Annotated in this window: 56 protein-coding genes and 1 riboswitch (1 of these 57 running past the window's edge); of the genes, 1 reads left to right on the top strand and 55 read right to left on the bottom strand. The window is 47.8% G+C overall.

The features are described from left to right. Positions 1-400: 400 nt before the first annotated feature. The 45 genes from AC3WTJ_RS35460 to AC3WTJ_RS35680 form a co-directional block, all read right to left on the bottom strand. Complete coding sequence (locus tag AC3WTJ_RS35460) at positions 401-4,279, bottom strand: S-layer homology domain-containing protein (RefSeq protein WP_492526287.1); 3,879 nt, start codon at positions 4,277-4,279, stop codon at positions 401-403. 267 nt (positions 4,280-4,546) lie between these two features. Further along, positions 4,547-5,656 carry a glycosyltransferase family 4 protein gene (locus tag AC3WTJ_RS35465; protein ID WP_492526289.1) on the bottom strand — a complete coding sequence of 370 codons (1,110 nt, stop codon included), beginning with the start codon at positions 5,654-5,656 and terminating at the stop codon, positions 4,547-4,549. A gap of 132 nt (positions 5,657-5,788) precedes the next feature. Then, positions 5,789-6,577 carry a WecB/TagA/CpsF family glycosyltransferase gene (locus AC3WTJ_RS35470; RefSeq protein ID WP_492526291.1) on the bottom strand — a complete coding sequence of 263 codons (789 nt, stop codon included), beginning with the start codon at positions 6,575-6,577 and terminating at the stop codon, positions 5,789-5,791. A gap of 51 nt (positions 6,578-6,628) precedes the next feature. After that, positions 6,629-7,738: a polysaccharide pyruvyl transferase CsaB gene (csaB, locus tag AC3WTJ_RS35475; RefSeq protein WP_492526293.1), complete on the bottom strand. Its 1,110-nt coding sequence runs from the start codon at positions 7,736-7,738 to the stop codon at positions 6,629-6,631. Continuing rightward, a complete protein-coding gene (locus tag AC3WTJ_RS35480) occupies positions 7,714-9,762 on the bottom strand; it encodes a DUF5693 family protein (protein WP_492526295.1) in 2,049 nt (682 codons plus the stop codon). The genes csaB and AC3WTJ_RS35480 overlap by 25 nt, the downstream gene beginning before the upstream one ends. A gap of 171 nt (positions 9,763-9,933) precedes the next feature. Continuing rightward, positions 9,934-11,628, bottom strand: a complete 1,695-nt coding sequence (locus AC3WTJ_RS35485; protein ID WP_492526297.1) for a phospho-sugar mutase — start codon at positions 11,626-11,628, stop codon at positions 9,934-9,936. Between the two features lie 34 nt (positions 11,629-11,662). After that, entirely contained in the window at positions 11,663-12,091 is a 429-nt protein-coding gene (fabZ, locus tag AC3WTJ_RS35490; RefSeq protein ID WP_127453383.1) for a 3-hydroxyacyl-ACP dehydratase FabZ, read from the bottom strand. Between the two features lie 160 nt (positions 12,092-12,251). Next, on the bottom strand, positions 12,252-12,770 hold the full coding sequence (locus AC3WTJ_RS35495; protein WP_492526299.1) for a CDP-alcohol phosphatidyltransferase family protein: 519 nt from the start codon (positions 12,768-12,770) through the stop codon (positions 12,252-12,254). A 100-nt stretch (positions 12,771-12,870) separates the two neighbouring features. Beyond that, a complete protein-coding gene (locus AC3WTJ_RS35500; RefSeq protein WP_127453387.1) occupies positions 12,871-13,101 on the bottom strand; it encodes a DNA-directed RNA polymerase subunit beta in 231 nt (76 codons plus the stop codon). A 26-nt stretch (positions 13,102-13,127) separates the two neighbouring features. Continuing rightward, positions 13,128-13,994 (bottom strand): flagellar hook-basal body protein, encoded by an 867-nt coding sequence (locus tag AC3WTJ_RS35505; RefSeq protein WP_492526301.1) that lies wholly within the window; start codon positions 13,992-13,994, stop codon positions 13,128-13,130. A 23-nt stretch (positions 13,995-14,017) separates the two neighbouring features. Beyond that, the gene (locus AC3WTJ_RS35510; RefSeq protein ID WP_492526303.1) at positions 14,018-14,911 is read right to left on the bottom strand and encodes a flagellar hook-basal body protein; all 894 of its coding nucleotides are present in this window, start codon (positions 14,909-14,911) and stop codon (positions 14,018-14,020) included. A 25-nt stretch (positions 14,912-14,936) separates the two neighbouring features. Continuing rightward, a complete protein-coding gene (locus tag AC3WTJ_RS35515) occupies positions 14,937-15,938 on the bottom strand; it encodes a rod shape-determining protein (protein ID WP_079417018.1) in 1,002 nt (333 codons plus the stop codon). Positions 15,939-16,102: 164 nt separating this feature from the next. Further along, on the bottom strand, positions 16,103-16,393 hold the full coding sequence (gene spoIIID, locus AC3WTJ_RS35520; RefSeq protein WP_029195640.1) for a sporulation transcriptional regulator SpoIIID: 291 nt from the start codon (positions 16,391-16,393) through the stop codon (positions 16,103-16,105). A gap of 301 nt (positions 16,394-16,694) precedes the next feature. Next, on the bottom strand, positions 16,695-17,426 hold the full coding sequence (locus AC3WTJ_RS35525; protein WP_157318555.1) for a M23 family metallopeptidase: 732 nt from the start codon (positions 17,424-17,426) through the stop codon (positions 16,695-16,697). An 82-nt stretch (positions 17,427-17,508) separates the two neighbouring features. Beyond that, a complete protein-coding gene (spoIID, locus tag AC3WTJ_RS35530; protein WP_492526307.1) occupies positions 17,509-18,561 on the bottom strand; it encodes a stage II sporulation protein D in 1,053 nt (350 codons plus the stop codon). A 100-nt stretch (positions 18,562-18,661) separates the two neighbouring features. Beyond that, positions 18,662-18,799: a hypothetical protein gene (locus AC3WTJ_RS35535; protein ID WP_492526309.1), complete on the bottom strand. Its 138-nt coding sequence runs from the start codon at positions 18,797-18,799 to the stop codon at positions 18,662-18,664. A 320-nt stretch (positions 18,800-19,119) separates the two neighbouring features. Further along, positions 19,120-20,439, bottom strand: a complete 1,320-nt coding sequence (murA, locus tag AC3WTJ_RS35540) for a UDP-N-acetylglucosamine 1-carboxyvinyltransferase (protein WP_127453399.1) — start codon at positions 20,437-20,439, stop codon at positions 19,120-19,122. Between the two features lie 197 nt (positions 20,440-20,636). Then, positions 20,637-20,897, bottom strand: a complete 261-nt coding sequence (locus AC3WTJ_RS35545; protein ID WP_246069053.1) for a DUF1146 family protein — start codon at positions 20,895-20,897, stop codon at positions 20,637-20,639. Between the two features lie 19 nt (positions 20,898-20,916). Then, positions 20,917-23,445, bottom strand: coding sequence for a S8 family peptidase (locus tag AC3WTJ_RS35550; RefSeq protein ID WP_492526311.1), 2,529 nt, complete (start codon positions 23,443-23,445; stop codon positions 20,917-20,919). Positions 23,446-23,745: 300 nt separating this feature from the next. Continuing rightward, entirely contained in the window at positions 23,746-24,132 is a 387-nt protein-coding gene (locus AC3WTJ_RS35555) for a group II intron maturase-specific domain-containing protein (protein WP_492526313.1), read from the bottom strand. Then, on the bottom strand, positions 24,095-25,162 hold the full coding sequence (gene ltrA, locus AC3WTJ_RS35560) for a group II intron reverse transcriptase/maturase (RefSeq protein ID WP_492526315.1): 1,068 nt from the start codon (positions 25,160-25,162) through the stop codon (positions 24,095-24,097). Before ltrA ends, AC3WTJ_RS35555 begins: the two co-directional genes overlap by 38 nt. Before the next feature lie 446 nt (positions 25,163-25,608). Beyond that, positions 25,609-27,120 carry an NADH-quinone oxidoreductase subunit N gene (locus AC3WTJ_RS35565; RefSeq protein ID WP_492526317.1) on the bottom strand — a complete coding sequence of 504 codons (1,512 nt, stop codon included), beginning with the start codon at positions 27,118-27,120 and terminating at the stop codon, positions 25,609-25,611. A 4-nt stretch (positions 27,121-27,124) separates the two neighbouring features. After that, positions 27,125-28,747: a complex I subunit 4 family protein gene (locus tag AC3WTJ_RS35570; protein WP_492526319.1), complete on the bottom strand. Its 1,623-nt coding sequence runs from the start codon at positions 28,745-28,747 to the stop codon at positions 27,125-27,127. After that, positions 28,737-30,638 (bottom strand): NADH-quinone oxidoreductase subunit L, encoded by a 1,902-nt coding sequence (gene nuoL / locus AC3WTJ_RS35575; RefSeq protein ID WP_492526321.1) that lies wholly within the window; start codon positions 30,636-30,638, stop codon positions 28,737-28,739. The genes AC3WTJ_RS35570 and nuoL overlap by 11 nt, the downstream gene beginning before the upstream one ends. 15 nt (positions 30,639-30,653) lie before the next feature. Beyond that, the gene (gene nuoK, locus AC3WTJ_RS35580; RefSeq protein WP_127453411.1) at positions 30,654-30,965 is read right to left on the bottom strand and encodes an NADH-quinone oxidoreductase subunit NuoK; all 312 of its coding nucleotides are present in this window, start codon (positions 30,963-30,965) and stop codon (positions 30,654-30,656) included. Between the two features lie 2 nt (positions 30,966-30,967). Beyond that, positions 30,968-31,498, bottom strand: coding sequence for an NADH-quinone oxidoreductase subunit J (locus tag AC3WTJ_RS35585; RefSeq protein ID WP_492526324.1), 531 nt, complete (start codon positions 31,496-31,498; stop codon positions 30,968-30,970). Then, positions 31,491-31,943, bottom strand: a complete 453-nt coding sequence (gene nuoI, locus AC3WTJ_RS35590) for an NADH-quinone oxidoreductase subunit NuoI (protein WP_127453413.1) — start codon at positions 31,941-31,943, stop codon at positions 31,491-31,493. The genes AC3WTJ_RS35585 and nuoI overlap by 8 nt, the downstream gene beginning before the upstream one ends. Positions 31,944-32,038: 95 nt before the next feature. Beyond that, the gene (nuoH, locus tag AC3WTJ_RS35595) at positions 32,039-33,043 is read right to left on the bottom strand and encodes an NADH-quinone oxidoreductase subunit NuoH (protein ID WP_492526326.1); all 1,005 of its coding nucleotides are present in this window, start codon (positions 33,041-33,043) and stop codon (positions 32,039-32,041) included. Further along, positions 33,043-34,143, bottom strand: coding sequence for an NADH-quinone oxidoreductase subunit D (locus AC3WTJ_RS35600; protein WP_127453415.1), 1,101 nt, complete (start codon positions 34,141-34,143; stop codon positions 33,043-33,045). The genes nuoH and AC3WTJ_RS35600 overlap by 1 nt, the downstream gene beginning before the upstream one ends. Positions 34,144-34,146: 3 nt before the next feature. Then, positions 34,147-34,587, bottom strand: a complete 441-nt coding sequence (locus AC3WTJ_RS35605) for an NADH-quinone oxidoreductase subunit C (protein WP_276509479.1) — start codon at positions 34,585-34,587, stop codon at positions 34,147-34,149. A gap of 428 nt (positions 34,588-35,015) precedes the next feature. After that, positions 35,016-35,534 carry a NuoB/complex I 20 kDa subunit family protein gene (locus AC3WTJ_RS35610; protein WP_127453417.1) on the bottom strand — a complete coding sequence of 173 codons (519 nt, stop codon included), beginning with the start codon at positions 35,532-35,534 and terminating at the stop codon, positions 35,016-35,018. Beyond that, a complete protein-coding gene (locus AC3WTJ_RS35615) occupies positions 35,519-35,884 on the bottom strand; it encodes an NADH-quinone oxidoreductase subunit A (RefSeq protein WP_127453506.1) in 366 nt (121 codons plus the stop codon). The genes AC3WTJ_RS35610 and AC3WTJ_RS35615 overlap by 16 nt, the downstream gene beginning before the upstream one ends. A gap of 225 nt (positions 35,885-36,109) precedes the next feature. Further along, entirely contained in the window at positions 36,110-36,514 is a 405-nt protein-coding gene (locus AC3WTJ_RS35620) for a F0F1 ATP synthase subunit epsilon (protein ID WP_315955537.1), read from the bottom strand. A 46-nt stretch (positions 36,515-36,560) separates the two neighbouring features. Next, positions 36,561-37,958 carry a F0F1 ATP synthase subunit beta gene (gene atpD, locus AC3WTJ_RS35625; protein ID WP_127453420.1) on the bottom strand — a complete coding sequence of 466 codons (1,398 nt, stop codon included), beginning with the start codon at positions 37,956-37,958 and terminating at the stop codon, positions 36,561-36,563. A 49-nt stretch (positions 37,959-38,007) separates the two neighbouring features. Continuing rightward, positions 38,008-38,865, bottom strand: coding sequence for an ATP synthase F1 subunit gamma (gene atpG, locus AC3WTJ_RS35630; protein ID WP_157318565.1), 858 nt, complete (start codon positions 38,863-38,865; stop codon positions 38,008-38,010). A 130-nt stretch (positions 38,866-38,995) separates the two neighbouring features. After that, positions 38,996-40,510 carry a F0F1 ATP synthase subunit alpha gene (atpA, locus tag AC3WTJ_RS35635; RefSeq protein ID WP_407870093.1) on the bottom strand — a complete coding sequence of 505 codons (1,515 nt, stop codon included), beginning with the start codon at positions 40,508-40,510 and terminating at the stop codon, positions 38,996-38,998. 33 nt (positions 40,511-40,543) lie between these two features. Further along, positions 40,544-41,077: a F0F1 ATP synthase subunit delta gene (locus tag AC3WTJ_RS35640; RefSeq protein ID WP_157318567.1), complete on the bottom strand. Its 534-nt coding sequence runs from the start codon at positions 41,075-41,077 to the stop codon at positions 40,544-40,546. After that, the gene (atpF, locus tag AC3WTJ_RS35645; protein ID WP_145668580.1) at positions 41,074-41,559 is read right to left on the bottom strand and encodes a F0F1 ATP synthase subunit B; all 486 of its coding nucleotides are present in this window, start codon (positions 41,557-41,559) and stop codon (positions 41,074-41,076) included. Before atpF ends, AC3WTJ_RS35640 begins: the two co-directional genes overlap by 4 nt. Positions 41,560-41,637: 78 nt before the next feature. Further along, positions 41,638-41,862 carry a F0F1 ATP synthase subunit C gene (gene atpE / locus AC3WTJ_RS35650; RefSeq protein ID WP_028556930.1) on the bottom strand — a complete coding sequence of 75 codons (225 nt, stop codon included), beginning with the start codon at positions 41,860-41,862 and terminating at the stop codon, positions 41,638-41,640. A gap of 77 nt (positions 41,863-41,939) precedes the next feature. Then, complete coding sequence (gene atpB, locus AC3WTJ_RS35655) at positions 41,940-42,635, bottom strand: F0F1 ATP synthase subunit A (protein ID WP_157318598.1); 696 nt, start codon at positions 42,633-42,635, stop codon at positions 41,940-41,942. Between the two features lie 33 nt (positions 42,636-42,668). Further along, entirely contained in the window at positions 42,669-43,049 is a 381-nt protein-coding gene (locus tag AC3WTJ_RS35660) for an ATP synthase subunit I (protein WP_127453431.1), read from the bottom strand. Further along, entirely contained in the window at positions 43,049-43,270 is a 222-nt protein-coding gene (locus tag AC3WTJ_RS35665; RefSeq protein ID WP_127453433.1) for an AtpZ/AtpI family protein, read from the bottom strand. Before AC3WTJ_RS35665 ends, AC3WTJ_RS35660 begins: the two co-directional genes overlap by 1 nt. 224 nt (positions 43,271-43,494) lie before the next feature. Then, positions 43,495-44,631, bottom strand: a complete 1,137-nt coding sequence (gene wecB / locus AC3WTJ_RS35670) for a non-hydrolyzing UDP-N-acetylglucosamine 2-epimerase (protein WP_492526333.1) — start codon at positions 44,629-44,631, stop codon at positions 43,495-43,497. 30 nt (positions 44,632-44,661) lie between these two features. Continuing rightward, positions 44,662-45,291, bottom strand: coding sequence for a uracil phosphoribosyltransferase (gene upp, locus AC3WTJ_RS35675; RefSeq protein WP_127453437.1), 630 nt, complete (start codon positions 45,289-45,291; stop codon positions 44,662-44,664). Between the two features lie 193 nt (positions 45,292-45,484). After that, positions 45,485-47,308 carry an ABC transporter substrate-binding protein gene (locus tag AC3WTJ_RS35680; RefSeq protein WP_492526336.1) on the bottom strand — a complete coding sequence of 608 codons (1,824 nt, stop codon included), beginning with the start codon at positions 47,306-47,308 and terminating at the stop codon, positions 45,485-45,487. A 183-nt stretch (positions 47,309-47,491) separates the two neighbouring features. Between AC3WTJ_RS35680 and AC3WTJ_RS35685 the strand changes: the two genes are divergently transcribed. After that, the gene (locus AC3WTJ_RS35685; RefSeq protein WP_492526338.1) at positions 47,492-48,760 is read left to right on the top strand and encodes an MFS transporter; all 1,269 of its coding nucleotides are present in this window, start codon (positions 47,492-47,494) and stop codon (positions 48,758-48,760) included. 59 nt (positions 48,761-48,819) lie between these two features. On the opposite strand, the gene glyA is transcribed toward AC3WTJ_RS35685, so the two are convergent. The 10 genes from glyA to ychF form a co-directional block, all read right to left on the bottom strand. Next, entirely contained in the window at positions 48,820-50,070 is a 1,251-nt protein-coding gene (glyA, locus tag AC3WTJ_RS35690; RefSeq protein WP_157318570.1) for a serine hydroxymethyltransferase, read from the bottom strand. A 42-nt stretch (positions 50,071-50,112) separates the two neighbouring features. After that, positions 50,113-50,718 carry a TIGR01440 family protein gene (locus AC3WTJ_RS35695; protein ID WP_492526340.1) on the bottom strand — a complete coding sequence of 202 codons (606 nt, stop codon included), beginning with the start codon at positions 50,716-50,718 and terminating at the stop codon, positions 50,113-50,115. An 11-nt stretch (positions 50,719-50,729) separates the two neighbouring features. Then, a complete protein-coding gene (gene rpiB / locus AC3WTJ_RS35700) occupies positions 50,730-51,188 on the bottom strand; it encodes a ribose 5-phosphate isomerase B (RefSeq protein ID WP_157318572.1) in 459 nt (152 codons plus the stop codon). A 103-nt stretch (positions 51,189-51,291) separates the two neighbouring features. Next, a riboswitch (ZMP/ZTP riboswitch) is annotated at positions 51,292-51,372 on the bottom strand. 57 nt (positions 51,373-51,429) lie between these two features. Continuing rightward, positions 51,430-52,032 carry a low molecular weight protein arginine phosphatase gene (locus tag AC3WTJ_RS35705; protein ID WP_407870088.1) on the bottom strand — a complete coding sequence of 201 codons (603 nt, stop codon included), beginning with the start codon at positions 52,030-52,032 and terminating at the stop codon, positions 51,430-51,432. A gap of 154 nt (positions 52,033-52,186) precedes the next feature. Further along, positions 52,187-52,747 carry a manganese efflux pump MntP gene (locus AC3WTJ_RS35710; protein ID WP_492526343.1) on the bottom strand — a complete coding sequence of 187 codons (561 nt, stop codon included), beginning with the start codon at positions 52,745-52,747 and terminating at the stop codon, positions 52,187-52,189. Between the two features lie 64 nt (positions 52,748-52,811). Beyond that, entirely contained in the window at positions 52,812-53,882 is a 1,071-nt protein-coding gene (locus AC3WTJ_RS35715) for an L-threonylcarbamoyladenylate synthase (protein WP_492526373.1), read from the bottom strand. 31 nt (positions 53,883-53,913) lie between these two features. Beyond that, positions 53,914-54,657, bottom strand: a complete 744-nt coding sequence (gene spoIIR, locus AC3WTJ_RS35720) for a stage II sporulation protein R (RefSeq protein ID WP_492526345.1) — start codon at positions 54,655-54,657, stop codon at positions 53,914-53,916. Between the two features lie 381 nt (positions 54,658-55,038). Then, complete coding sequence (prmC, locus tag AC3WTJ_RS35725; RefSeq protein WP_492526375.1) at positions 55,039-55,926, bottom strand: peptide chain release factor N(5)-glutamine methyltransferase; 888 nt, start codon at positions 55,924-55,926, stop codon at positions 55,039-55,041. After that, on the bottom strand, positions 55,926-57,002 hold the full coding sequence (gene prfA, locus AC3WTJ_RS35730) for a peptide chain release factor 1 (RefSeq protein ID WP_157318575.1): 1,077 nt from the start codon (positions 57,000-57,002) through the stop codon (positions 55,926-55,928). The genes prmC and prfA overlap by 1 nt, the downstream gene beginning before the upstream one ends. Before the next feature lie 32 nt (positions 57,003-57,034). Then, on the bottom strand, positions 57,035-57,671 hold the 3' portion of the coding sequence (ychF, locus tag AC3WTJ_RS35735; protein ID WP_492526347.1) for a redox-regulated ATPase YchF. 464 nt of this gene lie beyond the right edge of the window; 637 of the gene's 1,101 nt are visible here — the last part of the coding sequence; the start codon falls outside the window, past its right edge — the gene reads right to left on this strand; its stop codon occupies positions 57,035-57,037.

A 57,671-nucleotide genomic window follows, 5' to 3' on the forward strand; every position in this document is an offset into this window, starting at 1 on the left:
AGTTTTCTTCATAAGGGTTTGTTTCCTCCTAATATTTGAAAGTTTTTGTTATAAAAACTTATAACCAACGGGACGACAGTTTGAATCATTTTTTCAGCCGTTCTATGTAGCTCCGCGGCTATCATCTCGGCTACACGACTTAGTATACGTGAGTATATACTAAATTTCATTGATAAGTATTTTCCAGTAGGCTCTATTTACTAGAGAAATAATTATCGGTTGGTGCATGTATCACTCACATTTACAATTTACATGTTAATTGTGAACTAAATAAGTAGAGAAGCTGAATTTAACCTAAAAGTTAGCTTAAGATAAGCTGAAACGATTTTTAGACCATTAGAAAAACAAAAGACTGCATCCGATTATATCGAAGCAGTCTTTGTTTGATTCAATTCAAGATTTAAGGAATTTTCTTCTGTTGCTTAAGAACGCGGTTAGCAATCGCCGCGGCTTGCGCTCTGGTCATGTTGCCTTTTGGATCAAAACTATAGGTTGGCTTCTTCTGTCCTTGAACAGGCGCGTTCTCAATGCCATCCATTAATCCTGCTTTAATAACTGCTTCTACAGAACCTAGTGCATAAGTATCAATATCACCTGCATCTGTGAATTGCTTTTTAAGATTAGCAAGTGATTTAACTGAATCCGTGCTAGTTTTCATGTTTGCTGCTCTTTCAATCATAACAGCTGCATCAGCACGACTAATAGAATTGGTCGGCAAGAACAAGCCATTAGAGTTGCCTCTGACGATACCTGCGCGAGCTCCTGCTTCAATATGCATGAAGTCATACAAACTGCTGCTGTTAGGTAATCCAAGACCTCTGCGCACATCCGCGAATGTACCTTGGAAGTTAGGGTTGGTCGGATCATTAGTATGATAGGTTGTATCTTCATTCACTAATGGAATATTAAAAATGTTAACCAGCATCGTTACAAACTCACCGCGAGTAATTGCGTCATTCGGTAAGAACTGTCCCGGTGTCTTGTTGTTCATAATTCCTTTGGAATAAAGAATATCCAGGTAATCACGGGCCCAGTCATGATTCGTTACATCATTAAAGCTGTTATCCATATACATGACTTGGAAATAGCCGAAATTATCAACCGGCACTTTGATCGTATGGGATTTAGCATCTACAACGCCGCCAATATTCTTCCATCCTACATATTGGTTCCCGGTTCCGCTTGGGTCCAAGAACGTACCGAATTGGTACACAGTGAGATACTTCCAAGAGTCATTACGAATCTCTTCATCGTATTTCAACGTTAGCGTTCCACGTTCCGTAGGTATGACGAGATTTTTAATGTAACGAGAGTAAAATGCTGTCTCCCCAGGTCCAGGTAGCGATGGAGACGGTAGGTTACCACTGCCTTGTAGAGCGTCTTTAAGCGTCGCATTTGTACTTGCTGCACTACTATCAATCGAACCTCCATCGACCCAGAACAGTTTACTAGCAGCTCTAAATCGTCCTGTTGGCTCTTGAAGGAAGCGCATGCCGGCTTGAGTCTCAGAAGCCTTATCTACACGCCCGTCATCTTGATTCGCTATCCCGAACACTAATTTACGATCAGATGTAATGAATTGCTCTGTTTGTGTACGGTCATTTCTCATCAACTTCGTGTCTTTCGGGAAAGTTAATGTAAGATCCCCATCGAACAGACTCATTTTGGCTGTAAGATTCGTACGGTATTGCGCACCTTCAATAGGTGTATTCAAATTATTGAGAATAAAAGTACCTTTTGACTTAGCACTGCCTCGAATAACTTCAAAGCTAACTGTATTTTTCCCTGCTTTCAAGTTCGGCACATCTAATCGGAAAATACCTGGCGCAGTAAGTTTGGCTTCCGTTTTATTGTAAACAATGGAGTCTGCTCCGTCAGCTTGAATTACGACAGTTTGGAAATTTGTATTCACGTTAGCTTGATCAATCTTATCTGCATTTTTAACGAAGTTGGTAGGTTGAAGAAGCAGATAGTCTACAGGCTGTTTTGTAATAGTAATCATTCTGCTTGTCGTACGGCCAGTCTTATTCTTAGCCACTAGTTCTAACACATAATCTCCATACGCGTCCAAAGTCAAAGGAGTCGAAATTTTGAATTTGGTCGTAATTTGATTACTATCCAACGGATTGGTTACTTGAGAAATTTGCGCTAGTAGCGGCGTAGTACCAACAGTTAGAGTGGAGCCGTTAGGAACACTTCTTACATATAGAATAGCTGTTGAAGTTTGATCAGCAGAATTTAATTTTGCGTTTAACACTGTACCGGAGAGCTGCAGCTTATCAGACGAAGTCAAGAAAGCCCCAGGTACTGAGCTTGGTGTAAAAGGCGTAATAGCTGGATCAACAGCTAGTTCTTCAACTAGAGGAGCAAAATCACTTAAAACGAAAATCTCATAAATTGTTTGTGTGACAAGCACCTTAACGCCTGCTGGTTTCAAGTAAAGTGAGAATTTAATCGTTTTCTTACCATCTGCATCAAAAAGGGGATTCAATACAGAAGCAGGGATATTGAAATTTCCATTTGCCGTGTCAATTGCTCCAGCTGGAATAGTGATATTTGTATCATTTACTGATAATTCAACATCGCCATAGTTTGACGCAGGAAGATTGACGATTTTACCTGTAATACAAGGAGCCGCACCACTCGCACAAGTGATTTGAGCAGGATTACTCACTACTTTACCATTATAGAGACTGTTCACAATGACGTAGGGAGCACTTGAAATATTCAACTGATACACTTTGGCACCAGCTTGGTTATATCCGGTTGTCGTATTCCAAGGAACCAATGTCAGCTTGGTAGCGCCATCCGGGATATCATGAAGATCAATCTCCGCTACGCCTGCAGTCACGCTCACATCACCGTTACCCGCAAAACCAGGGATTGTAACCTTCACTTTATCGGCATTGCCATTCACATGGAATTTAAGTTTTGCTGGGAATTCATTGATTTGATTCGTACCTTGCTCAGTAAGTTTAACTTCATAACCTGCTCCAACTCCAGTAGGTGGTGCAAAATATTGCGCAGTGTAATCAATGTAAGGCAAAGTTGGGTTAACGTAATTAAAGTTATATCTAGTTGTATATTCTCCACCTAGACTTGTAACGAATTTAACGTCAATTTCCTGTGAAGTTGTTGTACCACTGAGTGGTAGGTTTGCTTCAATATGATGGACATCGTAAGCTGTTCCACCTGTTACAGTCGCAGGATTAACCAGGCTCGGAGCCGTTCCACTAGGAACATTAGGGTTAACATTCAAGTAGCCGCCAATAGGGGTTGTCAAACCTGTTGCAAATGTATAACGGAGAGTTGTCCCGCTTCCCGCAACGCTAATATCCGCGTATAAGTAATCTGGGCTACCTGCCGTAATGTTTCCTTTACTGTTCTTTAAATCAGCTGTAAAAACAATGTTATTATCTGTGGCACTCTCCAAACTAGGGATCGCGACCAACGCTTGGTCTGAATTCGCTGCTGCCTCTTTAAAACGAACTTTACCATTAAAAGCAAATCCATAACCATTGTTATAAATGAAGTTTCTTGAAGTTGTATAATAGTTTGTCGGGTTCTTCGCAACGAAAGTGATTAGATTATCCCCTGGTGTTAAGGTGAGATCCGAAGCTCTTCCCGTATTTGTTAAGAATGTAAAAATACCGCCTGAAAAATTAGTTGCTTCGTATGTAGTTCCAGATACCGTAGCATTTACTTGATAAGCATTATTAGAATTACCTGTAATTGTAAGATTCGTATAAGGACCTGTTGCTGGGTACATACCACCATCTGCGAAATCAACATCATTGATTTTCAAATTTGTGATGTTAGACACAGGTGTGAAGTAAACCCAAGCCGGCTTAGAATCAACCGTTGAAGTGCTTCCGTATTTAACAACAATTTTATTTAAACCTTCCGTTAATTGAATATTCTCAAAGGTAATTTGGTTGCTGTTATTAGGATTTTTGATTGCGCGATTTGTTTTGTTTGGTGTCGTAATACCTGTGGTCATATTTTTGATTTCATAGAAAACGTTCGTAATCTGATCATCCGAAATGCCCCCAATGTCTGCACTTAGCGTAATTGGGTTCGCCGTAATCCTTGGAATCAATGCATCAAGGAATTGCTCAGGATCCTGAACCACAGTAGTATCATTAGGGTCAGTATGTACGTAGTAATTCGTAATATTAATTACAGGCGCGGCCGAAGCCCCGAGTGGCGGAAGCAAGGCCAACAACATAGCAACCATGAGGCTAATGCTAATCCACTTATTTCTTTGCTTGGTCTTCAAAGCTAGTTCCTCCTTATGTCCTCTAAAATATCCTTCATATCGACATGGCAATGCTGCTAACCAACGGTTAGACAAACTTTCTTTCGACAATCCCTCCCAAATCCTTCTATCATTCTACATGATTTGACGCGGCATACCACCAAAAGTTCTTGTACCTTTCTTATCGGTCAAAACCTCTCAATTGTTTAGAGAAAGAAGGAAGTTCACAAAATAGAAAAAAAATCCAACCCGAAGGTTGGATTTGAGTGAAACATGTATAAGTGCTGATTATTTGCCCATCCGGTCGCCCTGCACAGTTTTGCCTAGAAGTCTTTGCAGGAAGTTAAGTACCGGCTTGCGGCTTTTACTAATGATGCCGATCGCTTCAGCTCCGACGAGCATCACTAGGAATAGAGCAACAATGATCATGATTAATCCCCAAGTGGAATCCTGGGAAATGAAGACGGAGCAGATAACCGCGCTGCCGCCGAACACGGAAGCAATACCGTAAATGATCAGTACGCTTGTACGATGGCTGAAGCCAAGCTGCAACAAGCAGTGATGGAGATGGCTTTTGTCCGGTGCCGAAATCGGCAGTTTATTCACATAACGGCGCATAATCGCGAAGAAGGTATCTGATAAAGGTACGCCTAGGATCATAATCGGGATTAGAAGAGAGACAACGGCTGCTTGTTTAAAGCCTAGGATCGACAGTGTCGCAAGTGCGAAGCCTAGGAACAAAGCGCCCGAGTCGCCCATAAAAATTTTGGCCGGATGGAAGTTATAGAACATGAATCCGACAATACTTCCTAGTAAGATAACAGCCAATAGAATAACAGTTACATTACCCATCATAAGCGCTAAAACAAGAATCGTAGTAGTAGCAATACCAGAAACGCCCGCAGACAGGCCATCAAGACCGTCAATCAGGTTAATGGCATTGGATACGCCGACAATCCATAATATCGTAATCGGGATACTCAACCAACCGATAGGCAGGTTCGTTTCTCCGAACGGAATGTTAACGAGATCGATTTTGAGACCAAAAGAAACGACGATACAAGCAGCAATAAGCTGCCCAAGTAGCTTCCATTTGGGGGATAGTTGAAAACGGTCATCCAAAGCCCCTGTGATGACGATAACTAACCCGCCGAGCAGCAAACCGAACGCGGCATTGGAGTTAACGGCATCAAGCGCTGGAGAGACGACGAAATAAGCTCCGACGAAAGCAAGGAAGATAGCTAGGCCTCCGAGACGCGGCATAATTCGCGTATGAACTTTTCGATGGTTGGGGGCATCTACAGCTCCAACCCAGAAGGCAAATTTTTTGACCAGGGGTGTCAGCAGCACTGCAATAATACAGGCGGCGATGAACCCAATCGCGTATAATCCATACATGTCTTCTTCACAGCTCCTCTTGTCTTGGGTGGCAGGTGATCCGCCGAAGAGAATTATACTCCCATTTGTCCACAAATACTACTGCTAAATTTGTCTGAAATGACCGTTTTCAGCCAATTTTCATAAAAATTTTCATGGTTTTGTGACTTTCTCTTTGTCACGCATCACTTTCATCGCGAATTTAGGGAGTAATAACATTCTTTTGTAGCGCCACGGCTCCTGTAACAGGCGGTAGAACCATTCAAGACGTAGTTTTTGGAATACAACCGGTGCTCTTTTTAGCTTACCCGAAAGAACATCAAAACTTCCCCCGACTCCCATCATAACCGGAACGCCAATCTGCCCTTTGTATTTGCCGATCCAAGGCTCCTGATTCGCTGCAGCTCTCCCTACAAATAGAAGATCCGGTGCGGCATCTACAATGGATTGAATCACTTCGGCATCCTGCTCATCTTTGAAGTAACCGTCACGCACACCAACGAGCTTGATTCCAGGATAATTCTTGCGTATTTTGTCCGCTGCCGCTTGAATCACTTCATTAGAAGCACCGAGCAGATAGACTTTCCAGCCCTTCGACTCTCCAGCCTTCATCAGCTCATTTAACAAATCGTAACCTGGGACCCGCTCTGCGACAGGCTCTCCCACATAATTGGCGGCCCAGACTACTCCTGTTCCATCAGGAACGATAAGCTCGGCGCGCTGCATCATGCTCATATAGGCGGGATCATCCAGCGCCGACATCACCATAATCGGGTTGGCGGTTATGATTTGATGAGGCTGTCTTTGTTCAATCGCCTTGGATAGGTACGCAACTGTTTGGTTCATGCTCATCTTGGAGATGGGAACCCCATATATGCTTACTTTCGGTATAGCTTGGGCAGAAACAACTCCAGCTGAGGTCGTTGTCGATGTTGAGCTCATAGATATCTCTTCCTTTATGTGACGTTGGCTTTCACGTTTTGGTTGATTTTTTTATTTATTAAAAAAAGTAACGATGCTTTTCGCAGGAAATTGCGCCTGCGCCTTAAGCTCCTCGATGGCGGCGCGCTTGGACGCCGCCCAAGCTTCTCGGCCATCCAGGAGAGCCGCAGCCTCCTGGGCCAATGCATCCGCATCGAAATGGGACGTCGATGCGGCAGCTTTCATGCCAAGCCTATGGAGAAACTGGTCGATCTTCGGATCGTACGAGATGCCGACCATAGGCACATACTGCGAGGCTGCATAAATTAAGGAATGCAGCCTCATCCCGATCAGCAGGTCGCAACCCGCGACCTGCGCGAGCATATCCTGCGGATGGACGATACCCGGCACCATCTCCACCGGCGACCCGTGATCGCCCAACCGGTCGATCACGAACTGCGAGGCCACCTCGTCCGACGGGAGGTGGAAGGGCAAGAACCGCAGCCGCACGCTAGAATCGGCGGCGAGCAGCTTTGCCAGGGACCGCGAGAGAGCTTCCAGCTCCGAGCGGTCCTCGTTCCAGAAGCGGACGGACACGCCCACCGTCCGAGCGCCCTCTGCCGACCCGCTAACACCAGCCTCGCCGCGAAGCGGCAGGCCCATGACCGGGTCGGGCACGACGGCGATGCGCTCCCGCGGGAGACGCATCGTCCCAAGCAGCTCCGCGGACTCCGTATCGCGGACGGAGATGTAGGCGCAGCGTTTGAACACGCCGCGGATCCAACCGTCGAACATCCGGCGGTTCACCGGGCCGATGCCTTGAGAGTATATAAACGTAGGCTTCCCAAGCCACTGTGCGATTTTCAAAACGGCTAAGTAATACGGAATCGTCTTGGAGCTTGTAGCATCCTGCAATAAGCTCCCGCCGCCGCTGATTAAACCGTCTGCTTCCCGCAGGGCGCTGAGAAGTGGGCCAGGTTTCATGCGGTGATAGGACTGGACACCGTACATCGCCGACGTCTTCTCCGGATTCGCGGAAAGTACAATCGGCTCAATACGAATGCCCTTCTCTCGGCCTTGTTCCTCCAAAGCGAACAAAATCGATTGAAGCACAGCCTCATCCCCGCTGTTATCGAAACCGTAGTAGCCTGATAGTGCTATTTTGACAACCTTGGTACCCATCGTTTCCAACTCCTTGTGACGATTTCCCAAGCTGCGATAAGCACGATGCCAATGATGGCGCCAAAACCGATCCCGTAGGAGATACGGATGAGAGAAATATGAAGCGGTGTATGCAAGTGAGCAAAGGTATCAACAATGGAAAGCTGCCCAATTACACCTATGAATATCAAGTAGACAGCATGTCTATAGCGTATAGATAAGTATGCACCGAGAACGAATAAAGGATGAGCCACTAAGAACTCTTTCGTGCGCGGACGTACACCAAGCGTGTTCTCCAAGAACGAACGGAATAATTTTTCCACCGTTGAAGCTTGTCCTTCGTTACCCGTGCGAGACAAGTAATAGAAAACAGCAGCCAAGGCAACTCCAGCAACAACGATCCACAATACGCTAATGAAAGATGTAAGGATACGACGAATATGCATGATTTTATCGCTATAGGTATTATTCTCGCTAAAGAACAGCAAGTACACACCTGCGATTGCTATTGGCAGTAGATGCAGCGCACCTACACCACGGAATTGCTGCAGAACAAGCGAATACGTAATGTGATTCAGAAGCGCAACTTCGTAGACGACACCAAGAAGTGAGATCGCCGATGTCTTGATGAGCGTCCATATTGCAAACGCAAGACCTGATTTCCACTTCGCTGCAGCTCCTGATCGAACCGTTCGAATCGCCAACATAATCGCGATACTTGGAGCGGAAATCGCTGCTAACAAGGCAAGCCCTTGTGCGTACAAATTAGCTGACAAGGTATGTAAACCGACCAGACCGAGCAGTCCAAGCACAAAAAATACAAGTGTAGCTTCTGGAATGAAGAAAGAAATCATAAGCACAATGATGCTTAAACCGCCAATCAACATAAAGACGCTGGCGATTTTCTGCCATCCTGTCGTATGCATCTCGAATGTCTGCGCTGACCCAAGCGTAAAGCCGGCTTTCTCAATGCGCGGAATCGCCCCGTCTTTGCCTTGCAAGCTCTCGTACAAGGCGGATAGAGGGTCTACTAATTTGCCTTTATCCAGACTCTTAAGCGGTTTGGCATTTAAGAAAACCATACGGATGTTGCGATCTTTCACCGCAAGCACGAAGCGATCCGCAACACCTTGAATGCGGTCTTCCAGCTCGGCCTTTTTCAGCGGCTCCATGAGTTTCTCTCCATCTTTCTCCGTGAAAGAATGCAGCCGGACGACATTATAGTTCGTCTGTTTCGCTAACGTGTTGAAACCCTTTTGAGGCTCTTTCAGTAATTCGATAGCGGCTAAACCAATGCCATTTTTGTTCAGCAGATCCGCCATTTTATTAAGGCTAACTTCGGTATCTTCTTCTGTATAACCTGGAACTTCGTTGCCATCGACAATGATTCTTTTCACGCCCATATCATGCAGCTGCTTCAGGAACTTATCCATCTCATTCGTGACGAAAGGTCGGCGATTAGATAGGCGTACAACAATTTGGAAGCCTTGATCCTTCAGCATTTGCAGCGTAATCGGGTCAGGATCCATTCCCTTAATTGAAGCATCGTCCATGCTCATTTGAATGATGAGCCCGTTACGGTTTTTGAAGCTCCATGGTTTAATGCCAACGTTTAGGTCAGCAAATGTTTTCTGAATTAATGGCTCCAGCTTTTGCTGGGTGGCACTGTCCTTGAACAACACATAGGTGAAATTCTCATTAGGATCACCAAAGGTTTGCGTAAGCGCGGCGGCGTCCCTCGAGTTATACATCTCAATGTGGCGGCTTTCTTTGAACTCGCCTAGCGTGCTTTCATACACGGCCATTGATCCAATGCCAGCGGCCTTCATATTTTTCAGCTGCTGCGCGATGAAGCTCTGCGGGTTTGTTTGCAGATCCGAAATATCCAATAAGTCACGATAGTCAAAAACGAACTCGACGTTCTTCGTCGAAGTTTCCGTCAGGTGACGCGTGTAAGCTAGCGGAAGCGAGCCTAACATGCCGATAATGACAAGCCACCATAATACATTTTTGAGCGGGTTATTCCAAGTTTTATACCAATTCACCAATTGTCCACTCCTTAGAGCATTTACTTTCTAGTCCCATATACATTCGAAAACCCCTTCAGCTCCTAAACTCGAGGAAATAGGCCCAATGAATACGGATTTATTCCATCTATTCATTAGACGACCTACCCCTGACTTAGGTTCTGAAGAGGTTCAATTGATCCTATTTCATTATCCGTCTACACGGCTAAGTACATTTTGAATAATGCGATCTAACTGTTCTGCCGCTTCTGCGCCTGAAGATCCTTTTACCGCAAAATAGAATTTAATTTTGGGTTCAGTACCCGACGGACGCAAACAGAACCAGGAACCGTCCTCCAGTTTGAATTTCAGCACGTTCTCAAGCGGAAGTCCATTTACACCTTTGGCGTAATCTTCCATAGCGGTAACTGGCGTACCGGCAATCTCTGTTGGAGGGTTCGTTCTCCACGCTTCTACCATACGTCCAATTTGTTCTACGCCGTCTTTCCCTTTGAGCGTCCTTGATTCCAGTTTTTCCAAAAAGTAACCAAAGGATTCGTACAGCTCTTGCAGGACTTCATATAATGTCTTGCCTTGTTTCTTATAATAAGCTGCCGCTTCTGCGATAAGCATAGCTGCGATAACAGCATCTTTATCGCGCGCGTAGTCGCCAGCCAAATAACCATAGCTCTCTTCGTAGCCAAAAAGGAAAGTATGCTCGCCCGTTTGCTCGAACTGGGTCATCTTTTCCCCGATATATTTAAAACCGGTTAACGTATTTAACGTTGGAATTCCATAATGATCGGCTATTACTGCGCCCATCTCGCTCGTTACGATCGTTTTGACAACTACGCCATTGGCAGGAAGTGTTCCACGCTCTTTCAAGCTCGATAATAAATAATTAACAATAATGGCTCCCGATTGGTTGCCTGTAAGAACAAAATACTCCCCGTTCTGATCCTTCACGACTGCGCCCATACGGTCAGCATCCGGGTCGGTCCCGATAATGATATCAGCATCCCATTCCTTCGCTTGTGCGATAGCGAGTGTAAAAGCTTCACGTTCCTCCGGATTCGGAGACTTCACCGTTGAGAACTGTGCATCCGGCAGCTCTTGCTCAGCAACAACACGAACTTGTCCAAAACCGAGGGTTTGCAATACGGCTCTAACCGGCACATTACCCGCACCATGGAGCGGCGTGAAAATAACGCGGAAATCATCGCTAATTTCCTTGATCACATCCGGATTCTGGCTAATCGCGGTTACTGCCTTTATGTATGCTTGATCGACATCTTCGCCAAGCCATACAAGAAGACCTTGTGCCTCTGCATCCTCTTGGCTCAGTTTCTTCACTTTATCAAAAGAGTCAATGCTTTGAACTTCGGCGATCACTTGCTCCGCAAACTGAGGAACGAGTTGTCCACCGTCCGCGCCATATACTTTATATCCATTATATTCGGGTGGATTATGGCTTGCTGTCACGACAACACCTGCTGTCGCGCCTAGGTATCTCACGGCAAAAGACAGCTGTGGTGTAGCATGTAATGTTTTGAATAGATAGGCCTTAACGCCGTTTCCTGCAAAAACCAGGGCAGCCTCTAGAGCGAACTCCGGCGACATATGACGTGAATCGTAAGCCAGTACAATAGAAGGGCTTTGTACGCCTGTGCTATTCACATATTGTGCAAGACCTTGGCTTGCACGACCAACGGTGTAGACATTGATGCGGTTCGTTCCGGCGCCAATGACGCCACGAAGCCCACCTGTACCGAATTCGAGATCTTTGTAAAAGCGATCCTCAATTTCTTTCTCGTCTTCCCGAATTGCAAGCAGTTCCTTTTTTGTTTCTGCATCCACTGCTGGATCGTTCAGCCATAATTGATACTCTGTTTGTACGCGCGTCATAGTAGTCAGGTTCATCTCCTTTTTATCTATGGGGTTATTTATTAGCAAGGGCGAACATAAGTTCACCTTCGACTACCACTTTCTCGCCTACTTTGGCCACAGCTTGACCTTTAACAATTGTTCCTTTAACTCGTGTGATCGTCATTTCCAATGTCAGTGTATCACCAGGCACCACTTGTTGACGCCAGCGAATGCCATCTGCACCAGCGAATAAACCAATTTTACCTTTATACTCAGGCATGGAAAGGACAGCTACAGCGCCGACTTGTGCCAAAGCTTCAATAATCAGCACACCCGGCATAACCGGATACCCTGGGAAATGACCTGCAAAGAAAGGTTCATTAATGGTAACATTCTTAATCCCTACCGCTTTCACGCCTTGCTCTACTTCCAAAATGCGGTCAACAAGCAGAAAAGGGGGGCGATGCGGAATAATTTCCTGAATCTGGTTAATATCTAGCATAACGGGAAATGCTCCTTTCAATTTCTTGTATAAAATACAAGGTAATCACTTACAATACTGGTGTCCCTTCATTAACTGCAGAAGTGAAGGTTCATATAGGGAGAGCTTATGTAAAGAGGTGTGTGCACAGCCCTCGCATAGGCTCTTTTTACGTTATTGTCTATTTCGCTTTGGCCCTCCGGTTTAAAAGCAAGAATTGAAAAATATAAATGAAGGAAGTTAAGAAGGAGATCCCGATCACGAACCACAAATAAGTAATGGCGAAATCTAAATGAAATACAATGAAGAGAATGGCGAGATAGTAAAGTACTGTCGTTAATTTCCCCATCACATTGGCGGGAACGGTTAATTTTCCCCTGAAGTGGACGAAAGCAGAGCCCATGATCATGCCCAGATCACGAATAAAAATCGCTGCCGCCGCCTGCCATGGTATCATCCCTGTAAGGAGTAGAGAGAGAATGACCGCAATCATCATGCACTTATCCGCAAGGGGGTCCAGCATAACACCAACCGGTGTGACCAAACCTCGAGTTCTGGCAATATAACCGTCTAAGATATCTGTAAGCCCTGCTGCCAGCAAGATCAGAAAGGCTATCTGGATATGGCCGTTGAAAAAAATGATGAGGTACACAGGGATAAGAACAAACCTGCTGATGGTGAGCATGTTCGGAATATTCAAAGTACCCCTCCTGCGCCTTTTATCTGGTCTCTGACGATTAGCCTTCATTCATTATACATTTGCTAACACAAAAATAAAACTCCCAATAAGGGAGTTTGAATTAATTCGCAAATACCAAATCGTATAAATGCCGCCAAGTGCTCATATGGAAGATCTCCGCTGATGGCTGATGGCCCAGCTTGGAGTATCCGACCCATAGCCCGATATAAACGGCTAGCACGCAAAGAACGGGAATACGTATGATTTTGAAAATAAGCCATATGATGTTTAGCCATTTCGGCCTAGGTGCCTTTTTCTTCTTTGGAGTAGGCTTGTTAGGCTTGTCAGACATCGAGCCCTATCCCTCCCTTTCTACGATCAGGCGCGCAAATTATTCGCGATATTCATCATCTGATCGGCAGATGTAATCGCCCGGGAATTGAGTTGAAGCGCTCTTTGCACCATCACAAGATCCGTCATTTCGTCGGAAAGCGTCACATTGGATTGCTCCAAAAACCCCTGCATTAACGTAACCCGATTATTGGTTGTATCCAGCCCCGGGTCCACATTTTGCAAAATGTTCGCCTTCTCGGCATCTGTAATTCCCGTAGGAAGTGCGTACAGGTTATCTCCAACATCTTGGAGCAACTGTGGACGCACAACGCGAACCAGCTTGATCTGACCCAGATTAAGCGGCTCAGCAGTCGGGTCCTGCTCACTGTATCCATTGATAATGCCGTTTGGTTGAACAACAGGTCTGAAGCCAGCAGGTATACGAATGGGGTTACCGTCTGTTCCTGTAACAAAATGGCCCTCTTTAGTGGTAAGAACCGTATCGCCATTAGCATCAGGTGTCAAATTGAAAGACCCATTACGCGTCCATGCAGGTTGAAACACTTGGTTTCCGTTCCCATCCACCTTGCTGACGGACACTTCAAACAACCCGTCTCCCTGAATCGCAAAATCCGTAATACCGCCCGTAGACTGAATTGGCCCTTGCGCAAGGTTCGTTTGGATTTGCACCAACTTTGATCCCCATCCCTGGTTAAACCCAAGGGGAGAGAATCTGCCCTGCTGACGAAATCCTTCCGGCTGTGACTTCACATTGGTCAGAACATCCTCAAAGGAGGCATCCTTTTTCTTAAAACCCGTCGTATTGAGGTTCGCTATGTTATTGGACAAGATATCCAGCTTCTGCTGTAAGCTGTGCATGGATACCGATGAGTTAATCATGGAATTGTTCATGTGTGGCTCCTTCGCAAGCTAGATTAGACGCGTCCGACTTCGTTCGCTGCCTTGTCCATACTTTTATCATAAGATTGAATGACTTTCTGATTGGCTTCATAGGCGCGGAGTGCCGACATCATATCGACCATCGACTGCGCAGAATCCACGTTGGAGCGCTCGATAAATCCTTGGCGAACTTCGACTTGATCCCCAACGGCAACCTGTGTGACCGTTGCTTCGTCGCCTGGATTGATCCGCAGCAAGCCGTTGCCTTCGCGCAACAGCAGATTGGGATCCTCTGCACGCGAAAGCATCAATCCTACAGGTTGTCCAGCTTGATTCAACAGCGGTTGGCCGTTCCCGTCAAGGAACTCCCCTTTGTCTGTTACCTTAAAGGACCGAATCGGCTGTCCCGCTCCATCAACAAGCAGTAAGGGTTGTCCATCGCGACCCAACACCTGATTGCCATTCGCGTTCACGAGCTGTCCTGTCGGATCGACGGTGAACTTACCATTCAAGGAATACCGGAGTTCTCCATTCGCATTCATCACGGTAAATAGTGCCTGTGGCTGGAACGTGCGCTCCCCGTCCGCATTCACGTATTTCCCCGAAGCGTCAAAAGCCATGCCAGGCACTTGGATGTTCGACACGAGGGCAAAATCAAATGGATTTTGCGTTTCCTGCAGGTCGCCTTGTGCGTGGATGGAGATATTCTCCTCTGAAAACACACCCAGACTCATCTTCCCAAGCGGTGCCGTAGAGGCGCCTTGTCCACCGCGAATTGTAGAAATAAGCATCTCCGGGAACGAACGCGACAAGGCATTGCCTTGTTTAAAACCCGGGGAATTAATATTAGCAATATTGTTCGTAATGGTATCGTGTCTGCGCTGCTCGGAGATCATTCCTGCCGCCGCGGTATACAGTCCTCTTAGCATCTCTTCACCTCTTGGATAAACTTGTCTAGTTAAATTTACGCTTGGAAACTTTATCCAGATTATCGAGCATGATCCCAGTTCCTTTAACTACGCAAGACATAGGATCTTCCGCAATTAATACCGGAACCTTCAGCTCGTCTGCTAACAACTGATCCAGGCCGTGCAGCAAAGCTCCGCCGCCTGTCAGGATAACGCCACGGTCAATAATGTCTGCGGAAAGTTCAGGTGGCGTACGCTCCAAAACGCTTTTCGCAGCCGTTACGATCGATGAAACCGGATCCCATAGGGCTTCCTGGACCTCACTGGAGTGAATCGTAATCGTAAGCGGCAATCCGGATACCATATCTCTACCGCGAATATCCATCTCTTGATCTCTGCCGTGTGGATATACCGTTCCGATTTTCAACTTAATATCTTCGCTCGTCCGCTCACCAATCAGCAGCTTGTACTTATTTTTGATATATTTCGTGATGGCAATATCGAACTTGTCGCCAGCGATTTTGATGGAGGAGGAGGTGACGATGTCGCCCATGGATAACACGGCCACATCCGTCGTCCCTCCGCCAATATCTACAACCATGTTGCCGCTAGGTTGGAAAATGTCCATACCGGCGCCAATTGCCGCTGCTTTCGGTTCTTCTTCCATGAATACCTCTCGGGCACCGCTGCGCTCAGCCGCTTCGCGGATCGCCTTCTGCTCAACCGAGGTGATGTTGGTAGGGGCACAGATCAAGATGCGCGGATGCGAATACCAGTTCTTGCCCCCTACTTTTGCAATAAAATGCTTTAACATCATTTCCGTAATATCGAAGTCCGCAATAACTCCATCTTTCAATGGACGAATCGCGATAATATTGCCTGGAGTTCTACCCACCATGCGGAAAGCTTCTTCTCCAACAGCAAGCACGCGTTTCGTATCGCTTTCAATCGCTACTACAGATGGCTCATCGAGCACAACGCCGCGTCCTTTCACATGAATGAGCACATTTGCCGTGCCGAGATCTATTCCAATATCCTTGCTTAACATTTCAAGTTAATCCTCCCTAAATCTACCGTCCATCCCGTGAAGAATCGGCGCTCTTATAGATAGTTCTAATTATAAGCTAAATTCGCTGTAAATGCATTAATTCCTCTTTTTCCGTGAAATTTCGACATGTCCAGTTCCAGGAAACCGTCGGGATGAAGGTATTTTTAGGATTTGACCGTGACTAAGTTCTCGGAGTGCTTCGGGTTTCGTGTCTTTCGATACTTGATTTTCGTCGCTTCTCCTCCCCTTAGATGTCTAATGGACTTATGATACTCCAAAATGTGCTTCACCTGGTTGGCCAGGTCCGGGTTGATTTCCGGCAGTCTTTCCGTCAAATCCTTATGCACCGTGCTCTTGGAAACACCGAATTCCTTCGCAATGGTGCGAACCGTATTCTTGGTCTCGACGATACAGGTACCAATCTTAATGGTTCGCTCTTTGATGTAATCGTGCACTCCCCTCGCCTCCCTACTCGAGATAGTTTGGTAAAGTATATGAGGGGCATGACTAGATATTCTACGTAACCAAGCCTGACAAGCCCATTTCCCATATTTATTTTCAAAAAAATCAGGAAATAAGGGCTTATGCGGTCTTTTTTGGCAAGGACAAGTCTGTTGTGTACCTGATGAAGGGCAAGCCGTGGAGTGAATCCCCCTAGGTTTCAAAGCAAAAAAGCAGCAGGATATACCCGCTGCCCTCATTCTATGTAGGCTGGTTGGTGAAGAAGCCACCTGATTGCCTTTTCATGATAACCGATTACTGTTTAGCGTTTAGAATCGTTTCCGGATTCAGAGCAGCATTATCGCTAACTTGACGCACTTCAAAGTGCAGGTGCACGCCGTCTTCCTTCTCGAAATCATTACGCCCCGCTTTGGCGATGACGTCGCCTTTTTTCACTTCAGCGCCTTTGGTTACTTTAACCTCAGCTAAGCTTTGGTACACGCTGATCAAGCCATTACTGTGTGTAATTTCGACAAGATTACCGACAACCGGATTTTGCTCAACTGCCGTAACCTTACCGCTCATAGCGGCCAATACATCAAATGCTGCGCCATCTTTGGCTTTCAAATCGATTGCGGTATGCGGCGTCAATTGATCGTTATACTGAATCATTGCCGCCTGTTTAACTTCATTGGTTGCATTGGTGTCATAGAACGGGATGGATACGTCTAGAGCCGCTCTGTCTTTCACAGGCCATTGCATAGCTTCTGCTGGTGCGTTGACGGCAACCGCTCCATCTTTGGAATTGTCAGGTGCTTGATCGTCGCTGCTTACCTTAATGCCCAGATCGTCTTGGCTGACTGTTTTCGTACCTGTGTCCTGGTACACCCACATTAAGGTTAAGATAATTGCCGCTGCTGCTACATACGTTGCTGGGAATACCCATTTCTTAGCAAGCAACCTCTTCCATGCGGATGGACTTCCTTGTGCCCCTTGAACAGTTTTAGGAGCTTCTTCTTTTTGAAAACCTTTGTTTTGATCACTCATGGTTAATCACCTCATCAACCATTCTTGACACATTTAAAGGTTTTATACTTGAAGAAAGATATTTTTATAGAAACGTTATAAACTAAGATTTCTGGATAAAAGGGGTCGCTTTTTCAATAGAGATGCCTGTGTAATAGTAGGTTACAATCTGCGCTGCGGTCTTGCCTTCCTTGGCCATTCCATTAGCACCATATTGGCTTAAGCCAACACCATGACCGTATCCGTAAGTCGTAAACGTAATTTTGGAACCGGACCATTTCCATGCGAATTGGGAGGATGCTAATCCTAGCTTCTCTCTTACTTCTCGACCAGAGAAGGTTTTTCCTCCGATCGCCATCTTCTTGATTCGATGCCCCATGGACCACTCTAGCACTTTCATACTCTTTGTTCCGGTGCCGGTGGTGGCTATACTCTTGACGCCCAGTTTCTGCAGCATACTCTTGTACGTAATATCTACGGTTTCTTGGTAGCGAGAAGACAACTTCACATCCCACGGGCTGGGCACGCTGCGTAAATAGGGACTCATAAACGGCCAGTAATCTTCTGAGTTTTCCGTATACCCATTGCTCGTCGAGAAAAAAGTAGCATTGATAGGCTTGTGCTCGTAAGTCAAGATCAAATCTTTCGTTTCATTCACAGCTCTATCGATTTTAGCCATATTCGTTTCATACGTCCCTTTGGTCCACTTCTCTCTTAACTCTTGATCGGTCAGATAGGCTTGATGTGCCGTCGTGTCTGTTACAAGCGCATCATTTACAGGCACATTACTATAATCCTTCTCTAGCACCCTGCGTATGACGTATGTTCTAGCTGCCATTGCTTGCGCTTTGAGCGCTTCCAGCTCGAACTCTACTGGCATCTCTGCAGCGAGCACACCCTTCACATACTGCTCCAAGGGCACCGTTTCGATTTCATCTTTTTTGGTCAAATAGACAGGGATCATCAACCCTTGAGCGGTCACCGTCTCCTGATGAGAGCCATCAATCGCTAGCTGTACAGGAGGCGGTTCTTCGCCCCCCGGAATCTTCTTGACTAGCAATCCAGGAACAAGGAGGATGACGCAGAGCATAGAAGACAAACAAACAGCCATCCATAGGATGACCCCGCGGCCAGGAACACGTTTTTTCTTCAACATCGTCTCAGCAGCCTCCATAAGCGCGTTTACTAGCAGGTATTTTGGTATGACTTAGCTTATGAGAGGCGCTGATAGATTAGAACATATTACAATTTGAGATTTACAGACCTGTAACTTGAGCCGGCGTATAATGGTCAGTTCTTGTGCCATCTCCAAGCTCGCGCCAATAGTTATGACCCCAAGCCCATACCATTCCGTCTGACTTTTGTGCCACAGTGAAAGTTCCACTCGTAGACACAGCCGTTACCCCACTTGTATAAAGTATTGTCCCTGGGAAATCTTATTTATCTACTTTGAATTCAGCAAAGGTTCAATTAGAGGAACTAGAGTCCTCTATATTCGTGAAAATTGAGCTATTGCCACAGTGAGCGGAACTACAGGGTCTTAATTGTCCACAATGACGTATTTTTCTAATGAAATCGACAAAATAGCGGACCGTAGTTCCTCTTCCACATGGAAATACCGCTTTTTCAGAATAATAGCGGACTCCAGTTCCCATTGCACACGCATATGGCCATAAAAAAACCGCCGGAGCTCCCTCCGACGGTTCTTACTATCCTACGCTAACGTTGGCTGGATATTGAAAAAACCCAGCTCCGCCGCTTCTTGCTCCACTTGTTGCGGCACCGACCGATAAATATCGGCGCCAAGCCCGCGCAATACGTCGGTAATATCGACATATCCGCGATCAATATGGTGAACGCCTGTAATCTCGGTCTCACCTTCCGCTGCCAGCGCCGCCAAAATCAACGCCGCTCCGGCACGCAAATCGGTTGCACACACTTTTGCACCGCGCAGCTTCGCATTCCCGCTGACAATTGCCGTGCGGCCATCGACTTTAATATGAGCATTCATGTTCGCGAATTCTTCCACGTGCATGAACCGATTCTCGAACACCGTCTCGGTCACAAGACTTGTGCCATCCGCTACCATCAGCAGCGCCATCATTTGCGACTGCATATCGGTAGGGAAGCCCGGATACGGCAGTGTCTTCACGTCAACCGCACGCAGCGGTCCCGTGGCACGAACGCGAATACCGTTTTCGTCTTCTTCGATGACAACGCCCATCTCCTGCATTTTAGAAATGACAGGACGCAGGTGATCCCCGATAGCATTTTCCATGTACAGTTCACTGCCGGTAATAGCAGCAGCAATCATATATGTGCCCGCTTCTACGCGATCCGGTATAACCGTATGTACGGCCCCACAAAGTTTCTCTACGCCTTCTATGCGAATAACGCCCGTTCCTGCGCCACGGATAATTGCACCCATCGCATTCAGGTAGTTCGCCAAATCGACAATTTCCGGCTCTTTGGCTGCATTTTCAATGATGGTTGTGCCTTCTGCAAGCGTAGCCGCCATCATAATGTTTTCGGTTGCGCCAACGCTGGCAACATCCAAATAAATTTTAGCACCCTTCAGGCGCCCCTTCACTCTGGCTTCAATATACCCTTGGCCCAATTCAATATCGGCACCCATCGCTTCAAAGCCTTTGAGATGCTGATCAATTGGCCGCGTGCCAATCGCACAACCGCCTGGGAGTGAAATTCTTGCTTGCCCCCGTCTTGCTAACAATGGCCCCATAACAAGGAAAGAGGCTCTCATTTTACGGACTAGATCATAGGATGCTTCGCATGTGTCAATGCGTTCCGCCCGAACACGAATAACCTGTCGGTCATAGGCGACTTCAATACCTAAGCTTTGCAATACTTTATTAATGACTAGTACATCGTCAAGGGGAGGCGCATCGTGGATGACGCTTTCACCTTCCGACCCCAGAATGGAAGCTGCAATAATCGGCAGTACCGCATTTTTCGCTCCGTTGATTTTCACATTGCCAGCTAACTTTCGGCCACCGCGGACGATAATTTTGCTCATCATGGTCCCTCCGCGCACTTATTTTAATTACAAGGTTTTGCACATTTCCTAAGTTTATCATCACAAGCCACATTGTTACAACTGTGTTCTTTTGGTATTCTGAAACACCTACATAGAGTTCGAATAAGATCTCCATTTTCGATCCGTTCTACTATCCATTGTTGACAACAATTTAAATCATTATTCGAAAAAGGGAATTAAAACATCTTTCCAAAGCCCATGGAGAACCCTAAATATTGGATGAAAAAACTTGCGACTAAGTGACCGAGCCCAATAGAAAGTAGAATTTGTAACATAATGGCTTGCGCGCCCTTAGGATTCTTAAGCAGCACATCAAAGCGAAATGCTTGCAGCGCCCACCACGCTAGCCCGATACACAAGATATAAACCACGATATCGACCATGTTCATTACCGAAGCATACTTCGCGGCTTCATTCCATTTATCCGCTTCTCCCATAGGTCACCTCTTCTCGGTTCTACCGATTCATTACTTTCACCAGCATAGAGACGAATTCAGCGCGTGTGGCTTGCTCATCAGGATGGAAAGAGCCATCGGAATAGCCGGTGATCCAGCCGTCAGCCCACATTTGTTTCAAAATACCCAAACCCCAATAAGACTCATCTACATCGTTAAAAGGGGAGTTCCCCCGCTTCTTCCCTGTCATATTCATGCTGCGGGCAAGCATTTGTGTCATTTCCATTCGCGTAAGCGTACGATCAGGTCCAAAGCTTCCGTCAGGGTAACCGGCAACAATATCTGCTTGCAGCGCTTTGGCGACATAATCATAGGCCCAGTGTGAAGAAGGCATATCGGAGAACTTCAGCTCTTTACGCTTCGTCAGCTTCAAAGCTCGAGTCAAAACCGTCGCTGCTTCTGCTCGGGTAATCGACTGATTCGGAGCAAAACGGTAATTCCCATAACCGCTGATCACGCCTTGCTCCGTAAGTTTGCTTATTGCATCTTGAGCCCAATGCCCTTCAATATCGGCAAATCCGCTTACCAGCGTGTAACTGCTAATTTTCAACCTGTACATTTGACTCATGAACCATTGGTTGGCTTGCAGCTTAATATAATAGGTGCCTGCATTCAACGTTTTCTCAACAAAAAGTTGATCAGAACCGTACTCATTTCTATAAAAACCTTGTTCCTTTAATGTGCTGTCATAAAGCGTTGCGTACATCGTCCTCGAAGTCGGAATGTTGGTCAACCGTATTTGCGCCAGACCGTTTTGGCCCATTCGGAATTCGAACCAATCCACATCATCATTGTTATTAAATAAACCTTCGTACACCGAATTCATCGCTGCAAAAGTCGCCTGATACGACTTATCATTAGGTTCATTTGGATCAATTAACTTCGGTGTATATTCAATTTCCAGCGTATATTCACCTGTGATCGGCTCCGTATAATCCTTCGTATTACTGACTCGAATATAGTATTGCCCCGGAAATACATCTATGAGCGAGCTGATTTCAATTCCGCCATCTCCACCTTGATCTATTGTGATCGACTTTTCTCCTTCCTTCTGAAAAAGAATCATCGGATCTATACGACCCGTATCGACGGAGAGCTTCAATCTTATTGAACCCGAATGCTCCAGAGGTAAGACAAACCAATCGACATCCCCTTTCTGGTGAAAGGTTCCGCGAATCGTTTGGCTGCGTTCAGGGAGCGCAAATGCTTTGTACTGCTTATCATTATCTTCAAAAGGATCCGTGTAGATGATAAAATCCGTTTGCAAACTATAACTGATGCCTGTTTTCCGTTCGCGATCTACGGTTTGAAGCTGCACATACGTGCGCCCTTTTGTCACTTTTACCTTAAAGGGCTGCGTTCCATCTGAGGAACTATTGGAAATAAAGGTTTCCCCGGAATCAAAACGTACACGAATACCCGCACTATCGGTGTTCTGCAACCATAGCTCGATATATCCGTCATAAGCCGCATCGATCGCGTACCAATCCTCATCCAGCGCGGAGGATAGCGCTGCTTTCACAGAGGTATGTATAGGCAGCTTAGCTGCTTGACTCTGTCGATCATTTGGCTCGAATCGGTCCTCTTTATAAGGCTTAGTCAGCGCCATATCCACACGCAGCAGCCCATATCCGGTTTTGGCATCCCACCCGGTTTCCCCCAGATCATCCGCCGTCTGCTCCAGTTGGGATCTCACTTCATACGCGCTCATCGTTGGAAATTTGCTCCATACTAGTGCCGCTGCCCCAGCAACCTGCGGAGCGGACATCGAGCTGCCGTCTTGATACTGATAGCCGCCGCCTAGAGCTGTGGTATACACATCCCAGGGTGCAACCAAATCCAGCTCAGGCCCGAAATTTGAACGAGGGTCAGCCTGCTTATCAGCCGTCACGCCTCCTACAGCTAGAACCGTTGGATACGCCGCAGGGTATTTCACGCTCATGCTTTCATTGCCAACAGCTGCCACAAGCAGGACATTGTGATCTTCTGCATACTTTACTATGCCTGCCATGTAATCGGAGTACTTATTCAGTCCCAGGGAGAGCACGACGATCTTCGCTCCATGGTCCACAGCATATTTGATGCCTTCGCCAAGCTTCGCTTCGCCGCCAGTTCCATCTGACTCCAATGCTTTAATCGGCATGATTTTAGCGATTGGAGCTATGCCTGCAATGCCTTTATCATTATTAATCGAAGCCGCAATGATGCCAGCTACGTTCGTTCCATGTCCATTATCATCAATTGGCTTTTTTGAGGGCTGAAGCAAATTCACGCCTTCCACCAAATTACCTACCAAGTCAGGATGTGTAAGATCAACGCCGGTGTCAACCACAGCAACTACAATGGATGCACGCGAATCTCCAGCCGCAGCCCACGCTTCATTGATGTGGATCATATCCAAATAGGTCTGTTTCACCCTCATGGGATCCGTCGAAACGGGATAAGCTGCTTCTGTTTTTGTAACCATCACTGTAAGTTCCACAACAAGTATCATCAGGACGATGAACCCTAAGTGTCGAATGAATTTCATGAAATCACAGTTCCTTTATCTCGTAATGGTCTTATGCCTTCTCTATCTATACCACATTACCCGTCTTCTCGATACATATAACGGTTTTTCTTCGCAAAAAGTTCAGAACTTTTGAAAAAAAATCGGGGGGTTATCCACTTCTGTCTATTGTACATGCAATTATGGGATTTGTGTGTGATTTGGGGGCAATTACCACATTCCGCTTTCAGGTGTAAAATCGGGTAGGAGGCTACCCATTAATTGGGTAGCCGACCTCCCACACCACCGTACGTACCGTTCGGTATACGGCGGTTCCTTAGTTTACGTGGTTACTTGTCGATAGTAATCTGAAAAGAATATGAATCCGAGTCCTTTGATGGTGTTGTTTCCGAGGGATTTTGAGAGGATAGGGCTATTGGAGGTTCTCCAGTAGCTTTTTCTTGTGTTTGCATATTCCCATGCTTGCTGTTCTTGGATTCCGAGCGATTTCAACATTGCGAATTTCGTCTTTACTCGTTTCCATTGCTTCCAGTAGATCATGCGGATCCGCCTTCTCATCCATTCATCCGTAGACTGGAGCATTTTCTTCATGTCCGCTATTTTGAAATAGTTTATCCATCCCATTATGTAGCGTCTTAGTCTCTCTGCTCGGTCAACATTGCCTACTCCATTACTTCTCGATGTAAGCTCTTTTATTTTGCATTTCATCTTTGCGATGGATTTTGGGTGAATTCTGACCTTCGGTTCTCCTTTTCGTTGGTAGAATGAGAAACCAAGAAACTTGACTCTCGTCGCTTCGTTCACTGCCGTTTTTTTCCCGATTCACTTTGAGGAACAATTTCTTCTCGATGTAGGGAAGAATATTTTCCAACGTCCGTTCTGCACTTCTTTTGCTTTTGCAGAAGATGAGGAGATCGTCCGCGTAGCGCACAAACTTGTGGTTGCGGCTCTCCAGTTCCTTATCCAATTCGTTCAGCATGATGTTGCTCAGTATTGGACTCAGGTTTCCCCCCTGCGGCACGCCGATTTCGGTCTCTTCAACGCGCTGTTTCACGACTACGCCAGCCTTCAGATATCTGTGTATGAGTGAAATGACTCTCCCATCTTTGATGGTTCTCGATAATACTTCGACGAGCTTACTTTGATTCACCGTGTCGAAGTATTTCTCCAAGTCCATGTCGACTACATATTTATATCCTTGCGCTATGTTGCTTTGGCTCTTCCGAATGGCGTCATGCGCGCTCCGTTTGGGACGAAAGCCAAAGCTATTCGCTGAAAATTGCTTCTCATAGATGGGCGTAAGTACTTGGGCAATTGCCTGTTGGACGACTCGGTCAACAACCGTTGGGATTCCCAGATTTCTTTTCTTTCCGTTCTCCTTCGGTATCTCTACCCTTCGAACGGGATTCGGACGGTACTTTCCGTCCAGAATGGATTGCTTGATGGCTTCGCCGTTCTCTTTAAGATATTGCAGAAGTTCATCTACTTTCATCCCATCGATTCCGTGTGAGCCTTTGTTCGCTTTGACTCTTTTGTACGCCTGATTCATGTTGTCGCTGCTCACAATTTCCTCAAGCAATCCCTTCTTCGACTCGTTTGCGTTGGCGTCGTCCGTTTCAGTTATCCTCACAGGATTATGCACTCCTGCATATCCTTCGTGTTCCGCACTATCTTTCTGCACAGAGTCTTCCTTTCTTGGAAGTTGGCTGCCTTTCACTCCTGTATTGGTAGCTTTCATTGACTAAACACCTCCTAAGGTTCAGCCCTTCCCTCGTGTCGTCGACTACCCGAGGTACTATGGCTTCTGCTGACTTCTCATGATAAATCTTGTTTCAACCGTGATTCGAAGTTGATCTCCTCACGTCCATGAGATCTCCCACGGTAAGACGATTCACTTTCCTTCCGTGTACCCACATCATTTACACTGGTATGTCCGTGTAGTTAATTGGACTTCGTTTTGTAATGCAAACTCATCCCATAACCTGTGCCTGATGATATTCGTGTTCCTTGGGTCAGAAGTTTGCCTCCAGCTTCCTTCAGATTCCACCTCGCGGAGGACACCCTTGCTCTTGGCTAGTGGTTGGCAACTACAAGCCCCCACAGCGGACTTTCACCGCCTAGTTAATCGCCATGCGTGGCACACATTAAAAAGCCCTCCCCAGCAAGGGGAGGGCTCATTCGTATTTACATCAAGATAAAATCCTTCGTAAGCATGAAGATAGATTCAATCCATTTGAGTACAAGATGCGGCACCAAACCTAGCACTACGCTGATAATAGCACATAACCAGGCTGTTATGCCCAAAGCAATAGGTACCTTGACCTCAGCCGACTCGTAATCGCTGCGCATAAACATTTGGCGAACGACACCAAAGTAGTAGTAGAAAGATACTACGCTCGTCGCGATCATAAGGGAGCCGAGCCAGTATTGATGGGTTTGCATCGTACCGAATATGATGTACAGCTTACCGAAGAATCCTCCGGATATCGGGATTCCAGTTAAGGACAACACAATCAGCACCATGGCAGCAGCTGTAAAAGGAGCACGGTAATACAGACCTCCGAAACCCTTGGCCTCGGTATGCCCCTCTGCTTGCTCAATAATCATCAGTACGGCGAAAGCACCGATGTTCATGAACAAGTACGCGATCAGATAGAAAATAAATTCAGAGAAATTCGCGTAGTGGACACCAGAGAAGTACGTCGCAATTGGAACAAGCAAGTATCCCGCATTGGCAATTCCCGAGTAAGCCAATAACCTTTTCATGTTCGTTTGCTTCAGGGCAATGAAGTTACCGACCACCATGGCGATAGCAGCCATAACGGAGATAGCCAGGAACACATCGGATTGGAATTTCGATTCCTCGAAAGAACTAAACCCGAACAAGACGTAGAAAACTCGGAAAAGGATGGCGAAACCAGCACCTTTGGACACGACAGCCAAGAAAGCCGTCACAGGCGTCGGTGCGCCTTCGTAGACATCCGGAGCCCAGCTGTGGAAAGGGGCGGCGGCTATTTTGAAGCCGAATCCGGCAAGCAGCATGAAAAATGAAACGTAGAGCAGTGGCTCGTAGGAACCAATGAGCGATGGGAGCGCAGCGCCAATCTGTGCAAGATTGCTCGATCCGACCATCCCATATAGGAAGGACATGCCATACAAGATGATGGCAGAGGATACACCGCCCATCACTAAGTATTTAAAGGCTCCTTCATTGGACTTCCTATCTTTCTTCTTCATCGCCACAAGCAAGTACGAGGTAATACTAAGCAGTTCCAGCCCTACGTACAGCGTAATTAAATCACCCGAGGATGACATAATCATTGCGCCGAGCGCTGCAGGCAGATAGAAATAGTAGTACTCACCTACATGCGGGATTGTATCTTCCTTCACATAACTTAGACTCATCAGAACGACGAGACCTGTTCCTAGCAGGGTGAACAATTTCAGCAGATTGGAGAAATCATCCACTCTATAGCTTTGATTGAGCAGTTGAATCGCCTCATCCGGATTCAACTGAAGCAAGACAAACACGCCGGAAATCACAAGGCCGACCAAGGTCAACCATCCAATAACGGAACGACTTAACCTGCTTGGCAGGATCAAATCCAAGAGAGATAGGATGATCGCGGTGGCAACCAGCGAAAGTTCAGGGAGCAGATGCGCTAAATCGGCGACTTGGAGTCGAAGCTGTTCCACCGGACTAACCTCCTATCTTCCCGGCTACGCTTTGGATCAATTGATCCAAGCTGCCTATCGTTTGCTGAAGCGGCTGGCTCAGCACGCTTGGGTACACCCCGAGCAAGAGGATGAACGCCACCAAGGTAATCATCGGCACCGCCTCGATTAATCGTGCGTCGCGTATCCCTTGCAGGACCAGGTTTGGCTGCTTAGGGCCAAACGTGATGTTTAACACCCCGCGCAGCACGTACACCGCTGCGAGAATGATCCCCAGTGTACCGATAATCGCGTACACCCGGTGTGTCTCGAAGAGTCCGAGGAACGCGAGGAACTCACTGATGAAGCCGGATAAGCCCGGCAATCCGAGCGAGGCCATTCCCGCAATCAGCAGAATCCCGCTGATGAAGGGAACCGACGAGGCGAGACCGCCTAAGCGATCGAGCTCGGTCGTGTTCGTCCGCTCGTAGATGCTGCCGACGAGCAGGAACATCAGGGCCGAGATCAAACCGTGTGAGATTAGTTGGAACACGGCTCCCTGGAGGCCCGACACGTTAAATGCGGCGAGTCCGAGCAGGACGATGCCCATATGGCTGATACTCGAGTAAGCCAGCACGAGTTTGAAGTCTTTTTGCACCATCGCGAGAATGGCGCCGTACACGATGTTGATAACGCCTAGGAGGGCCAACATCCAGGCCCACTGCTTCGCCTCCGCCGGAAAGAACAGAATGCCGAAGCGGATAAGGCCGTATGCCCCCATTTTGAGCAAAATACCGGAGTGAATCATAACAACAGCAGGCGGAGCCTCTGTGTGTACTTTTAGCATCCACGTATGGAACGGGAAGATCGGCAGCTTAATGCCGAAGGCGACCAGCAGCATAATGAATACGGTCCATTTCATGGCTGGGCTTAGGAAGAACGGCGCTCCCTCTTGATTCACATAAGCGGCGGGATCTTGCAGCAAATTATGCGCAATGGTATGAATATCCCCGCTGTAGTAAATGATAGCCTCTGTCTGCGAAGGATCTTGGTTGAAGCCTGCCGTGCTGACAAGGATGAGGAACGTGATCAGCATAATCGCTGAACCAAGCCCGTTGTAGAGAAGGAAGCGGTTTGCCGCCTGCTCTCTCTTCATATAGCCCCATATGCCGATCAGGAAGAACATCGGCACGAGAGTGATTTCGAAGAACAGGAAGAACAAGAAAAGGTCCTGGGCCATAAAGACGCCGAACATACCGGTTTCTAGCAGCAGGAATAAAATAAAGTACGTTTTCCACCGTTTCTTGATGTACACCGAGGCTAGAGCAGCCATGGATGACACAAGAGCGGTTAAAAATACAAGCGGCAATGATATTCCATCAACGGCAACGCTGTATTTGAATTCAAAGAAATAAGATGTGATTTGTTGAATCCCCTCATGGTTCAGCGGAACTTTGATCCAGTCGAGTTGTTCTTTGTATTGAATCGGATCACCCTGAAAATTGTAATCAGAATACAACCATGCCGCCAAAATAAGCGGAATCAATGTCGTGATAATACCGATCGTTTTAATTAAACGGCCGCGATCACTTCGAATGAAGAGCAAGACCAGCACACCGAGCAAAGGTGAGAAAGCGATTAGACTGAGTATAGGTAGATTAGCCGGCATGGATGAACCTCCTTCCTGCGATGGCGAGCGCCAAGATCAGCATCCCTAGAATCATGATGACGCCGTAGGTCTGCATCTGGCCATTCTGAAGACGGGAGCCCAAACGCCCAAGACTGACGACAGTAAAGGCGACCAAACGCACGATACCATCAATGATGTACACATCAATCAGTTCAAGAATCCATCCTAGACCTCGCAGTGGCTTGACGATAAGACTGTCATAGATTTCATCCACGAAATATTTACGGTTGAGCAGTGTATATAACCAAGGCAACTTACCGGATACGACATCCCGCGGAATCGTGCGTTTCAGGTAGATTAGGTACCCTAGACCAATACCAAGCAACCCGGCGAGTGTGGATAAAATAATAACGATCCAGTTGGCTTTCTCGTCATGTTCTTGACCCGTTAACCAGTGCCCCAGCCATTCGTTGAACGGCGTATTTACAAACCCCGCAACCACAGCAAGTACAGCCAAAATGATCAGCGGTATTGTCATCGTGGAAGGCGATTCATGCGGCTCATGGGCATGATCGTCGTGCCCGTGCGCTTTCCCTCTAGGCGAGCCAAGGAAAACCAGGAAGAACAGTCGGGACATATAAAAGGCGGTGAAGAATGCCGCAATCACACCAACCCAGAACAACAGCTGGTTATGTTCATACGCTTCTGTCAAAATCATATCCTTCGACCAGAACCCTGCGAATGGGAAAATTCCCGAGAGCGCCAAGGTTCCGATGGCAAATGTCCAGGTCGTTATTTTCATTTTGCGGGATAGGCCGCCCATCTCATTGATGTCCTGCGTATGCACGGCGTGAATCACGCTGCCTGCGCCCAAGAAGAGCAAAGCTTTGAAGAAAGCATGCGTGAACAAATGAAACATCCCTGACGTATACGACACGCCAATGCCGAGCGCCATCATCATATAGCCAAGCTGACTTACTGTCGAATAAGCGAGAATACGTTTGATATCGTTCTGCGCGATTCCGATCGTCGCCGCAAAGATGGCCGTAAAGCCGCCCACATAAGCAACAACCATTAAGGCATCCGGCGAAGCATGGAAAATGTCAAACGTACGCGCCACTAAGTACACCCCTGCGGCAACCATTGTTGCTGCGTGGATCAGCGCACTGATCGGCGTGGGGCCTTCCATAGCGTCAGGCAACCAGGTGTGCAGCGGGAACTGGCCTGATTTCCCTATCGCCCCGATAAAGATCAGAACGGCAATCCAAGTGACGATAGTCGGATCAATTTTGCCCGTAGTGAAGGCATTATGTATAGAGGTAAAATCAAGTGCATGCCCCGGCATGTACCAGAACAGCAACAGGATGCCAAGGAACAGGCCTACGTCCCCGATCCGGGTAACGATGAAAGCTTTTTTCGCTGCAGCCTTCGCCTCTGGCTTGAAGTACCAGAAACCTACAAGCAAGAAGGAACATACCCCTACAAGTTCCCAGAAAATGTAGAGCTCTAACATGTTTTCCGAAATAACCAGACCTAACATGGAGAAAGAGAACAGAGCGATATAACCAAAGAACACATGGATTCGCTCGTCGCCTTTCATATAACCTCTAGAGTAAATATTAACGAGGAGAGAGACCAACGTGACAATGACCAGCATCAGGGCGTTCAAATTGGTGACCTCAAACCCCATACTCAAGGTAAAATCACCAACTTGCAGCCAATTCAGCTTATCCCACGTATAATCCTCAACTTTGCCGCCGATGCGTTCAACAAATATCAGCACAGCGACGATAAATGAGGCGAACATCGCAAAAATACTGATATAAATGCCCAAGTCCTTTAATTGACGTCCCATAGCCGTAAGCGCTAGAAAAGCAATCAACGGAAACAACGGAATGAGCCAGGCGTACTGTGAATAGTCCGATACCATATCCTTGTTAGCCTCCTAGCGCTTCATAGAATCCAAATCCGTTACATCTACTGTTCCTCTATTTCGGTAAATCGTAATAAGAATCGCTATCCCCACAGCTGCTTCTGCGGCTGCAATCGTAATGTTGAAGAGTGAGAAAATTTGACCTGTCAGCGCTGGATGATCCCCGAGTTTGGAGAAAGCGATCAAATTTAAGTTCACCGCATTGAGCATCAACTCAATTGACAATAACACGATGACCCCATTTTTTTTCGTTAAAGCGCCGTACAGACCGATACAGAACAGGATTGCAGCCAGCGTGAGATAGGGAGTAATAATGTTGCCCATAGCTAATCCTCCTCTCTCTTCGCTACGATAATAGCGCCGATGAAAGCGACTGTCAGCAGCACAGACATGATTTCGAATGGAATCACGTGCTGGTTATACAACAGCTTGCCGATTTCTAATGTGTTGTCTTTGCCGGCATCTAAAGAGCCTTGTGAGACGAAGGTCGTTTTTTGAATCGCATAAAATAACACCCCGAACAAGCCCAAAGCGCCAACGATCGCCAAACCTTCGTGCCAAGGACGCCTTGGCTCATCCTCTTCCCCTTGTCTGTGCTTCGTCATCATAATGCCGAAAATCATGAGGATCGAGATGGCCCCTGCATAGATCAACACCTGTACGAATGCAACAAACTCGGCTTCAAGGATAATATACAACCCTGCTAAGCTAATGAACGTAAGCGCAACGGCAATGACCATATGAACAACTTTGGTAAAAGAAATCATAAAAATCGCTCCGCCGATGGCCAGAAGGGCGAAAATGAAGAAAGCCCAGCTTGAACCGCTTGAGAGGAAATCACCAATTCCGCTAAACATCTTTTTTGGCCCCCCCTTTTGGCATGGCCGAGTTATTCTCCTGACGAATGTTTTGGTTATTGTCATTCAACCATTGCAAATTTTTGAAAAGATCATCGCGACTATAGGAACTTAGCTCGAAATTATTTGTCATGACGATTGCTTCCGTCGGACACACCTCTGTGCAAAGATCGCACAAAATACAAATTTCGAAGTTGATATCGTACGTATCAATGACCTTACCCTTTTTCTCGGGGTCCGGATTGGCTTTGCCCGTCAGAGTAATGCACTCGGTTGGGCAAATACGCGCACATTGATTGCACACGATGCACTTCTCTGGGTCAAAATGTTGAATACCGCGAAAACGATCCGGCATTTTGATCGGGACCTCAGGGTATGCGTACGTGATTTTTTTCTGTGTCATACTTTTCAACGTTACGCCTAAGCCTTTGATTATGCCCTTCATTTGGTTCACTCCTTAGAGTTTCCGTAGGAAACTTGCATCGTAAGCATACACTGAGTTTTGCTTTAGCAAAACTGACATCGTAAGCGCAGGCTTTGTTAAAAGATCGTCATAATGATCGCCGTTACCAGCATATTGACAAGCGCTAAAGGAAGCAGCACTTTCCACCCAAATCCCATGAGCTGATCAATTCGTACGCGAGGCAACGTCGCCCGCAACCAGAACAAGACGAATACAACGAGGGAGAATTTCAGCAGGAACCAGATGATCCCCGGAATAAAATCAAGGAATGGGAACGGCGCATGCCATCCGCCTAAGAAGATCAGACTCGTTAATGAAGCAATGATAAACACGTAAACGTATTCCGATAGCATGAAAAATGCAAAGCGGAAGCCGCTATATTCCACGTGATAACCTGCTACAAGCTCAGACTCTGCTTCGGGCAGGTCAAAAGGCGTCCGGTTAAGCTCCGATACACCGGCAATGGCGAAGATGATGAAACCTAGAATTTGAGGAATGAAGTTCCAATGCCAGAAGCCTCCGGCTTGATGGTCAACAATGGTATGCAGATTTAAACTGCCTGTCATCATAATGACACCAATGACGGAAATGACGAGCGGTACCTCATAACTGATCATTTGCGCTGCTGAACGCATGCCGCCTAGCAAGGCATATTTGTTATTTGATGCCCAGCCCCCAAGAATAATCCCAATTGTAGAAATCCCTGTAAGCGCCACGTAATAAAGCAGACCCGCATTCAAATTCGCATTAAACATACGATCCGAGAAAGGAATTGCCGCAATAATCGTAAACGAAGGAATGAACGTAATGATTGGCGCCAAAATGAACAGTTCACGTTCCGCCTTTTTGGGAATGGTATCTTCTTTAATCAGCAGTTTGAACACGTCCGCGACGCTCTGCAGAAGCCCTAGCGGCCCTGTTCGGTTAGGTCCGATCCGCAGCTGCATCCAGCCAATAACCTTCCGCTCAAAGTAGATCGCATAGGTAACGAAGCCAAGAACCAACAGCAGCATAACGACGCCCCAGAAAAGGAAAACGAAGAAGTTCGTCCAGGTTAGACTCTCTTCCAGCAAATTTACCATTAGGCATCCACCTCCCCAACGACAATATCGATGCCGCCCAATATCGTAATCAGGTTGGTCATCGATTCACCGACCAGGAGTTTGGGCAATATTTGTAGATTTACGAAGGACGGTCTGCGGAATTTCAGACGGAATGGCTCTTGCTTGCCTCGGGAAATAATATAGCAGCCGATTTCTCCACGAGGAGACTCGATAGCCGCATACACTTCACCTTCAGGAGGACGAATCACCCTAGGCACCTTGCCCATAGTTTCCCCTTGTTCAGGGAACTGTGCCACTGCTTGCTCCAAAATACGCAGGGACTGTTTTACTTCTTCCATGCGTACTAGATAGCGATCATAGCAATCGCCGCCGCTTCGTACAGGCACATCGAATTGAAAGCGATTGTAAAGGCTGTATGGCTGCGTTTTGCGGATATCCCAGTCAACACCCGTACATCTTAAGTTAGCGCCGCTAAGCCCATAAGCAATGGCTGTATCGGCGTCATATTTACCTACACCCTTAATCCTTGAGAGAAATATCTCATTTCCGGATACAAGGGTATGATATTCTTCCAATTTGCCGTACATATACGGGATAAATTTCTTAACTTTATCGATCCAACCATCTGGAGCATCCCATTTTACCCCGCCTACACGCATGTAGTTGTAAGTCAAACGAGCTCCGCAGAGTTCATTGAACAGGTCAATGATAATTTCCCGATCACGGAAAGCGAATAAGAACGGACTCATCGCTCCGATATCCAGCAAATACGTTCCCCACCACACCATATGGGAAGCAATCCGCTGAAGTTCCATCACAATCAAACGAAGGAATTCCGCGCGTTCCGGAACTTCCAGTCCCATCATTTTCTCAACGGCATGAACGAGAACGTAGTTCGTCGTCATGGCAGAGACGTAATCCATACGATCTGTATAGGGAATAATTTGCGTGTAACTCAGATTCTCAGCCAACTTCTCTGTTCCTCTATGTAGATAGCCCATAACGGGTATAGCTTCTTTGATGATCTCTCCATCCAGCTTCACAATCACGCGGAAAACGCCATGCGTACTAGGATGCTGAGGACCAACGTTTAGCAGGAGCTCTTCTGTCCGTAACAAATGCTACACCTCCGGGTCAAGCGGTTCGTAATCTTTGCGCAGTGGATGGCCGACCCAATCGTCAGGCATCATGATTCTTACCAGGTTGGGATGCCCGGGGAAGTCAATTCCCAGCAGGTCATACACTTCCCGCTCATTCCAATTCGCGGTTGGCCACACAGGAGCGACAGATGGGATACTTGGCTGATCCCGGTCTGTTTTGACCTTCACACAATACTCGCGCTTGTGCGTGAGGGAAAGCAGATGATACGCCACTTCCAGATGCGTCTCTTGATCCACACCGGAGAGATTGCGCAAGTAGTCGCAGCGCAGCTCTTCGTGATCCCGCAGCGTCAGCGCAGCCTCCGGCCAGCGTGAGCTGTGAATGACAACGTAAGGACGGTGTCCGTCCCTTTCGTTAATGAAGCTATCGACGACGGCCTCTTCGCCGGCGCTTTCTTTCAAGATCGCCACCAGCCGGTCCAGCAGGGGCTGGTTCGGCGAAGGCTCTTTCGGCGCGGCAGGCTCCGCCGCATCGGTTTTCGCTCCGCGCGCGCTAGCTCGCGCTGCGCGTGCTTCTGCGGCGGCCTGCGCTTTGGCCGCCTTCTCGTCATCCCCTGCAGCAGCAGGGGATGGAGGTGCTGCCGCCGACGCGGGCTCGCCCGTCGGCTCAGCGGCCGCCGCCTTCGCCGCTAGTCGGGCGGCTCTCGCCGCGGCGCGCTCCGCGGCCTTCTCTTCGGCGGTCTTCTCCGCCGCTTCAGCCGCGGGCGGTTCGCTCGCCGGTTTAGCCTCAGCAGCAGGCGTCGACTGCTCTGTATTTCCTTCAGCCTTGGTCTCTTCCGCAGGGGCTGTCTGCCCGACCTCGACCTTCTCCTCCGGTTTCTTATCCTCACTCATCGGTTGATCACCTGCTTACCGGTCTTCGCTTCATAGCGAATCTTCTCCTGAAGCTTGTTGATCCCATAAATAAGTGCCGCTGGATTCGGCGGACAACCCGGTATGTATACATCAACCGGAACGATCTGATCTACACCTTTGACAACGGAGTACGATTTCACGTACGGTCCGCCGGCAGTCGCGCAAGAGCCCATAGCGATAACCCATTTCGGCTCCGGCATTTGCTCATAAAGACGGCGCAGCAAAGGAGCCATTTTCTTCGTAACTGTCCCTGCTACAATCATCACATCGGATTGTCTAGGGGACGTACGGAAGATGACTCCAAAACGGTCTAAATCATAATGCGATCCGCCCGTACCCATCATTTCGATAGCACAGCAAGCAAGACCAAACGTTAAAGGCCAAAGTGAATTACTGCGAGCCCAAGCTTTCACCTGCTCCAGTGTTGTCATAAATACGTTGCGGTTTAACTCTTCGCGTTCTTCTGGGGAGATCGACTCTAGACTGAAGTCCATTGCAGCACCTTCTTCTTCCAAGCGTATATTAATCCTATGGCTAGCAAGGCTACAAAAATGCACATTTCCACTAAAGCAAAAAGTCCTAGCTGATTAAAAGCAACAGCCCAAGGATACAGGAACACGGTCTCTACATCAAAGATGACAAACATCAACGCAAACAAATAATATCGAATGTTAAACCGGATTTGCCCTTCACCAACAGGCTCGTTCCCACTCTCATACGTCGTATACTTCTCCACAACGGGTTTGCTCGGTCTTAACCATTTGCCTATCGTAAGCGCTGCCACCGGGAGGAAAATACCTAACCCAAGAAAAATCGCTACGATTACATAGTTATTTGTGTACATCATCTGAATGTAACCGCCTCCATTCTTATTTACTTTCTCAAATCATTGATTCAAATTGGTAATAATCACCTTCAATATTATACCAAAAGAGCACAGGGGAGTCGATGACTAATTCCAAGCCCCCTTTTTTCCATACTTTGTGAGTAGAATTTCCATAACTTTCAAGAATAATCCGTTTATAAGAAAAAAGCGACGGAACCTAAGTCCCATCGCTTCTTTGATCTATTATTTGCCGGACACGCTGATCCGGTTCAATGCTCTTTGCAAAGAGGCTTCCGCACGTTTGAAATCAACGTTATCTTGCTTCGATTCCGCAAGACGTTTCTCCGCACGTTCTTTCGCTGCTCTCGCACGATCCACATCGATTTGTTCTGGCAGCTCGGCGCTTTCCGCCAGTATGACCACTTTGTCCTTGCGCACTTCCATAAATCCGCCGTTCACTGCGATGATCTCGTCTTTGGAGCCCTGCTTCTTCACAGTAATCGAGCTGATTTTCAATGGAGTCACGAGTGGAATGTGGTTCGGCAGAATTCCAAGCTCCCCTTCGACACCCTTTGCGACTAACATGTTCACTTGTTCCGTGTACACTTTGCGCTCAGGAGTAACAATTTCAAGTAGGAATGTACTCACTTGGATTCTCCTTCCTCAGCTAACGCGAAGTTTACCAAAGGTAACCTTACAGCGTTTTTGCTTTCTCGATTGCGTCCTCAATCGTACCTACGTTGTGGAACGCTACTTCAGGAAGGTTGTCGTGCTTACCTTCAAGAACTTCTTTGAAGCTGCGCACAGTTTCTTTCAATGGTACATACAAGCCTGGGAAACCGTTGAACGGCTCAGCAACGTGAAGCGGCTGAGACAAGAACAGACGGAGACGACGCGCACGAGTAACGACTAGTTTATCCTCATCGGACAACTCATCCATACCCAAGATCGCGATGATATCCAGAAGCTCTTTGTAACGTTGAAGAACTTGTTTAACACCTTGTGCTACTTTATAGTGCTCTTCGCCTAGAATTTCTGGCGTCAAGATACGGGAAGAGGAAGCAAGTGGATCTACCGCTGGGAAAATACCCGCAGCCGCGATGCTACGCTCCAAGTTCGTTGTCGCATCTAAGTGAGCGAACGCTGTAGCTGGAGCTGGATCCGTATAGTCATCCGCAGGAACGTAAATCGCTTGAATCGACGTTACGGAACCTTTTTTCGTGGATGTAATACGCTCTTGCAATTGACCCATTTCTGTAGCCAAAGTCGGTTGGTAACCTACCGCAGATGGCATACGTCCAAGCAAAGCCGAAACCTCGGAACCTGCTTGTGTGAAACGGAAGATGTTATCTACGAACAGAAGAACGTCTCTGCCTTCAACATCACGGAAATACTCAGCCATTGTCAAACCAGTCAAAGCTACGCGAAGACGCGCGCCTGGAGGCTCGTTCATTTGACCGAATACCATCGCTGTTTTCTCAATAACGCCGGAGTCTTTCATCTCGTGGTAAAGGTCATTACCTTCACGAGTACGCTCACCAACGCCTGCGAAAACGGAGATACCACCGTGCTCTTGGGCAATGTTGTGAATCAACTCTTGCATCGTTACGGTTTTACCTACACCCGCACCACCGAAGAGACCGATTTTACCACCTTTTGCGTAAGGAGCCATAAGGTCAATAACTTTAATTCCTGTTTCAAGAACTTCCGATTTCGTGGACAAGTTCTCGAATGCAGGAGCTTCTTTATGAATTGGACTAGTCAACGTGCGATCAACGTTTTCGATACCATCGATAGGATCTCCAACTACGTTGAATACGCGACCTAGTGTTGCAGCACCTACAGGTACTGTGATTGGAACTCCTGTGTCCGTAGCTTCAGCGCCACGTACAAGTCCGTCTGTGGAAGACATCGCTACGCAACGAACGAGGTTGTCACCGAGGTGAACCGCCGCTTCAACCGTAATCGTAACCGTTTGACCGGCTTCCGTTTTTTCAATCTTGATTGCATTCAGAATTTCAGGGAGTTGTCCGCGTCCGAACTCAATGTCGACGACAGGCCCTGTAATATTCACAACGCGCCCTTTGCTCATGGTTTCCCTCCTAAGAAAAGCTTCGCCTCTAAGCGAGGCGTTTTATCAATTAAGCGTTCGCGTTCGCGCCGCTGACGATTTCCGCAATTTCTTGCGTAATGGCAGCTTGACGTGCACGGTTGTATGCTAATGTGTAGCTGCTGATCATCTTCGTTGCATTTTTCGTTGCGGAGTTCATCGCTGTCATTCTCGCGCCGAACTCACTTGCTTTACCTTCCAATACCGCGCTGTAAATAATTGTTTCCGCATATTTAGGCAGCAGTACTTCTAGAACGCCTTCCGCAGACGGCTCATACTCGTAGCTAGCCGTTGACGCGCCTTTTACTTCCTCCATAGGAAGCAAGCGAACCATGGTTGGTATCTGACTGATTGCATTTTGGAATTTGTTGTACACCAAGAACAATTGGTCGTACGCGCCCTTCTCAAAATTAGAAACAGCAGAAGCCGCAATCGATTTGATATCCGAGAACTTCGGAGAATCCGGAAGTCCTGTAACTTCTTGAACGATCTCAACATTACGTTTTTTGAAGAAGTTGCTACCTTTACGTCCGATTACGAAAACAGCATATTCCGACGGGGATTGATGTTTTTCGCGAATCTCCGTCATCGCTTTACGCAATACGTTCGCGTTGTAGCCTCCAGCCAAACCACGATCCGAAGTGATAACCAAGTAAGCGGTTTTCTTCACTTCGCGCGTTTGCAGCATTGGATGTTTCACACCTTTGGAGCCTGCAGCGATGCTAGCTACTACTTCCTTCAGCTTATCCGAATAAGGACGAGCCGCTTCGGCAGCTTGCTGAGCACGACGCAAGTTCGCAGCTGCAACCATCTCCATCGCACGCGTAATTTGCTTCGTGTTTTGTGTCGATTTGATTTGGCGCTTAATCTCGCGCATTCCTTTTGCCATACCTGTCACCTCTCTTTTGAGGCTTTGGAAAGCCTTCATTCGAAGGCCTGATCTCAGGCAGCATGCACCCAATCTCAGGCATATACGGAGTACCTGGCTTTTCACGAAGAAAAGCGCAGGTATTCAAATTTTATTCAGAAACTGCGAAGCTCTTTTTGAACGTGTTGATAGCATCAACCAGCGCTTTGTCGTTATCCGCAGTAATATCTTTGGTATCACGAATGCTGTTCAAAATTTCGGAGCGGTTGGATTCCAGGTAAGCCAAGAATTGCGCTTCAAAACGAGTAACGTCTTGTACTGGAATGTCATCTAAGTGGCCTTTAACAACCGTGTACAGAGAGCAAACTTGTTTCTCTAAGGAAAGCGGCTGATGCACGCCTTGCTTCAAGATTTCAAGTGTGCGAACCCCACGATCAAGGCGGGCTTTTGTTGCTTTATCAAGATCAGAACCGAACGCTGCGAAGGCAGCAAGCTCACGGTATTGAGCCAAGTCTACACGCAGTGTACCGGCAACTTTTTTCATTGCTTTCGTTTGAGCGGAGCCCCCTACACGGGATACAGAGTTACCAACGTTAACCGCTGGACGCTGACCGGAGTAGAACAGGTCGGACTCAAGGAAGATTTGACCGTCCGTAATGGAAATTACGTTCGTCGGAATGTAAGCGGAGATATCGCCTGCTTGTGTCTCGATGAATGGAAGTGCCGTAATCGAACCGCCACCAAGATCATCGTTCAATTTCGCAGCGCGCTCCAGCAAACGGGAGTGCAAGTAGAATACGTCACCTGGGTATGCTTCGCGACCTGGTGGACGACGCAGCAAGAGGGACAACTCACGGTATGCAGCCGCTTGTTTGGACAAGTCATCGTATACGATCAATACGTGCTCGCCTTTGTACATGAAGTACTCACCCATTGCGCAGCCTGAGTATGGAGCCAACCAAAGCATTGGTGAAGGCTCGGAAGCAGAAGCTGTTACAACGATTGTGTATTCCAAAGCGCCAGCAGCACGAAGTTTTTCAACAACGCCTACGACTGTGGATTGTTTTTGACCGATTGCAACGTAGATACATTTAACGCCGTTGCCTTTTTGGTTCAGGATCGCATCGATCGCAATCGCTGTTTTACCTGTTTGACGGTCACCGATGATCAACTCACGTTGACCACGGCCAACTGGAACCATCGCGTCAATCGCTTTGATACCTGTTTGCATTGGCTCATGAACGGATTTACGAGCCATAACGCCTGGAGCCATGTTCTCAACAGGGCGGAATTCAGTTGTAGCAATAGGTCCTTGACCATCGACCGGTTGACCCAAGGAGTTAACGACACGGCCGAGAAGGGCTTCCCCAACAGGAACCTCCATGATACGTCCTGTACGTTTTACTGGATCGCCTTCACGGATATCTTTGTAAGGTCCGAGAATAACGATACCTACGTTGCTTTCTTCAAGGTTAAACGCGTAGCCCAGAACGCCATTTGAAAACTCAAGCAGTTCGCCTGCCATTACGTTTTCCAAACCATGAGCACGAGCGATACCGTCCCCTACTTGAATGACTGTACCAACATCAACCACTTGCATATCGGATTTATAGTTTTCAATCTGTTGTTTAATCAATGAGCTGATTTCTTCAGGTTTGATACTCAACGAACGTCACCCCTATTCTTACAGTGCTTGTTATTAAACCAAAGCTTTGGATAGGCGGTCTAGCTTGCCTGCCAAACTTCCATCATATAAACGGTCACCAATGCGCACTTGGATGCCGCCGAGCAGCTTAGGCTCAACAACAGTCGCAACACGAATTGTTTTTCCCGTAACTTTGCTGAAATGTGATGCAATTTCCGCTTGTTGAGCTTCTGTCAGTGTAAAAGCGGAATAAATCGTTGCACTCGCTTGTCCAAGCGCTTCATTCGCAATCTTCACATAATCGCCTACAAGAACGGATAAAATCGCTTGTCTTCCTTTATCAATCAAGACCAGCAGCGTGTTCCACACCGGTTCGGAAACTTTGCCTTCAAAAATCTGCTTCAGCAGGTCCGTTTTGACGGTGTTCCCGATGTTCGGATGGTTCAGGAACTTCTGCAAGTCTGCATTGTCCCTAATCGCACTAGCTACAGATTTCAGCTCTTCTTCGACTTGGGAAATAATCCCCTTATCCTTGGCTACTTCAAAAAGAGCTCTGGCATAACGCTTCGCTACGACGATGTCACTCATACGTTGCCTCCTACCTCTTTGAGGTAATGCTCAACCAATTGCTCTTGTGACTTTTCGTCGATTTGCTTTTCAATAATTTTGGAGGCAATCAGAACGGACATCGCGCCAACTTGGCTGCGAAGAGCGGCAACCGCTTTGTTCTTCTCGTTCTCGATATCTTTCAAAGCTTCATCTTTCAGACGAGCTGCTTCTGCTCCAGCTGCACGAACAATATCATCAGCTTGTTTGGAACCTGTTTGTTTCGCTTGCTCAATGATATCGTAAGCTTCCTTACGCATTTGTTGCAGTGCTTGTTTTTGTTCCTCTAACAGTTGATCAGCTTGCTTGCGGCTCGCTTCAGCTGTTTGAATTTGATCTTTAACTAACTGTCTGCGTTTCTCCATCATGCCGAACAAAGGGCCGAACGCAAACTTGGAAAGTAGCACGTATAAAATTAAGAACGCGATAAGTTGAATCCAAAATGTGGACCATTCAATATGCAAGTAACGTCACTCCCTTCTGATAACGTGGGCAAAACGAAGGCGTGGTGGCGACTACGGCCATCCCCGCCAAACGGTTTCTTAAGCTTTCCCCATAAAGATGAACGCAAGTACCAATGCAACGACCGGCATTGCCTCTACTAGACCTACCCCGATAAACATAGTTGTTTGAAGCGTACCACGTAGTTCTGGTTGACGGGAAATACCTTCCAAAGCGCGACCTACGATCAAACCGTTACCAATACCTGCACCTAGTGCTCCTAAACCGAATACGATACCTGCTGCTACTAATGCTATTGCTCCCATTGATAAAATCCTCCCTTAAACTCTTAGGTTTGTTTTGTGTATAAGTGACTCGAGACTACCCGAGGTAAGTCTTACTCTTAATGTTCTTCATGGATTAACGTTTGTGAGATGTAAACCATTGTCAGCATTGTAAATACGAAGGCTTGAATAGCACCTACGAACACACTGAAGCCCTGCCATACGAAGAGAGGCGCAATTCCAAACCAACCAGCTCCGATGATGACAGATATCATAATTTCACCTGCATAAATGTTACCGTAAAGACGGAAAGCGAGCGTAAGCGGCTTTGATACGACTTCAATCAAATGAAGGATCAACATTGCCCCTTTGTACTCAAAGTAATGCGCGAAGTAATGCTTCGTGTTACGTGTTATGCCCAAGTAGTGACTTAGTACGATAACGATAACCGTCAGTGCTCCTGTTACAGCGATATCAGCCGTCGGTGATTTCCACCATGACACATGATCTTCCGTCACGATCGAAAAAGGAAGGCCGAGCATGTTGCCGATAAAGATGTACATAATGAGCGTAAGACCAAGCGCGATAAAACCTTTGCCATGCTTAGAACCAATCGTACTTCCAATGATGCCTTCTACAAACTCAATCGTCCATTCCATGAAGTTTTGAATTTTTGAAGGATTCGTTACAGATGCACGGCTAGCCCCTGCGATTGCAAGAATAAGCACGATAATGGTGGTAATTCCGATCATCATAAGAGCTGATGCGTCGAAGTGAATACCTAACCACTCAAATTCTGGTACCTTATGTTCCATATTTCCCATTTTCACCCCTTTCATCGAATGGAATTACTTCTTAGACTTCCTAATAGAAAGAATACCCAGTACGAGTGTTGCCAATTGAGCAAAAAAGTATCCAACAATCGTCGTGGTTAAAGCGACATGTTCCGGATACCGAACGGCAACCAAACCTGCGAAGCCAGCAATTGCTGCTCTTGTCAGAAAACCTAGGGTCACCTTGCGCCCTTTCTGCTCTATCGCAGCTGCTGCCAACTTGTTAATTTTCCAAGCCAGAAACCTTGCATTGATCATGCTCGCCATAGATCCAAGCATAATGCCGGCAAAGTAAACCCGGTAATCGACAAGAAGCGCCCATGCAGCCAAACAAAAGGATAAAAAGAAAAGAAACACATTTTGAACCGTTTTCAGAGTGGCTGAAAATTCATCCATCATAGCCCTCCGTACCGCTTTATCATGAAGTAAATGCTAATGATTCCGGTTACAAGCCCTAGCAAAAATCCGCCTAACAACCAGAATTGTCCCCCTAGTACGCGTGTTAGCCAATCGCCGAACAAATACCCGGCTCCTAAACAAACTACAAGGTCAATGCCGATCGCACTAGTTAACGCTACTGCCCGCCACGGATTATCATTGGGATTTTGCCGTTTCATAGCATCCCTCCTGAAGGCTTTCCGCTGAGGAAAACCTGTTTCGTAGACATAGTGCTACGAATCCTCATTTATTGTATCGAAGCAGTGCGAGGTTTGTCAATTGACGAAACTTAACAGTCCTCGCAGCCCGAAAGCCCTCAGAGCCTTGTGGCTCTAAGGTTTGCGAGTTTCCAAACCAAACAGTCGAACTGTACGCTGTAGCGTTTGTCATGATTTTGTCACGGTTAGAATGTTTCAGGGCGCTCCGAGACCTTCCCAAAGTGATGCAGAATCGCTTGAACGATTCTTTGGGATGCTTTGCCATCCCCGTATGGGTTGGCGGCTTGGCTCATTTTGTTGTATAAAACTGGATCTGTCAGCAGCGCGCGAGCACGCTCGTAGACCTTCTCCTCATCTGTTCCAACCAGCTCCAATGTGCCCGCTTGGATGCCTTCCGGACGCTCTGTCGTATCACGTAGCACAAGTACCGGCACACCAAAGGATGGCGCTTCCTCCTGAAGACCGCCAGAGTCTGTCAGAATCATATGTGTCTTCGGATAGAAGTTATGGAACTCACTGGCATCGAATGGTTCTACCAGCTTAATGCGCGGGTGGTTGCCCAGAATTTCGTGGGCAGGCTCTTTGACAGCCGGGCTCGGATGCACCGGATATACGATTGCGATATCTTCAAATTCATCAGCGATACGTTTCACAGCACGGAAAATTTGGCGATGCGGTTCACCTTGCGCTTCACGGCGATGGGCTGTCATCAAGATCAGCCTGCGGCCTGCGGCCCACTCCATAACCGGGTGCTCGAAGGATTCCTGCACGGTATATTGAAAGACATCCGTAACGGTATTCCCTGTTACATAGATTTGAGATTCCGATTTATTTTCTTTGCGCAAATTATCAGCCGATTGTTGGGTTGGCGCAAAATGCAGATCCGCCAAAACGCCCGTCAACTGACGGTTCATTTCTTCCGGATATGGCGACATTTTGTTCCACGTACGAAGACCCGCTTCAACATGTCCAACCTGGATTTGCTGCATAAATGCCGCATAGCTCGCAAGGAAGGTTGTCAGCGTATCGCCGTGCACGAGAATCAGATCCGGCTTCGCCTCTTGGAAAACCGGCTCCAAGCCTTGCAGCACGCGCATAGTAATTTCATTCAGCGTCTGGCGATCCTTCATAACGTTAAGGTCATAATCCGGTGTGATTTTGAAAATATCAAGCACCTGATCCAACATCTGCCGATGCTGAGCCGTTACGCAAACGAGAGACTCGATATGTTCTGGATGCTTCTCCAGCTCCTTAATCAACGGAGCCATTTTAATCGCTTCAGGTCTAGTACCGAAAATCGTAATGACTTTCAAACGTTTCATTGGTTCTTCTCCCCCATCGTCATAAGTCTATTATTTCGTGCCGAACAGACGATCTCCCGCATCTCCCAAGCCAGGTACGATATAGCCATGATCATTCAAGTAGTCATCCACGGCCGCCACGTAAATATCAACATCCGGATGCTCTTGTTGAACCGCTTTAATTCCTTCCGGCGCAGCAATTAAACACATCAGCTTCATTTGTGTACAGCCTCTGCGTTTCAATACTTCAATTGCTGCATTCGCTGAACCGCCTGTTGCGAGCATCGGGTCGATCACAATGAGCTCCCGCTCCAAGACATCTGTCGGCAGCTTCACATAATATTCGACAGGCTGCAGCGTGTCAGGATCACGGTATAGACCAACATGTCCTACTTTGGCAGCTGGGATCAGTTTAAGCACACCGTCAACCATTCCTAATCCTGCGCGCAAAATAGGGATAAGGCCCAGCATTCTGCCGGAAATAATGCGGCAATCTGCCGTTGTTACAGGCGTTTTCACCTGAACATGCTCAAGCGGAATATCTCTCGTGATCTCGTAAGCCATCAAAGTCGCTACTTCGTCTACGAGCTCCCGAAAATCTTTTGTTTTCGTATTTTCATCCCGAATAAAGGTCAGCTTATGCTGAATTAACGGATGATCACAAATAAATAACTTCCCCATAATTTCCTCCTAAAAAACCACAATGTTATATGTATTTTACCCATTTTAGCGTCAAGGTACGACAAACCTCGTTCATTATATCATATGTTATCCAACTTATCCTCCGAAAAACCAAACCTACCATGAATATCCTTATTTGCGTAAAAAACCGCCCGGGAGTATCTCCCAAGCGGCTTTGCATCTTATCTGTTTATTATTCAACTGGCCCAGGGTGGTACCAAATGTTTTTGAAGTCAAACCATCCCAGCGTGTTGAACGTTATGCCTTGTAAATGAGGGCTGTACACCAATTGCTGCGTCGTATGCAAAAGGAATAGGACAGCGAAGTTTTTCGACACTAAATCTTGCATCCCTCGGATTCGTTGCAGGCGCACTTGTCTGTCGGGCTCATTTTCGATAGCCGCAATAGTCTCATCAAAAACTCGTCGCTGCTCATCCGTTGCACAGACTCGAACCGCTAAATTGCCCACTTTATACATCTCAATCAAGCAGCGTGCCTCATCATCATCCGCAACAACTCCGCCTATGATAACATCGGCCTCTAACAGCAGCGGCACCTTTGTCATTTGTTCAAAAGTATACAGCTTCAGAATAACGGGAATACCCACTTCCTGACAGCGAGCATGAATCCATTCGGCTTGAGGCTGATTCTTGAGCGTAAATGTCATGGTAATGGGTTCGCCATTATAACCGCATTCTCTAAGCAGATCCCTCGCCCGCTCCGGCTGGTGATCCTCGGGTCCAACCCCCGGCGAATCCGTTGGCAAGAAATCGGCAGCTGGCCTTGCATGATAAAGGCCTAATTCCTTTATTAACCCACAGCGATTCAAAATAAACTGAATAGCCTGGCGGAATTCAAGGGCTTGCTGTGGTCCATTTTTGCGAAGATTAAACACAACCGTGCTAGACCCCAGCATCATCACTTCCTTTTTACACCAGTGTGCAGGGGCAGGCTGTTTATAATGGTTAAGCTTCCCCATTTGGAAGTTTAACTGCTGCCATCTTCGATCGCTTACGTTGTCCGGAACATAGAGCAGCTCGATGCGATCCAAATGGGCGCCTTCCTTGTAGTACTCCTCAAAGGCTTCTAACGTCACGCCACCCGCATCATGCCTCGTAATGCGGAAAGGGCCCGTTCCAACGGGGAGCATGCTGGCATCCGCTACCTTAGTTGCACTGTAAACATCAGCAGGGACAATCGCTGCCTGGTAGGAGCTAACATAATGCGGCAGCATATAATTCGGCGCAGCAAGTTCCATGCGAACCGTCAGCCTGTCGACGGCGCGAATATCCTTGACGGAATTCAACAGCCACCGATTCGGCGAATCCTCAGTGCCCAGTGAACGCAACCGGTTGAATGAAAACACCACATCGTCCGCTGTCAGCTCCCGGCCATGATGGAATCTCACTCTTTTCCGCAAATAGAAAGTCCATACCGTCGCATCCTCATTGCACTCCCACTCATGAGCCAAGCCAGGCTCCAGGCTGCCGCAAAGCGGATTGAAATAGAGCAATGTGTCAAAGGCTTGCTTCACGAAATGCAAGTCCCGCGAGAACAGCACATCGACAGGATCAAGCGTCAGCACGCGAATTTGCATCGGCAGCCTCAGCGTTTCAGGATTTCCGGAATCACAATTGGCTCTGTATCCGAAATAACTGCCGAGCCAAGCCAAGAACCGATCCATGACGCTCCCGTCCAATCCATCCATTTGAAACAAACTCATCGCATGGTTCAAGTTTCCTTGTTCAACATGGATCTTCGCTTCCGCCATCAGCACATCTTCTGCCGGAACCAGAAATCGAATCATCGAGCGGTGTCCACGGCCTCGTCCCGGCGTCCAGACGATCCAACCCATTTCGCTCATTTTGCGGATCAAAATTTTTACATTGCGCTCCGTACAATACAGGTAACCGGCAATTTCTTCTACGGAGACTGGCACGTCCATATACGTGTGGGGGATCTGTAAAACACGCGTTACTGATGTTTTCAACTGCGCATATTGTAAGGCAAGCTGCATGAAAGTCCCCTCCTTTACACGAATTACCAAAGAGTATAGTTGCGCCTTTCCATTTCGTCAACAGCCTGCAGCAGGGATAAAAGGTGAAAGTTTTCCAAAGCTCTGTACACTTTTTAACTCATGGTCATTTGTTATGATGGGGAAACACGGAAATTGACGATACTAGGAAACAGGTGATGGCGCATGACATTCTTTCAATTCCATCCTAATGTGCGACTGCGCATTGCTCTAAGCTTTCTGACCAACATCCTCAGCAATATGGTTATTCCATTCATGTCGATTTACTTTGCCCGTACACTCGGCACAACCATCGCCGGCACAGCGACGACTATCTCCATTGCTGTTGCTCTAATCAGCGCCACGATCGGTGGTCATTACGCAGACCGGGTTGGCCGCAAAAAAATGATGCTAATCGGGGAGGGCGTCGCCCTTCTGGCTTATACGATTATGACCTTCGCTAATTCGCCAATCTGGCATTCCGCAGCACTCACGCTCATCATGACAGTGATCAGTACGGCCTCTTGGGGCCTAAGCAAACCTGCTGTTGAGGCCATGCTGATTGATGTATCAGGACCTGATACCCGTAAAGCCATCTATCGGATTAATTATTGGTCCAATAACCTGGCCATTTCCGTTGCGGGGATGATTGGCGGTTTCTTCTTTAGCGACTATCTCTTTGAGCTTTTGTTCGTTGCTAGCGGAATGTCACTTGTTGCGCTGCTGGTGACAGCCTTTTTCATGACAGAAACGATGCCGGCCGAAGTGACTAGCGTGGAGGAAGAGGCGCACCCTTCTAAACGTATCTCGATGTATCACCGTTATAAAGGGGTGCTGAGCGACCGCAGATTCCTCATTTATCTAATCTCAAGTGTGCTCATCGTGTCCGTAGAAATGAATCTAAACGGATATATCGGCATCCGGCTCGCTCAAGATATTCATCACACCCCTTGGTTTCCCGGCATGTCCGCTACCATCGACGGTCTGCCTCTCGTCGGCGTTCTACGCACAGAGAATACACTCGCCGTCGTGCTGCTTTCCCTCTTTGTTGGGCGGCTGCTCAAAGGAAATTCCGACACCAGGATGATGTTGTTCGCCATGTTTCTGAACGTAGCCGGCTATACATATCTTGTATTCGGCAGCCAGCCAATCATGCTTATGCTGTTAATGCTCGTTGCCACCATAGGTGAGTTGACCTATGTGCCTTTAAAACAAGCGCTGCTTGTACAGCTTGTCCCCGACCACGCCCGCAGCTCCTATATGGCGCTCAGCAGCATGACGAATCGCGTTGCCATTATGCTTAGCGGACTAAACATGATCATTGGCGGTTTTCTGCCATCCGCGGCCATGGCGCTGTTTATTCTGCTGACCGGCGTCGCGGGAATTGGCTTGCTGGCGTCCATACTGCCGAGCCTGAAGGAAGCCGAGCAGAAGGTGCGTCATGCAGTAGTATAAAAAAAGGGCTGCTTCAAAAGGTCATTAACGACCCTTTGAGGCAGCCCTTTCTATTTTGATTAGTAAGTTAAACCTGCGTACAACGGATATTGCGCCGTCAAATCTTTCACCATGCCGCGAGCTTTCTCAAGAACAGCCTCATCTTTCGGGCTTTTCAATGTAATTGCAATCACTTTCGCGATTGTTTGCATCGCTTCTACGCCCATGCCGCGGGATGTTACAGCCGGTGTGCCCAAACGGATACCGCTTGTGATGAACGGGCTTGTTGGGTCGAAAGGAATCGCGTTTTTGTTCGCTGTGATACCAATCTCGTCAAGTACGTGCTCAGCATCTTTACCTGTGATGTTCAGGTTGCGCAGATCAACCAGCATCAAGTGGTTATCTGTACCGCCGGAAACAAGGTTAATGCCTTCAGCTGTCAGTGCAGTCGCCAATGCTTGCGCGTTGTCGATGACGTTTTGACCGTAAGTTTTGAATTCCGGTTGCAGAGCTTCACCGAAGGAAACGGCTTTTGCAGCAATCGTATGCATCAAAGGACCGCCTTGGGAACCAGGGAATACAGCTTTATCAATCGCAGCTGCCCAAGCTTTGCGCGTAAGAATCATACCGCCGCGAGGACCGCGAAGCGTTTTGTGCGTTGTAGTTGTAACGAAATGTGCATGCGGCACTGGGTTCGGGTGCAAACCAGCAGCAACTAGACCGGCAATATGCGCCATGTCAACGAAGAACAATGCGCCTACATCGTTAGCGATGGATGCTAGTGCTTCGAAATCAATCGTGCGCGGGTAAGCACTTGCGCCAGCAACTAACATGCGAGGCTTATGTTTGAAAGCCGCTTTACGAACATCGTCGTAGTCGATACGGAAGTCTTTTTCACTTACACCGTAAGCCACGAAATTGTAAAGAATACCGGAAGCATTAACAGGGCTGCCGTGTGTTAAGTGACCACCGTGTGCCAGGTTCATACCCAGAACAGTGTCACCAGGGTTTAGAGCTGCCAAGTAAACAGCCATATTCGCTTGTGCACCAGAGTGCGGTTGAACGTTCGCATGTTCAGCTCCGAAAAGCTCTTTCGCGCGGTCGCGAGCGATATCTTCTACGATGTCTACGTATTCGCAGCCGCCGTAGTATCTTTTGCCCGGGTAACCTTCTGCGTATTTGTTAGTCAGTACTGTACCCATCGCTTCAAGCACAGCTTGGCTGACGATGTTCTCAGAAGCGATAAGCTCAATTTTGTCGCGTTGACGACCAAGTTCTAGATTCATAGCTTCTACGATTTTCGGATCTTGTTTACTTAGAAAGTTTGTCATATGGAATTCCTCCTAAAAGATAATTTATATCTATAAGTTAACCTAGCAATCCGCATCTGGCGCGGCTTGCTGATAGAGCTGCTCGGCAGCCTCAGGTGTGTAGACAGCTCTTGTTCCACCAATCAATTTAGGCCGTGTAAAGGCCATGGTTACATAAGCATGACCCATATTCCGCACGGGCGGCCGTGCAGGCACAGCAACCCGCCGCAAATGCATCCCGATCAGCGTACTGCCAATATCGATTCCGGCATGCGCTTGAATCGTCTCGACGACTATAGGCTTCGCGAAGTGGCGGTACGCGTAGGAGGCCATTGAACCTCCGGCTTTTGGCACAGGAATAACCGACACTGGCTCAAGCTGAGGGGAGATCGCGAAAAGATCTTCCTCAATGACAAGCGCGCGGTTCAAATGTTCGCAGCACTGAAAAGCCAAGTGCAAACCGAACTCGCGGCTAATGCGCTGCGCCGTTTCAAAAATCGGCCGAGCTGCATCCAACGTCCCCGACGTCCCAATCCGATGACCGAGAATCTCACTCGTGCTTGTACCAATGACCAGAATGTGACCTGGCCGTAGATTGCCCACCTTTACCAACTCGCGAAGATTTGCTTCCAAATCTTCTGCAATCGTGTGAAGTATGGAATTTGTCATGGTGGCCACCCTTATGGATGAATCGCGAAGCGATCTTCGATGCTTTGCACCTTGTTAATGCGGTTCTGGTGACGGACACCTTGGGAAAACTCTGTTTCCAGCCAAATTTTCACGATTTCCTCGGCAACACCCGGTCCGATGACACGCTCGCCTAAAGCAAGTACATTCGTATCATTGTGCTCCCGTGTGGCTTTAGCAGAAAATAGATCATGAACCAGCGCGCAACGGATGCCTGGAACCTTATTCGCAGCGATCGACATCCCGATGCCTGTTCCACAGATCAGAATTCCCTTGTCGGCTTCCCCGGAAACCACATCTTCGCAAACCTTGAGTGCATAATCCGGATAATCAACGGAATCTGCACAGCTGCATCCATAATCTATGACCTGATGGCCCAAGGATTCAATAAAAGGAATAATAACATCTTTCAAACGATAGCCTGCATGATCCGCACCTAACGCAATTTTCATGGATAGAACGCTCCTTTGCTTGTTCGAATTCGACCCTTCTATTATATCCCAAAGTCCACCAGAAAACGAAAAAAAGAGCGGACACGCTAGAAATAGCGCGTTGCTCTTTTGCCCAGGCGACCGGCCGTATAGCTCAATGCTCCATTGTGGTTACTCCCACTCGTCGCCAGTTACATTGAGTCTTGCTTGATGAATCCATCTTATCGCATTATGCACGAGGTGTAAAGATGTCTTTCGCAAATCATTTCCCAGACTGCGAATCCTCTTTCCGCTCGCGCAGCTTCTTAACCAATTTATCTAAACTCCCGCTGATTTCATTCGCTGTTTGCCGGTAAACCTCTATAGGGCCTCCGAACGGGTCAGAAATATCATAATCCGGGATGGCATCTTCCAACAGATAAATCCGATTTCGTTCTTCAACGGTTACTGTTTGTGAAAGAGCCTGCTTAAGCTGAAGCTCCGTGACCAACTTCTCTCTCTCCTCAATCGCTTGAAGGATGCGCTGATCGTCCTCTACATATTCTTTGAGTGTAAAAATCTTATCTATCGCGCCCGGATACCGCTGGATAACCGAACGTTTATGCCCCATCGTCATCGTTAAAATGAGATCTGCCCACTTCACTTCAGACTCCTGTATCGCTAATGAACGAATAGGCTCTTTGAACCCTGCCTCTTGCAGCAGCGTTGCACTATTTCGGGAGATCGGAGCGCCCGTCATCGCGGATACGCCAGCTGAACGAACTTCTGCCGCAAGTCCTTCTTGGTGCACCCTGATACGCAGCAAACCTTCGGCTAATGGACTGCGGCACGTATTTCCTGTACAGACAAATAGAATTCGCAACATGAGAACCTCCTTAGAGTTTTGCGTAGCAAAACTTTCTTCGTAAGCATGGGCCTGAGTTTTGCGTAGTAAAACTTTCTCGTAAGCATGGGCTGAATTTTGCGGTAACAAAACTTTCTTCATAAACATAGGCAGAGCCTGCTCCGCCTCTATTGTATCATAGCAAAAACTTGATCCCAAACGCGAGCAGAATTAGCCCGCCAAACGCTTCTCCATACTCGCCAACCCAGCCGTTCACCCGTCTGCCAACCAATAAACCAGCTACGGATAGCAGCGCGCCGAACAAACCAAATACAAGCACGGTTAGCAGGATATCCGTCGCAAACATGCCTAAGGATACACCTACTGAAAACGAATCTATGCTTACACTAAGCGCAAAAATCGTCAGACCCCATAAAGATCTATGATCAAAAGAGGTTGCTTCTTCTCCACGGATCGAACTATACACCATATGGGAGCCTAAAAGAATGAGCAAACATCCGCCCGCAGCAGTGGCCACATTGCCAAGCAGAAGCGAAACATATTGTCCCATAAATATGCCCATTAACGGCATAATGATATGAAAAATACCGATCACCGTGCTTATTTTTAAAATATCCAACAAGCGAATCCCCTTCATGCCGATACCGATTCCTAAGGAAAAAGCATCCAAACCCAAGGCTATCGCCATGATGAAGATGGTGATAAGCTGCCCAAATTCAACGCCAGTTACGAGCATAAGTGCTGTCCCCCTTGTCCGCTTTCTTAACCAAGATATGCGGACAAACAGGGAATCATGCTAGCTAAACACGTACAAGCCGGTGACCGGCTGCCTTGCGCAGACGGTTCATAATGGCCTGACCAATCCCCGTTTCCGGGCAGCCTTCTGCAGCAATGTACTGAATCCCTTGCTGATCAAATTGCCTTAATGCTGCGTACAGCCCCTGAGCAATCTTATCCGGTTCCGCTAACGAGCCGCAGGCAATGACCAAATCAGCTTCATATAGAGAAGCCCTTTCCTCAAAAGTAAGGATCCCCGTCGATTCCCCCCGCTCCTTAGCGGCTTGAATGTCGCGCTGAATCCATTCAGCCACTGCTTCAGAATTGTCTCCAGATACAATATGCATGTATCCTTTTGGCGCATAATGCGTATACTTCATCCCCGGAGCACGAGGCGTTTCTGAAACTTGCACATCTTCCCGCTCAGGCTCATGAATTCGAATAGCCGGCAGGGCGGACTGCAACTGCTCTGCCGTAACGCCGCCTGGACGCAAAATATACAGCTCACCATCTGCAAGCTGAATCACCGTCGACTCAACACCGACCCCCGTGCCGCCGCCATCCACTATCCCACCGATTCGACCGTCCAGATCTTCTCGCACATGTGACGCCAGCGTTGGACTCGGTCTGCCAGAACTATTGGCGCTTGGGGCTGCTATAGGAAGCGCTGCTTTTCGAAGTAGCTCCAAGGCCACAGGATGATCAGGTATACGAATGCCAACCGTAGTAAGACCGGCCGTCACCAACGGCGAAATGCCGCCTGTTTTTACAGGCAGCACGATTGTAAGAGGGCCAGGCCAGAAAGCCTCCATAAGCCTATGATGGTCAGGCGTGACACTATCAGGCTCAATGAGATCTGAGAGCTGCTTCGTATCCGCAATGTGGACGATCAACGGATTATCCGACGGTCGTCCTTTAGCTGAGAAAATACGCTTTACCGCTGTGGTATTCGTAGCATCAGCACCAAGCCCGTATACCGTTTCCGTAGGGAAAGCTACGGTGTCCCCGCCCCGCAAAAGCGCTGCGGCATCTGATAATTCTTCACCCCTGTTACCAACCCTATCCGGGTCTACTTTCCAGTACTTTGTCACGATCTATCATCCTTACTTCCAAAATGAAATCAAGTTAACTAAACCATGAAACGATTTTTTTGGTCATTTCCCAGAAGAAAAACTTGACTTTAGGTTGCGTGTCTTCAGTCGCATCAGCCATAACAGGCTGCACGTCCGTACTTGCTTTCTGCTTGACCGTTGGCTGGGCCACTTTACTGTCTTTTGCCGTAGGTGCAGGTGTAGACGAAGTTTTCAATTTGTCTTGGCCTTCTGTTTTCGCTACAACAGCGGCGGTTGCCACCGCTTCTCCTGAAACAGAATCTACAAAGCAAAGCGGTGGAAACAACACGCACCACCAATTCTGGCCTTCCCCGCTGCCAATCGTTACACGAAGCGCCTCATAGTCACCTGCAGGGTAAACTTCATTCCCGTACATTTTCGTAGGAAAAGGGACTTTGCCAAGTTCAACCGTATGTGTGTAGCTGTAGCCACGAGCTTCAATCATTTGTCCGACAAGCTCATCGAACTCCGGTAAATGAGCCAATACTACCGCTCTTGCTTCATCCAAGGAATGCGGGCCAACAACCCAACCCTGCATACGCTCAATAATCGCATCGCGAATTTCGCGTTTCAGTGCTTGATCCTGCGCCGAATCCGAGTTTGCTAGAATACGCAGGCGAATAGATTCTTCCGGTATGGTAGGCGAAATAACCGCCGCATTCGTACGATTGGATTCCCAACTAGTTATCATAACAATAAGTGCAAAAGCCACGAATAATAAGTGCTTGAATGAATGGCGATCCGTTCTTTTTACCATGAGGAAAAGCCCCTTTCCCTTCGCTTCTACTAGCCAGTATAGGCAAAAAGAGGAGAGGCTAAACCTAGCAATCTATTTAAATTTGGTAGATTTGATAGAGTTGGGATTCTGTTAACTGACAATTAACAAATTCACGCTCAGGCCTATCTTTAGCGGAACCAGAGAACGCTATTTTGGGAAAAACGGGCTGTTTCCCTCTCTGAACGGAACTATAGGGTCTTATTTAATCCCTATGGAGCGTCAATCGAGCGAAACCGGCAAAATAGCGGACTGTAGTTCCTGTACCAGGGTGGAAAATGCAACTTTAATGGAGAATAGCGGACCATTGTTCCCTTACCCAATATCAAGATTAACGCCACCACTGGATACAAAAACAAGCCCCTACTGTTCCCGCGGCCGGATCGCGATCACGTGGCGATCAATCCCCTGCAGATCCGGCACGAACCGGATCTCTCCCCAATCGGCGGCGGCGCGCAGCATCGCCGCCACAGCCTCCGCCTGCCCGATGCCGACCTCGAACCCGACCACGGTCGGGATTCGCGGCAGCAGCGGCAGCTGCGCAACCATCCGGCGGTACAGGTCGAGTCCCTCGACACCGCCGAACAAAGCCGTGTGCGGCTCGAACAGCCGCACCTCCGGCATCAGCGCCGGGAGCTCGCCATCAGGGATATACGGTGGGTTAGACACCAGTATATCCGGAGCGATCCGGCGCTCAATATAAGGCTCGAGGAGGTCGCCCTCGAGCCACTCCACCCGCGCAGCCACGCCATGGCGCTGCGCGTTCGTGCGGGCCATCTCCAGCGCTGCCGCGGAGATGTCGCTGGCCGCCACGCGCCAGTCTGGGCGCGCGTGAGCCACCGTCACCGGGATGATACCGCTCCCGGTACCAACATCCGCAAGGAGCGGAGCGCCTTGCGGGAACAGACGCGAGCCCTCGCGGAGCAAAGCCTCCACGAGCAGCTCCGTCTCCGGCCGCGGAATCAGCACGGCCGGGCTAACGGCAAACGTAAGGCCGTAGAAATCCTGCTCGCCGATTACATACTGTACCGGCTCACCCGCGGCCTTCCTCTCTACTAGCTGGCGCCAAGCGGCCTCCAGCTCGGCAGGAAACTGTTCCTGGAAGCGGAACAGCAGCTCAGTTCGACTGCAGCCCAATAGGTGCTGCAGCAACAGCTCCACACAGGAAGCCGCCTCCGCTACGCCCAGCTTCCCTAAAAAAGAAGAAGCCTCTACATAGGCTTCTCTAATCGTCTTCGAGGCAGTCGGCATCACATTGCCTGCTCCCCATTATCCAAAGCATCCGACTGGGCGGCAATCGTTAGCGCCGACACGATTTCTCCCATGTCACCGTTAAGCACTGTATCTAGTCGGTGAAGCGTCAAACCAATCCGGTGATCCGTAATCCGGCTTTGCGGGAAGTTATACGTGCGAATGCGCTCCGAACGGTCACCTGTACCGACTTTGCTTTTACGCTCGCCTGAGTATTTCGCTTCCTCTTCCTCTCGAATCTTATCGGAAATTCGTGCACGCAGTACGCGAAGCGCTTGCTCCTTATTGGAGTTTTGCGATTTGCCGTCCTGACATGTTGCCACAATGCCCGTAGGCACGTGAGTCACGCGAACCGCTGATTTCGTCGTATTAACGGACTGACCGCCCGCTCCGCTCGAACAGAATGTATCTACGCGAATATCCGCGTCATTAATAACGATCTCAACTTCTTCCGCCTCAGGCATCACTACAACTGTTGAAGTGGAGGTATGAATACGTCCGCCTGATTCTGTTACTGGAATACGCTGCACACGGTGCGCTCCGCTCTCAAACTTCAGCTTACTAAAAGCGCCTTTTCCTGTAATCATGAAAATAATCTCTTTGAATCCGCCCAAATCGTTCACGGAAGCATCGAGAATTTCCGTTCTCCATCCTTGCGCGTCCGCATAGCGGGTATACATACGATAAAGGTCGCCTGCGAATAACGCAGCTTCATCGCCGCCTGCTGCTCCACGAATTTCAACGATGACGTTCTTGTCGTCATTCGGGTCTTTTGGCATCATGAGGATTCTGAGTTGTTCTTCCAGATTAGCCGATTGCTCGCTAAGCTCTTCGATCTCCATTTTCACCATTTCACGCATTTCATCATCCAGCTTCTCGTTCTGCATCGCTTTCGCGTCTGCCAGCTGCTCGCTCACGCTCTTATATTCATTATAAGCATCGTAGGCTTCCTGAAGATCGGATTGTTCCTTCGAATACTCTCTAAGCTTCTTCGTGTCACTCGTCACATCCGGGTCACACAGCAGCTCACTTAATTTATCATAGCGGTCCACAATGGACTGAAGTCGATCCAACATAACGGATCACTCCTTTCTTTATTTTTTATTCCTTAAACATTAAATCGGAAATGCATAACGTCGCCGTCATTCACTACGTACTCTTTACCTTCCAGACGCACTTGCCCTTTTTCTTTCGCGCCATTCATGGAACCCGCCGTTACCAAATCCGTATAAGACACAACCTCGGCGCGAATAAATCCACGCTCGAAATCGGTATGAATCACACCGGCCGCTTGAGGAGCTTTCGTTCCTTTGCGGATCGTCCAAGCTCTTACTTCCTGCACCCCAGCTGTAAAATACGTATACAAGCCAAGTTTGCGATAAGCTGCTTTAATCAATCTATTCAAGCCGGACTCTTGAAGTCCCAACTCTTCGAGGAACATTGCTTTTTCTTCATCTTCGAGCTCAGCAATCTCGGATTCCACCTTCGCGCTGATCGAAACAACTTCGTTGTTTTCTTTCGCCGCGTATTCCTGAACGATTTTAACAAATGGATTCTCATCCGCTGTTGATACTTCGTCTTCGCTCACATTGGCCGCATAAAGAACCGGCTTCATGGTCAACAGGTGAAGGTCGCGAACAAGCAGCTTCTCATCGTCGCTCAAATCGATGCTACGCGCTGGCAGATCGTTGTAAAGAGCTTCCTTGATGCGTTCCAAACACTCAACCTCAGCAACAACTTTCTTG

The sequence above is a fragment of the Paenibacillus sp. FW101-FHT12H11 genome (assembly GCF_058790355.1).

What these genes read in the sequence shown, in the direction of transcription:
- AC3WTJ_RS35465 (WP_492526289.1), bottom strand. Translation starts at nt 5,656, where the DNA reads ATGTATGGATTATACGCGATTGGGTTCATCGCCGCCTGTATTATTGCA.
- AC3WTJ_RS35470 (WP_492526291.1), bottom strand. Translation starts at nt 6,577, where the DNA reads ATGAGCTCAACATCGACAACGACCTCAGCTGGAGTTGTTTCTGCCCAA.
- csaB (WP_492526293.1), bottom strand. Translation starts at nt 7,738, where the DNA reads ATGGGTACCAAGGTTGTCAAAATAGCACTATCAGGCTACTACGGTTTC.
- AC3WTJ_RS35485 (WP_492526297.1), bottom strand. Translation starts at nt 11,628, where the DNA reads ATGACGCGCGTACAAACAGAGTATCAATTATGGCTGAACGATCCAGCA.
- fabZ (WP_127453383.1), bottom strand. Translation starts at nt 12,091, where the DNA reads ATGCTAGATATTAACCAGATTCAGGAAATTATTCCGCATCGCCCCCCT.
- AC3WTJ_RS35500 (WP_127453387.1), bottom strand. Translation starts at nt 13,101, where the DNA reads ATGTCTGACAAGCCTAACAAGCCTACTCCAAAGAAGAAAAAGGCACCT.
- AC3WTJ_RS35505 (WP_492526301.1), bottom strand. Translation starts at nt 13,994, where the DNA reads ATGAACAATTCCATGATTAACTCATCGGTATCCATGCACAGCTTACAG.
- AC3WTJ_RS35510 (WP_492526303.1), bottom strand. Translation starts at nt 14,911, where the DNA reads ATGCTAAGAGGACTGTATACCGCGGCGGCAGGAATGATCTCCGAGCAG.
- AC3WTJ_RS35515 (WP_079417018.1), bottom strand. Translation starts at nt 15,938, where the DNA reads ATGTTAAGCAAGGATATTGGAATAGATCTCGGCACGGCAAATGTGCTC.
- AC3WTJ_RS35525 (WP_157318555.1), bottom strand. Translation starts at nt 17,426, where the DNA reads ATGAGTGATCAAAACAAAGGTTTTCAAAAAGAAGAAGCTCCTAAAACT.
- spoIID (WP_492526307.1), bottom strand. Translation starts at nt 18,561, where the DNA reads ATGTTGAAGAAAAAACGTGTTCCTGGCCGCGGGGTCATCCTATGGATG.
- murA (WP_127453399.1), bottom strand. Translation starts at nt 20,439, where the DNA reads ATGAGCAAAATTATCGTCCGCGGTGGCCGAAAGTTAGCTGGCAATGTG.
- AC3WTJ_RS35545 (WP_246069053.1), bottom strand. Translation starts at nt 20,897, where the DNA reads ATGGGAGAAGCGGATAAATGGAATGAAGCCGCGAAGTATGCTTCGGTA.
- AC3WTJ_RS35550 (WP_492526311.1), bottom strand. Translation starts at nt 23,445, where the DNA reads ATGAAATTCATTCGACACTTAGGGTTCATCGTCCTGATGATACTTGTT.
- AC3WTJ_RS35555 (WP_492526313.1), bottom strand. Translation starts at nt 24,132, where the DNA reads ATGAAATGCAAAATAAAAGAGCTTACATCGAGAAGTAATGGAGTAGGC.
- ltrA (WP_492526315.1), bottom strand. Translation starts at nt 25,162, where the DNA reads ATGAAAGCTACCAATACAGGAGTGAAAGGCAGCCAACTTCCAAGAAAG.
- AC3WTJ_RS35570 (WP_492526319.1), bottom strand. Translation starts at nt 28,747, where the DNA reads ATGCCGGCTAATCTACCTATACTCAGTCTAATCGCTTTCTCACCTTTG.
- nuoL (WP_492526321.1), bottom strand. Translation starts at nt 30,638, where the DNA reads ATGGTATCGGACTATTCACAGTACGCCTGGCTCATTCCGTTGTTTCCG.
- nuoK (WP_127453411.1), bottom strand. Translation starts at nt 30,965, where the DNA reads ATGGGCAACATTATTACTCCCTATCTCACGCTGGCTGCAATCCTGTTC.
- AC3WTJ_RS35585 (WP_492526324.1), bottom strand. Translation starts at nt 31,498, where the DNA reads ATGTTTAGCGGAATTGGTGATTTCCTCTCAAGCGGTTCAAGCTGGGCT.
- nuoI (WP_127453413.1), bottom strand. Translation starts at nt 31,943, where the DNA reads ATGAAGGGCATAATCAAAGGCTTAGGCGTAACGTTGAAAAGTATGACA.
- nuoH (WP_492526326.1), bottom strand. Translation starts at nt 33,043, where the DNA reads ATGGTAAATTTGCTGGAAGAGAGTCTAACCTGGACGAACTTCTTCGTT.
- AC3WTJ_RS35610 (WP_127453417.1), bottom strand. Translation starts at nt 35,534, where the DNA reads ATGGACTTCAGTCTAGAGTCGATCTCCCCAGAAGAACGCGAAGAGTTA.
- AC3WTJ_RS35615 (WP_127453506.1), bottom strand. Translation starts at nt 35,884, where the DNA reads ATGTACACAAATAACTATGTAATCGTAGCGATTTTTCTTGGGTTAGGT.
- atpD (WP_127453420.1), bottom strand. Translation starts at nt 37,958, where the DNA reads ATGAGCAAAGGGCGCGTTGTGAATATTACAGGGCCTGTCGTCGACATT.
- atpG (WP_157318565.1), bottom strand. Translation starts at nt 38,865, where the DNA reads ATGGCAAAAGGAATGCGCGAGATTAAGCGCCAAATCAAATCGACACAA.
- AC3WTJ_RS35640 (WP_157318567.1), bottom strand. Translation starts at nt 41,077, where the DNA reads ATGAGTGACATCGTCGTAGCGAAGCGTTATGCCAGAGCTCTTTTTGAA.
- atpE (WP_028556930.1), bottom strand. Translation starts at nt 41,862, where the DNA reads ATGGGAGCAATAGCATTAGTAGCAGCAGGTATCGTATTCGGTTTAGGA.
- atpB (WP_157318598.1), bottom strand. Translation starts at nt 42,635, where the DNA reads ATGGAACATAAGGTACCAGAATTTGAGTGGTTAGGTATTCACTTCGAC.
- AC3WTJ_RS35660 (WP_127453431.1), bottom strand. Translation starts at nt 43,049, where the DNA reads ATGGATGAATTTTCAGCCACTCTGAAAACGGTTCAAAATGTGTTTCTT.
- AC3WTJ_RS35665 (WP_127453433.1), bottom strand. Translation starts at nt 43,270, where the DNA reads ATGAAACGGCAAAATCCCAATGATAATCCGTGGCGGGCAGTAGCGTTA.
- wecB (WP_492526333.1), bottom strand. Translation starts at nt 44,631, where the DNA reads ATGAAACGTTTGAAAGTCATTACGATTTTCGGTACTAGACCTGAAGCG.
- upp (WP_127453437.1), bottom strand. Translation starts at nt 45,291, where the DNA reads ATGGGGAAGTTATTTATTTGTGATCATCCGTTAATTCAGCATAAGCTG.
- AC3WTJ_RS35680 (WP_492526336.1), bottom strand. Translation starts at nt 47,308, where the DNA reads ATGCAGCTTGCCTTACAATATGCGCAGTTGAAAACATCAGTAACGCGT.
- AC3WTJ_RS35685 (WP_492526338.1), top strand. Translation starts at nt 47,492, where the DNA reads ATGACATTCTTTCAATTCCATCCTAATGTGCGACTGCGCATTGCTCTA.
- glyA (WP_157318570.1), bottom strand. Translation starts at nt 50,070, where the DNA reads ATGACAAACTTTCTAAGTAAACAAGATCCGAAAATCGTAGAAGCTATG.
- AC3WTJ_RS35695 (WP_492526340.1), bottom strand. Translation starts at nt 50,718, where the DNA reads ATGACAAATTCCATACTTCACACGATTGCAGAAGATTTGGAAGCAAAT.
- rpiB (WP_157318572.1), bottom strand. Translation starts at nt 51,188, where the DNA reads ATGAAAATTGCGTTAGGTGCGGATCATGCAGGCTATCGTTTGAAAGAT.
- AC3WTJ_RS35705 (WP_407870088.1), bottom strand. Translation starts at nt 52,032, where the DNA reads ATGTTGCGAATTCTATTTGTCTGTACAGGAAATACGTGCCGCAGTCCA.
- AC3WTJ_RS35710 (WP_492526343.1), bottom strand. Translation starts at nt 52,747, where the DNA reads ATGCTCGTAACTGGCGTTGAATTTGGGCAGCTTATCACCATCTTCATC.
- spoIIR (WP_492526345.1), bottom strand. Translation starts at nt 54,657, where the DNA reads ATGGTAAAAAGAACGGATCGCCATTCATTCAAGCACTTATTATTCGTG.
- prmC (WP_492526375.1), bottom strand. Translation starts at nt 55,926, where the DNA reads ATGCCGACTGCCTCGAAGACGATTAGAGAAGCCTATGTAGAGGCTTCT.
- prfA (WP_157318575.1), bottom strand. Translation starts at nt 57,002, where the DNA reads ATGTTGGATCGACTTCAGTCCATTGTGGACCGCTATGATAAATTAAGT.